Origin of the sequence: Sedimentitalea sp. (genome assembly GCF_039973035.1) — a bacterium.
GTDB lineage: Bacteria > Pseudomonadota > Alphaproteobacteria > Rhodobacterales > Rhodobacteraceae > Sedimentitalea.
On sequence record NZ_JBDWLR010000087.1, the window covers coordinates 1 to 41,179 of the forward strand.

Annotated in this window: 46 protein-coding genes and 2 pseudogenes; 23 read left to right on the forward strand and 25 right to left on the reverse strand. The window is 58.7% G+C overall.

All coding sequences use genetic code 11. The features are described 5' to 3' along the window. Nucleotides 1-145, forward strand: a pseudogene (locus ABJO75_RS21950) (IS481 family transposase); the annotation flags it as partial. Continuing rightward, nucleotides 135-674 (forward strand): hypothetical protein, encoded by a 540-nt coding sequence (locus ABJO75_RS21955; protein ID WP_348125919.1) that lies wholly within the window; start codon nt 135-137, stop codon nt 672-674. The pseudogene ABJO75_RS21950 and the gene ABJO75_RS21955, both read left to right, overlap by 11 nt. A 183-nt stretch (nt 675-857) precedes the next feature. On the opposite strand, the gene ABJO75_RS21960 is transcribed toward ABJO75_RS21955, so the two are convergent. Continuing rightward, on the reverse strand, nt 858-1,148 hold the full coding sequence (locus tag ABJO75_RS21960; RefSeq protein WP_348125920.1) for a hypothetical protein: 291 nt from the start codon (nt 1,146-1,148) through the stop codon (nt 858-860). Nucleotides 1,149-1,462: 314 nt separating this feature from the next. Between ABJO75_RS21960 and ABJO75_RS21965 the strand changes: the two genes are divergently transcribed. From ABJO75_RS21965 to ABJO75_RS21980, 4 genes are all read left to right on the forward strand, one after another. Beyond that, nucleotides 1,463-1,669 (forward strand): cold-shock protein, encoded by a 207-nt coding sequence (locus ABJO75_RS21965; RefSeq protein ID WP_348125921.1) that lies wholly within the window; start codon nt 1,463-1,465, stop codon nt 1,667-1,669. Nucleotides 1,670-1,738: 69 nt separating this feature from the next. Then, nucleotides 1,739-2,128, forward strand: a complete 390-nt coding sequence (locus ABJO75_RS21970; RefSeq protein WP_348125923.1) for a DUF3147 family protein — start codon at nt 1,739-1,741, stop codon at nt 2,126-2,128. Nucleotides 2,129-2,194: 66 nt separating this feature from the next. Beyond that, nucleotides 2,195-2,566 carry a hypothetical protein gene (locus ABJO75_RS21975; RefSeq protein WP_348125925.1) on the forward strand — a complete coding sequence of 124 codons (372 nt, stop codon included), beginning with the start codon at nt 2,195-2,197 and terminating at the stop codon, nt 2,564-2,566. Nucleotides 2,567-2,631: 65 nt separating this feature from the next. Continuing rightward, nucleotides 2,632-3,186 carry a L,D-transpeptidase gene (locus ABJO75_RS21980; protein WP_348125926.1) on the forward strand — a complete coding sequence of 185 codons (555 nt, stop codon included), beginning with the start codon at nt 2,632-2,634 and terminating at the stop codon, nt 3,184-3,186. A 134-nt stretch (nt 3,187-3,320) separates the two neighbouring features. On the opposite strand, the gene ABJO75_RS21985 is transcribed toward ABJO75_RS21980, so the two are convergent. Continuing rightward, complete coding sequence (locus tag ABJO75_RS21985; RefSeq protein WP_348125927.1) at nt 3,321-3,938, reverse strand: SOS response-associated peptidase; 618 nt, start codon at nt 3,936-3,938, stop codon at nt 3,321-3,323. A gap of 3 nt (nt 3,939-3,941) precedes the next feature. Next, a complete protein-coding gene (locus ABJO75_RS21990) occupies nt 3,942-4,610 on the reverse strand; it encodes an arylesterase (protein ID WP_348125928.1) in 669 nt (222 codons plus the stop codon). 26 nt (nt 4,611-4,636) lie between these two features. On the opposite strand from ABJO75_RS21990, the gene ABJO75_RS21995 reads away from it, so the two are divergent. Together ABJO75_RS21995 and ABJO75_RS22000 are read left to right on the forward strand one after the other, a co-directional pair. Beyond that, nucleotides 4,637-5,332 carry an ABC transporter ATP-binding protein gene (locus tag ABJO75_RS21995; protein WP_348125929.1) on the forward strand — a complete coding sequence of 232 codons (696 nt, stop codon included), beginning with the start codon at nt 4,637-4,639 and terminating at the stop codon, nt 5,330-5,332. After that, on the forward strand, nt 5,329-7,857 hold the full coding sequence (locus tag ABJO75_RS22000; protein ID WP_348125930.1) for an FtsX-like permease family protein: 2,529 nt from the start codon (nt 5,329-5,331) through the stop codon (nt 7,855-7,857). The genes ABJO75_RS21995 and ABJO75_RS22000 overlap by 4 nt, the downstream gene beginning before the upstream one ends. On the opposite strand, the gene ABJO75_RS22005 is transcribed toward ABJO75_RS22000, so the two are convergent. Then, nucleotides 7,858-8,304: an Rrf2 family transcriptional regulator gene (locus tag ABJO75_RS22005; RefSeq protein WP_348125931.1), complete on the reverse strand. Its 447-nt coding sequence runs from the start codon at nt 8,302-8,304 to the stop codon at nt 7,858-7,860. 93 nt (nt 8,305-8,397) lie between these two features. Between ABJO75_RS22005 and ABJO75_RS22010 the strand changes: the two genes are divergently transcribed. Then, nucleotides 8,398-8,976, forward strand: coding sequence for a gamma-glutamylcyclotransferase family protein (locus ABJO75_RS22010; protein ID WP_348125932.1), 579 nt, complete (start codon nt 8,398-8,400; stop codon nt 8,974-8,976). A gap of 75 nt (nt 8,977-9,051) precedes the next feature. On the opposite strand, the gene gltX is transcribed toward ABJO75_RS22010, so the two are convergent. Continuing rightward, the gene (gltX, locus tag ABJO75_RS22015) at nt 9,052-10,377 is read right to left on the reverse strand and encodes a glutamate--tRNA ligase (protein ID WP_348125933.1); all 1,326 of its coding nucleotides are present in this window, start codon (nt 10,375-10,377) and stop codon (nt 9,052-9,054) included. A gap of 72 nt (nt 10,378-10,449) precedes the next feature. Continuing rightward, nucleotides 10,450-10,878, reverse strand: a complete 429-nt coding sequence (locus ABJO75_RS22020) for a DUF1801 domain-containing protein (RefSeq protein ID WP_348125934.1) — start codon at nt 10,876-10,878, stop codon at nt 10,450-10,452. Between the two features lie 113 nt (nt 10,879-10,991). Here ABJO75_RS22020 and ABJO75_RS22025 point away from each other — a divergent pair, with 113 nt between their 5' ends. Continuing rightward, nucleotides 10,992-11,906, forward strand: a complete 915-nt coding sequence (locus ABJO75_RS22025; protein WP_348125935.1) for an MBL fold metallo-hydrolase — start codon at nt 10,992-10,994, stop codon at nt 11,904-11,906. A 43-nt stretch (nt 11,907-11,949) separates the two neighbouring features. Here ABJO75_RS22025 and ABJO75_RS22030 read toward each other — a convergent pair whose 3' ends face one another. After that, nucleotides 11,950-13,608, reverse strand: a complete 1,659-nt coding sequence (locus tag ABJO75_RS22030; protein WP_348125936.1) for an NAD+ synthase — start codon at nt 13,606-13,608, stop codon at nt 11,950-11,952. 157 nt (nt 13,609-13,765) lie between these two features. On the opposite strand from ABJO75_RS22030, the gene ABJO75_RS22035 reads away from it, so the two are divergent. The 3 genes from ABJO75_RS22035 (at nt 13,766) to ABJO75_RS22045 (ending at nt 17,988) form a co-directional block, all read left to right on the forward strand. Next, on the forward strand, nt 13,766-15,196 hold the full coding sequence (locus tag ABJO75_RS22035; protein WP_348125937.1) for a 2-isopropylmalate synthase: 1,431 nt from the start codon (nt 13,766-13,768) through the stop codon (nt 15,194-15,196). 250 nt (nt 15,197-15,446) lie between these two features. Further along, complete coding sequence (locus ABJO75_RS22040; RefSeq protein WP_348125938.1) at nt 15,447-17,021, forward strand: 2-isopropylmalate synthase; 1,575 nt, start codon at nt 15,447-15,449, stop codon at nt 17,019-17,021. Between the two features lie 127 nt (nt 17,022-17,148). Next, nucleotides 17,149-17,988, forward strand: coding sequence for an amino acid ABC transporter substrate-binding protein (locus tag ABJO75_RS22045; protein ID WP_348125939.1), 840 nt, complete (start codon nt 17,149-17,151; stop codon nt 17,986-17,988). Nucleotides 17,989-18,001: 13 nt separating this feature from the next. On the opposite strand, the gene ABJO75_RS22050 is transcribed toward ABJO75_RS22045, so the two are convergent. After that, nucleotides 18,002-18,577, reverse strand: a complete 576-nt coding sequence (locus ABJO75_RS22050; protein ID WP_348125940.1) for a hypothetical protein — start codon at nt 18,575-18,577, stop codon at nt 18,002-18,004. 335 nt (nt 18,578-18,912) lie between these two features. Between ABJO75_RS22050 and ABJO75_RS22055 the strand changes: the two genes are divergently transcribed. From ABJO75_RS22055 to ABJO75_RS22080, 6 genes are read left to right on the forward strand one after another with little or no spacing between them, the layout of a single operon-like run. Beyond that, complete coding sequence (locus tag ABJO75_RS22055) at nt 18,913-19,959, forward strand: rod shape-determining protein (RefSeq protein ID WP_348125942.1); 1,047 nt, start codon at nt 18,913-18,915, stop codon at nt 19,957-19,959. 60 nt (nt 19,960-20,019) lie between these two features. Further along, nucleotides 20,020-20,922, forward strand: coding sequence for a rod shape-determining protein MreC (mreC, locus tag ABJO75_RS22060; protein WP_348125943.1), 903 nt, complete (start codon nt 20,020-20,022; stop codon nt 20,920-20,922). Then, nucleotides 20,915-21,451 (forward strand): rod shape-determining protein MreD, encoded by a 537-nt coding sequence (locus ABJO75_RS22065; RefSeq protein ID WP_348125944.1) that lies wholly within the window; start codon nt 20,915-20,917, stop codon nt 21,449-21,451. Before mreC ends, ABJO75_RS22065 begins: the two co-directional genes overlap by 8 nt. Continuing rightward, nucleotides 21,451-23,394 carry a penicillin-binding protein 2 gene (mrdA, locus tag ABJO75_RS22070; RefSeq protein WP_348125945.1) on the forward strand — a complete coding sequence of 648 codons (1,944 nt, stop codon included), beginning with the start codon at nt 21,451-21,453 and terminating at the stop codon, nt 23,392-23,394. The genes ABJO75_RS22065 and mrdA overlap by 1 nt, the downstream gene beginning before the upstream one ends. Then, nucleotides 23,391-24,542, forward strand: a complete 1,152-nt coding sequence (gene rodA / locus ABJO75_RS22075) for a rod shape-determining protein RodA (protein ID WP_348125946.1) — start codon at nt 23,391-23,393, stop codon at nt 24,540-24,542. The genes mrdA and rodA overlap by 4 nt, the downstream gene beginning before the upstream one ends. Before the next feature lie 4 nt (nt 24,543-24,546). Next, a complete protein-coding gene (locus tag ABJO75_RS22080; RefSeq protein WP_348125947.1) occupies nt 24,547-25,479 on the forward strand; it encodes a glyoxylate/hydroxypyruvate reductase A in 933 nt (310 codons plus the stop codon). A gap of 10 nt (nt 25,480-25,489) precedes the next feature. Here ABJO75_RS22080 and ABJO75_RS22085 read toward each other — a convergent pair whose 3' ends face one another. The 7 genes from ABJO75_RS22085 to ABJO75_RS22115 all read right to left on the reverse strand — a co-directional run bounded on the left by ABJO75_RS22085 (nt 25,490) and on the right by ABJO75_RS22115 (nt 32,973). After that, on the reverse strand, nt 25,490-26,290 hold the full coding sequence (locus ABJO75_RS22085) for a TylF/MycF/NovP-related O-methyltransferase (RefSeq protein WP_348125949.1): 801 nt from the start codon (nt 26,288-26,290) through the stop codon (nt 25,490-25,492). Between the two features lie 82 nt (nt 26,291-26,372). Next, entirely contained in the window at nt 26,373-28,385 is a 2,013-nt protein-coding gene (locus ABJO75_RS22090; RefSeq protein WP_348125951.1) for a M3 family metallopeptidase, read from the reverse strand. 80 nt (nt 28,386-28,465) lie between these two features. Further along, on the reverse strand, nt 28,466-29,524 hold the full coding sequence (gene moeB / locus ABJO75_RS22095; RefSeq protein WP_348125953.1) for a molybdopterin-synthase adenylyltransferase MoeB: 1,059 nt from the start codon (nt 29,522-29,524) through the stop codon (nt 28,466-28,468). Next, complete coding sequence (gene dut / locus ABJO75_RS22100) at nt 29,524-29,979, reverse strand: dUTP diphosphatase (protein ID WP_348125954.1); 456 nt, start codon at nt 29,977-29,979, stop codon at nt 29,524-29,526. The genes moeB and dut overlap by 1 nt, the downstream gene beginning before the upstream one ends. Before the next feature lie 48 nt (nt 29,980-30,027). Then, a complete protein-coding gene (gene coaBC, locus ABJO75_RS22105) occupies nt 30,028-31,224 on the reverse strand; it encodes a bifunctional phosphopantothenoylcysteine decarboxylase/phosphopantothenate--cysteine ligase CoaBC (protein ID WP_348125956.1) in 1,197 nt (398 codons plus the stop codon). Between the two features lie 64 nt (nt 31,225-31,288). Next, the gene (locus ABJO75_RS22110; RefSeq protein ID WP_348125958.1) at nt 31,289-32,098 is read right to left on the reverse strand and encodes a ChaN family lipoprotein; all 810 of its coding nucleotides are present in this window, start codon (nt 32,096-32,098) and stop codon (nt 31,289-31,291) included. Then, nucleotides 32,095-32,973: an RNA polymerase factor sigma-32 gene (locus tag ABJO75_RS22115; RefSeq protein WP_348125960.1), complete on the reverse strand. Its 879-nt coding sequence runs from the start codon at nt 32,971-32,973 to the stop codon at nt 32,095-32,097. Before ABJO75_RS22115 ends, ABJO75_RS22110 begins: the two co-directional genes overlap by 4 nt. A 102-nt stretch (nt 32,974-33,075) precedes the next feature. Between ABJO75_RS22115 and cobU the strand changes: the two genes are divergently transcribed. Genes cobU through ABJO75_RS22130 form a run of 3 tightly spaced genes read left to right on the forward strand, consistent with a single transcriptional unit; the run spans nt 33,076 to nt 34,923 of the window. Continuing rightward, entirely contained in the window at nt 33,076-33,597 is a 522-nt protein-coding gene (gene cobU, locus ABJO75_RS22120; protein ID WP_348125962.1) for a bifunctional adenosylcobinamide kinase/adenosylcobinamide-phosphate guanylyltransferase, read from the forward strand. Beyond that, entirely contained in the window at nt 33,594-34,172 is a 579-nt protein-coding gene (locus ABJO75_RS22125; RefSeq protein WP_348125964.1) for a histidine phosphatase family protein, read from the forward strand. The genes cobU and ABJO75_RS22125 overlap by 4 nt, the downstream gene beginning before the upstream one ends. 58 nt (nt 34,173-34,230) lie before the next feature. Beyond that, nucleotides 34,231-34,923, forward strand: coding sequence for a glutathione S-transferase (locus ABJO75_RS22130; RefSeq protein WP_348125966.1), 693 nt, complete (start codon nt 34,231-34,233; stop codon nt 34,921-34,923). Nucleotides 34,924-35,052: 129 nt separating this feature from the next. Here the strand turns inward: ABJO75_RS22130 and rplP are convergent, their stop codons facing one another. From rplP to rplB, 5 genes are read right to left on the reverse strand one after another with little or no spacing between them, the layout of a single operon-like run. Next, complete coding sequence (gene rplP / locus ABJO75_RS22135; protein WP_348125968.1) at nt 35,053-35,466, reverse strand: 50S ribosomal protein L16; 414 nt, start codon at nt 35,464-35,466, stop codon at nt 35,053-35,055. 12 nt (nt 35,467-35,478) lie between these two features. Continuing rightward, nucleotides 35,479-36,186: a 30S ribosomal protein S3 gene (gene rpsC, locus ABJO75_RS22140; protein ID WP_348125970.1), complete on the reverse strand. Its 708-nt coding sequence runs from the start codon at nt 36,184-36,186 to the stop codon at nt 35,479-35,481. Beyond that, nucleotides 36,186-36,566 carry a 50S ribosomal protein L22 gene (gene rplV / locus ABJO75_RS22145; RefSeq protein ID WP_316777566.1) on the reverse strand — a complete coding sequence of 127 codons (381 nt, stop codon included), beginning with the start codon at nt 36,564-36,566 and terminating at the stop codon, nt 36,186-36,188. The genes rpsC and rplV overlap by 1 nt, the downstream gene beginning before the upstream one ends. 3 nt (nt 36,567-36,569) lie before the next feature. After that, the gene (rpsS, locus tag ABJO75_RS22150; protein WP_348125973.1) at nt 36,570-36,848 is read right to left on the reverse strand and encodes a 30S ribosomal protein S19; all 279 of its coding nucleotides are present in this window, start codon (nt 36,846-36,848) and stop codon (nt 36,570-36,572) included. Nucleotides 36,849-36,851: 3 nt separating this feature from the next. Beyond that, entirely contained in the window at nt 36,852-37,694 is an 843-nt protein-coding gene (gene rplB, locus ABJO75_RS22155; protein WP_348125975.1) for a 50S ribosomal protein L2, read from the reverse strand. Between the two features lie 396 nt (nt 37,695-38,090). On the opposite strand from rplB, the gene ABJO75_RS22160 reads away from it, so the two are divergent. After that, nucleotides 38,091-38,444, forward strand: a complete 354-nt coding sequence (locus ABJO75_RS22160) for a phasin family protein (protein ID WP_348125977.1) — start codon at nt 38,091-38,093, stop codon at nt 38,442-38,444. Between the two features lie 363 nt (nt 38,445-38,807). Here ABJO75_RS22160 and ABJO75_RS22165 read toward each other — a convergent pair whose 3' ends face one another. From ABJO75_RS22165 to tuf, 5 genes and pseudogenes are all read right to left on the reverse strand, one after another. Then, nucleotides 38,808-39,104 (reverse strand): 50S ribosomal protein L23, encoded by a 297-nt coding sequence (locus ABJO75_RS22165; protein ID WP_348125979.1) that lies wholly within the window; start codon nt 39,102-39,104, stop codon nt 38,808-38,810. Then, entirely contained in the window at nt 39,101-39,718 is a 618-nt protein-coding gene (gene rplD / locus ABJO75_RS22170) for a 50S ribosomal protein L4 (RefSeq protein WP_348125980.1), read from the reverse strand. Before rplD ends, ABJO75_RS22165 begins: the two co-directional genes overlap by 4 nt. Further along, entirely contained in the window at nt 39,715-40,440 is a 726-nt protein-coding gene (rplC, locus tag ABJO75_RS22175) for a 50S ribosomal protein L3 (RefSeq protein ID WP_348125982.1), read from the reverse strand. Before rplC ends, rplD begins: the two co-directional genes overlap by 4 nt. A 16-nt stretch (nt 40,441-40,456) precedes the next feature. Continuing rightward, entirely contained in the window at nt 40,457-40,771 is a 315-nt protein-coding gene (gene rpsJ / locus ABJO75_RS22180; RefSeq protein ID WP_008756422.1) for a 30S ribosomal protein S10, read from the reverse strand. Nucleotides 40,772-40,929: 158 nt separating this feature from the next. Continuing rightward, nucleotides 40,930-41,179: pseudogene (tuf, locus tag ABJO75_RS22185) on the reverse strand (elongation factor Tu); the annotation flags it as partial.

The window sequence follows — 41,179 nt, forward strand, 5'->3', positions numbered from 1 at the left end:
TCGCTACGTTTGGCTTTACAACCAGCAGCTTCCGCAGTCAGCATTAGGCAGCAAAACGCCCTTGCAAGCCATGAAGGACTGGCACAAACTCAAGCCGGAATTGTTTGAGAAACAGCCATACTATCGTCCGGGATGTGACACTTAGTCTTTTAAATTACCTTGCCTCAGCGAAAACCACACCAACACACTACTACAACAAGGTCATGCAATACCAACTGGAACGAATTGGCGACGCGATGGGGGCCTTTCAGATACCAGCAAAGCAAACACGCATCCAGTTGGAAGCACGCGAGCAACAGTATAGCTCATTGCTATCATTTATTGAGAAAATTCAGAACAACCCTCTAGATTCTCGCGCCACTTCGATCAGAAATATTGACCGTTTTTCGATTTCTTCTGTTAACAAGAAGGATAGCTTATTGATGGCGTTGTCCGATATCGGAGCTAATGCAATATTCTCATCAGTGAGGAGAGACACCCGTCAATTCGGCTTTTCGGAAGTCCGGTATCTTCGAGAGCTGGCGCCGATTTTCGTTACAGGAAAAACAGGGCGAATTGTCCCTAAAGGCTTGAAACCGATCCATTCTATCGAAGATCTAGGTCTCCCAAGCGAAACCATAGCAGAACTATATTCACTTACAAACTCCAAGAAGGATTACAGACGGTTCGCGTAGTAGAGCGACGTTTGAATTTTCCAGCGCCCGACCGCGGGTCGAAGGCCGTCTTGCAATCGTTCGCGTGGAGCGATTGAGGCCGCAGAGGGCCGACACGCTCCGGTAGCGACGAAAACGCGGGGCGTTTCCGCTGGGACCCAAGCGCAAAGCCCGGAATTGAATCAGTCAGCTAGCTACCAAACCTCAAACCTCGGCGACGACTTGCCCCTTCATCTCACCGGTCATTCGCGAGAAATCCTCTGCGTGGATCTTGCTTCGCACCGCCTCGATCGCCCGTTCCGCCGCGTCCCGAGTCGCAGCATCAGGCCATTCGGTGATCGCGGCACTGGTTCGCTCGCTCGTGCGCACAACGCTTACCCGCGTCGCACCGAGTTCTTTTAAGGCAGGCATCCGCTTGTCGCGAATATTCTGCATCGCAACGTCATAGTCGGTTCCGTCGGAAATCTCCCAGGTGGTGATCGTGATATAGGTCATCGTCCCCTCCTCTTTACCGATATCATATTGCAACCATACACTTTTTTCGTGCAAAAAGACAGTCCGCAGTCGCCGCTGGCTGGCCTGCGCCCGGCGATCACCGCTATACCCGGACCGGCACCTTCCCGCCACCTTGCTCATGCTCGACAATTTCTCTTGCGTGATGAAGGACGAAATGCGATACGCCAAAACGCTAACGTTATCTTTTTCGACCCACTGTCTCCCTCTATAGGCCGGCCAGTCTTCGATCCAGACCAACCACGCCGGGCTGTCGCACTTCCGCGGACAGCAAACTAAAACAGGAGACCACGGATATGGCCACTGGCACCGTGAAATGGTTCAATTCTACTAAAGGCTTCGGCTTCATCGCACCCGATGGTGGCGCAAAGGACGTATTCGTCCACATTTCTGCTGTTGAACGCGCAGGCCTGACCGGTCTGGCCGACAACCAGAAAGTGACCTTCGACATCGAAGCAGGCCGCGATGGCCGCGAGAGCGCAACAAACCTGGCGCTCGCCTGATACCGGTTACCAACCGGAGAGATTTTGGAAAGGCGGGCTTTGGCCCGCCTTTTTTCATGCGCCCAACGGATGATTGCCACGCGACCGTCAAAGCGGCACAGTCGTTACATGTGGTATTTCCTGACCAAGGCGCTGCTTTCGGGCCTGATCATCGCCATCGTGTCCGAGGTCGCCAAACGGCAACCCGCACTTGGTGCGCTGATCGCCTCGTTGCCGTTGATCTCGGTTCTGGGGATGATCTGGCTCTGGCGCGGCAAACCGGATGCGTTGAACATGGCGCAACATTCACTCGCGACCTTCTGGTACGTGTTGCCATCTCTACCGATGTTCCTGCTGATTCCTGCCCTTCTCAATCGCGGCTGGTCGTTCTGGGTCGCTCTCGGGCTCGGTTGCGTTCTGACGATCCTGCTTTACAGCGCGATGATCTGGGTCGCCGGTCGTATGGGGTTTGACCTGTGATCGCGTGGGTGCACACGTGTGTGAGCCCTCTCACGTTGCACGCGGATCCGCTGTAAACGACCAGATATGTCCAAGATCATATTTATCCTCATACCCCTGATCGCCGCCGCTGCCGCACAGTTGACGGGCATCACGCAAACCCTCGGCGCGCATCCGTTCTGGGCGGACAAGGTAATCTGGATCGGATTGGTCATCGGCCTTGGCTTGGCATGGATCGCAGGCCGCGTGCGCCTCCCCCAAGGCGCGACGCTGGTGCTATCGGTCCTGCTGGCAATCGCGGCCTACATGCTCGCCCGCGCAGGCAAGGACGCCTTTGCCGCCTCATACGGTGAAGCCGTCATGGCGGGACGTTTCTGGTTTTTCGGATGGATCGCAACCTGTGCCTTCACAGCCGCAGCCCTTGCCACGCTGGGCCGTTCAAGCCCGCCAGACCATTGACCCAACCGCCACAACAGCCAAATATGCATAACAAGTATCACTTGTACCAAGATCAGAGGCCCGACATGTTCACACGCCGATCCTTTCTCGCCACGACTTCGGCCGCCGCAATCGCCCCAAGTCTCGCGGCTGCGCAAGACCAAGACTTCGATCCCACCCCTCAAGTCGTACGGATCAAGAAGGATTTCCAGCCCGGGCAGATGCTGATCCTGCCACGCTCCTATTATCTCTATTTCGTGACTGAACCGCGCAAGGCGATCCGTTATGGCGTTGGGGTTGGCAAAGCGGGCCTTGAATTCACCGGCACAGCTACAATCGACGTCAAGAAAGAATGGCCGACCTGGCGTCCGACGGATGAGATGATCGAACGCAGCCCCCAGACCTATGGTCGCTTCAAGGGTAATGACTATGTGCAACCGGGGGGGCCAGACAACCCACTGGGCGCCCGCGCGCTGTACCTGTTCCAGAACGGTGTCGATACCTATTTCCGCATCCACGGAACGACGCAACCCGAGACGATCGGTCATTCTGCGTCAAACGGCTGTATCCGGATGCTGAACGATCACGTGATTGATCTGTATCAGCGGGTTCCCATCGGCACGGTCGTCACAGTGCTTTGACCCAAGTGGCGCAAATCAGGTGCCTTTGCTCTGGTGATTGCCGACCCGCTCCTGAAACACGCATGAACGTCTGTTTGCCGCTAACTTGATCTTCCTGAAGCCGAGGTTTCAGGTTCAAGATCAAGCACCCGGTGTCAGGGCGCGTCCCAGTTGACATCCGTCGCTGGTTCAATCGCAAGCCGCCCATCGGGCCATGGGCGCATCAACTCCTTCAATTCATCCTCTGGCGCGCGCAACCAGATCGACACCTGCGCTGGCTCGAGGACTACGGCCATGCGATGGTGAACACCTCGCACGTCCCCAGAGGGCTCGCAGGTCACGGTCGCAATCTGGTGCAGTTTCTGCCCGCCTGGCGCCTTCCAGACATCATTGATTGCTGCAAAACAAAGCAGACCTCCGGCCTTCGGCGTAATCCGCCAAGCGGTCTTGCGCCGCTTCTCTCCTGTCCATTCGTACCAACCATTGACGGGCAAAACCGCGCGTCCGACACCGGCAAACGCGGTTTTGTCAAACACGGTTTCCGAACGCGCATTGACGATGGTTTCCATCACAGGCCGTCCCCTTGCATTGACCCGCCCTACGGGAATCATCCCCCACCGCATCCGGGTCAGGCCTGCCTCGGTCAGTGTAACGACATCTTGCCCCGGTGCGATATTGTATCGGGGTTTCTCATCGGCGATGGGCGTGACCTCTTGACCAAACGTCGCGGCGATTGCTTTGGGTGGTTCGGTCAGGAAAACCCGGCCCGGCATCGCCTAGTTCGCAATCCCGATTCGATCGATCAGATCAAGAACACGTGGTCCGATCACCTCGACGATCCGCTGCACACCCTCCGGATTGGGGTGTATTCCGTCGTCCTGCATATAGGTTTGCATCTCTGCCGGATCAGAGGTTTCACCGGCAATGCCCGCGAAAAAGTTTTGCTCGTACAGCGCACCATATTGCTCGGCCAGATCCGGATAGATTGCGTCAAAAGTTGCCTTGTACTCGGGGCCATAGTTGCCCGGTGCCTGCATCCCGATCAGCAAGACATTCACGTTGGCCTGCGACGAAGCCGCAAGGATCTTGTCGAGATTGCTCCTGCTCACCTCCGGCGCAATCCCGCGCAGCAGGTCGTTGCCGCCCAGTGCCACAATCATCCCATCTACATCGGGCGTCAGCGTCCACGCCACACGCGATGCGCCGCCAGCGGTCGTATCGCCCGAAACGCCCGCATTGATCATCACCGCATCCGCGCCATTGGCAGTCAGCCACGCCTGCAACTGTGGCACAAAGCCGTCCTGTTGCATCAGCCCGTATCCCTGGGTCAAGCTGTCCCCCAGTGCAGCAATGGTCACCGGCTCGGCATTGGCCACAATCCCGTAAACCGGTAATACAATGCCAGCCAAGACCTTGCGTATTTCTCCAAATACTCCATATGCCATCTATTACACCTAATGAACCGGGGCCCATGACCGAGCCAATCCTCTCTCTCAAAGATGCCTCTTTGTCGCTGAATGGCAATGCCGGGCCCGTCGATATCCTGCACTCAATTTCTCTGGACGTGAACCGAGGGGAAACGCTCGGCCTGATCGGACCATCCGGATCGGGCAAATCTTCGCTTCTGATGTTGATGGGTGGTCTCGAAAAAGCCAGTTCCGGATCGATCACCGCGCTCGGGCACGACCTGACCACAATGGACGAAGATGCGCTGGCCCGGTTCCGCCGTGATCACATGGGCGTGGTGTTTCAGTCTTTTCATCTGATCCCCACCATGACTGCGCTCGAAAATGTCGCCACGCCGCTTGAACTGGCCGGTGCAAAAGATGCCTTTGACCGTGCCGCGGCCGAACTGGAAACAGTGGGTCTCGCCAGTCGCGCCAATCACTATCCAGCCCAGATGTCGGGCGGCGAGCAGCAACGTGTGGCCCTCGCCCGTGCCTCTGCCCCGCGCCCTCATATTCTGTTGGCAGACGAACCCACCGGCAATCTGGACGAGGCCAACGGCGCCGCGATCATGGACCTGTTGTTCGGCTTGCGTGATCGGCATGGCGCGACGCTGATACTCGTGACCCACTCCAACGAACTCGCCGCGCGCTGTGACCGAGTGATCCGCCTGCGCGACGGCTACATCACGCCACAGGCTGACCGAAAGGCGGCGGAATGAGTCTGCGCCTCGCCTCGCGCTTTGCCCGGCGCGAACTGCGCGGCGGGTTGCATGGTTTCCGCATCTTTCTCGCCTGTCTGACGCTTGGGGTCGCCGCGATTGCCGCCATCGGCACGATCCGCGCCTCTATCGAGGCCGGGCTGACCCGCGAAGGGGCTGCGCTCTTGGGTGGCGATGCCCAGATGAGGTTCACCTATCGCTTTGCCTCTGATGACGAGCGCCTCTGGATGCGGGACACGGCCACTGAAATATCCGAGATTGTCGATTTCCGGTCCATGGCGGTCGTGTCGCGTGATGGCGAAACCGAGCGCGGCCTGACACAGGTCAAGGCCGTCGATGACGCCTATCCCCTGATCGGCACCGCGCGCCTGTCCCCCGACATATCTCTCGATCAGGCTCTCGCCGGGCGCGAAGGCCTGCCCGGTGCGGTCATGGACCGGGTATTGATGGACCGTCTCGGCCTTGTCGCCGATGATACGTTCCGCCTTGGCACGCAAGACTTCGTGCTGATGGGCACGCTGGTGCATGAACCCGATGGTGCATCCGAAGGGTTCGGACTTGGCCCCAGAACGCTGGTCGCCACCGAAGCATTGGCGGACTCGGGCCTCTTGGCGCCCGGTTCGCTCTTTTCAACCAAATACCGTCTCACCCTCCCCCCTGACAGCGATCTCGACACGCTCGCCACCGAGGCCCGCGCCCGTTTCGAGAATTCGGGGCTGCGATGGTCCGACGCCCGCAACGGCGCACCGGGCGTTGCGGAGTTCGTGAGCCGTCTGGGCTCATTCCTCGTTCTTGTCGGCCTGTCTGGGCTTGCCGTCGGCGGTGTCGGTGTATCTGCCGCAGTCCGCGCCTATCTTGTCGGCAAGACCAGCGTGATCGCGACACTGCGCACACTTGGAGCGGACCGGGCGACGATCTTTCAGACCTATTTTCTGCAAATCGGCCTGCTGTCGATTGTGGGGATCACCTTTGGCCTGATCCTCGGCGCAATGGTACCAATCCTCGTTGCTCCCCTGATCGAGGCACAACTCCCAATTCCCGCAGCCTTTACCATTTATCCCGCACCCCTCGCAGAGGCCGGAATTTATGGGCTACTGACGGCGTTGATCTTCACCCTCTGGCCATTGGCCCGCACCGAAGAGGTCCGTGCCGCAACCCTGTTCCGCGATGCCCTCGGGTCTGCCAGATTGCTGCCGCCGCTCCGATACCTGATCGCACTTGGCGTCGGCCTTGCCACATTGATTGGCCTTGCCGCATGGTTCAGTGGGACCGCGCGACTGACACTGTGGACCACCGGCGGGCTCGCCTTTGCCTTGACCCTCTTGGCGATCTCCGCCGTACTGATCCGCGCACTCGCGCGGCGCGGCGGCAACATCGCGCGCGGACGACCGTCGCTGCGATGGGCGTTGTCCGCAATCTCCGGCCCCGGCGAAGGCGCAACTTCGGTTGTTCTGTCGCTCGGCCTTGGCCTGTCGGTCCTCGCAGCGGTCGGGCAGATCGATGGCAACCTGCGCAACGCCATTTCCGGAAACCTGCCCGAAATTGCACCATCCTATTTCTTCGTTGATATCCAACAGGATCAGATCGACGGCTTCACCGAGCGTCTTGCAACAGACCCCGCCGTAAGCCGCGTGGAAACCGCACCGATGCTGCGCGGTGTCGTCACCAAGATCAACGACAAACCCGCTCAAGAGGTCGCGCCGGGGCATTGGGTCGTAGAAGGCGATCGTGGCCTGACATACGCCGCCGAAATGCCGGAGAACACGCGACTCGTCGCCGGAGAATGGTGGCCAGCCGACTACGATGGCCCACCCCTGATCAGCTTTGCTGCAGAAGAGGCCGCCGAGCTGGGCCTGAACCTTGGCGACACGCTGACAGTCAACATTCTGGGCCGTGATATCACCGCCACCATTGCCAGCTTTCGCGAAGTGGACTTTTCGACCGGGGGCCTTGGCTTTGTCCTGTCGATGAGCCCATCGGCACTGGCCGGGGCGCCGCACAGCTTCATCGCGACGGTCTACGCCGAAGAAGACGCGGAAACACAGATTCTCCGCGACCTTGCCAACGCTTATCCCAACATCACAGCCATCCGCGTGCGCGATGCCATTGATCGTGCCTCGGACGTCCTTGCAGGATTGGCTGCGGCGACATCCTATGGCGCCGCAGCGACGCTGTTGACCGGCTTCCTCGTCCTGATCGGTGCTGCCGCGGCCGGCGAACAGGCCCGCACCTACGAAGCAGCGTTGCTGAAAACGCTGGGCGCAGCACGGGCCCGCATCCTCGCCAGCTTTGCCTTACGCGCTGCCATCCTTGGTGCAGCTGCAGGCGGTGTCGCGCTCGCGGCAGGCATCGCAGGGGGATGGGCGGTCAGCCATTTCATCATGGATACCCGCTTCACCGTGATCTGGCCCTCTGCTCTGGGTATTGTGATCGGCGGCATTCTGGCAACGCTTCTGGCAGGGCTCGGTTTTGCCTGGCGTCCATTGGCGAGCCGTCCCGCCCAAGTCCTGCGTGGACGCGAATAGTCAGCGTGAACAGCTGACCGGTTGCAAGATTTTCAACAGATCAGTGTTGTCGCACACCAGCGCATCCAGCGTGATCTCGTCAAGGCTCTCATAAAATGCCGTGACCGCATCCTTCAACGCGAGCCTCAGGCGGCAGGACGCCACCAGCGGGCAGCTATTGTCCGCATCGGCAAAACATTCCGTGATCGGAGGCTCGCCTTCGATATCGCGAAACACATCGCCGATCCGGATTTTCTCGGCCTCGCGCCCAAGCGTCATGCCGCCATTGCGACCGCGCTGCGTATGCAGATATCTGAGCTGACTCAGCTGATTGATCACTTGCGCCAGATGGTTCTCCGACACTTTGCAACAGTCCGCAATCTCGGTCTTGGTGACCAGACGCTCGCTGTTGGCGGCACAATACATCAGCAGCCGGACTGCGATATTCGTTCTCTTGGTAATCCTCATAGACATGCTCCCCGAATGGTTCGGATTGCAACTTGTCGCACATCGCGCGAAAAGACGGTTTGACATACATCAATTGCGGCAAGGCATAACCGAATGACGGCAGAACCCTATTTTTTCGGATATGGTAGCCTCGTGAACCGGGCGACGCACGACTTCACGGATCCCCACCCTGCCCGGCTGAGCGGTTGGTGCCGCGCCTGGCGTCACACCGATTTTCGCCCGGTCGCCTTCCTAACGGCCATACCTGCGCCCGGAACAGAAATTGATGGGTTGATTGCCCATGTGCCCGGTGCCGACTGGGACGCATTGGATCAACGTGAATGGGCCTATGACCGACTTCCAGCCACAGGATCGGTTAACCACCCCGTCAGCAAGCCCATCGAAGTCGCCGTCTATGCCGTTCCGGAATCCCGGCACACCGCGCCAACTGACCGCTATCCGATCCTGCTCAGCTATCTCGATGTGGTGATCCAGGGCTATCTGCGCGAATTTGGCGAAGCTGGCGCAGATCGTTTCTTTGCCACGACGACGGGCTGGGATTCTCCCATTCTCGACGACCGCAGAGCCCCACGTTATCCGCGCCGCCAGCAACTGACCGCAGATCAAAGCGGCTTTGTCGACGACCGCCTCGCCGCACTGAACGCCCGTATTGTCGCCCCACCAAAAGGCTGAAACGAGCAGCGCTTCAGCTTTGGTGAAATACTCCCGCCGGAGGCTCCCTCAGACACAGCACAAACGAACGGCTGATCAGGTCCGCGCGCGTACCACTTGCATCAACGGCATCAGTGCCGCCATTTCCGGTCCGCGCTCAAGCCCTGTCACCGCCTTGCGCAGCGGCATGAACAAGCCTTTGCCCTTGCGCCCCGTCGCCGCCTTTACAGCACCGGTCCAAGTGCTCCACGTTTCCGCATGATATGGTGCTTCTGGCAACAGCGACATGGCCTGCGCGACAAACTCGCGGTCTTCATGCGCGATCAGAGGCTCGGCACCGTCCCTACACAGGGTCCACCATTTCTCAAGATCACCCAGCGTGGTGATATTGTCCCGCGCCATCAGCCAGAAGGCTTCGGCAAGATCATCCGGCACACCAGCGGCAGAGACTGCGCCGCGAACGTCCGACAACGGCAAACCCTGCAGATAGTGACCGGTCAAGGGGAACAGATCTTCGACGTCGAATTTGGTTGGTGCACTGCCAAAGCGGGATATATCAAACCCTTCGATCAGCTCATCAAGACTGCTACGCAATTCCACCGGATCGCTTGAGCCCAGCCGCGCCAGCAGGCTCAACAGCGCCATCGGCTGCACACCGCGTTCGCGCAGATCGCGCAACGCCAGTGTTCCCAACCGCTTGCTCAGTGCTTCGCCCTGCGGACCCGTCAGCAGCGAATGATGCGCAAAGCGCGGCGGCTCTGCCCCGAGCGCCTGCATGATCTGAATTTGTGTCGCTGTATTGGTCACATGATCCGATCCGCGCACCACATCAGTAACGCCCATCTCGGTGTCATCGACCACGGACGCGATGGTATAGAGCACCTGCCCATCACCACGGATCAGCACCGGGTCGCTGACGCTGGCCGCATCAATCGAAATATCGCCCAGAATACCATCGGCCCATTCGATCCGTTCCTGATCCAGCTTGAACCGCCAGACCCCATCGCCGCGTTCGGCCCGCATCGCGTCTTTCTCGGCTTCACTCAACTGCAACGCCGCGCGATCATAGACCGGAGGCTTGCCCATGTTCAGCAGCTTCTTGCGCTTCAAATCAAGCTCGGTCGGTGTCTCGAAGGCCTCGTAGAACCGACCCATTTCGCGCAGGCGATCCGCCGCATCCGCGTAACAATCCAGCCGTTCGGATTGCCGCTCGACCCGATCCCAATGCAGGCCCAGCCAGTCGAGGTCCTCCTTGATCGCATCCACGTAAGTCTCTTTGGAGCGCTCCGGATCCGTGTCGTCGATGCGCAGGATGAAGGTCCCGCCCGACTTGCGCGCAATCATAAAGTTCATCAGCGCCGTGCGCAGGTTGCCGACATGGATATAGCCGGTTGGCGAAGGGGCAAAACGGGTGGTTGTCATGGGAGTCTCCTGTTCGGCGACCTGTTGTCACAAGGACGTGTCATTGTCCAGTGAGAGCACCAAATGGCGGGCCTATTCCGGCAGGACCGGCCAGCGTGTTTCCAGATCATCCAACCCCGCACGGATCAGTTCCGCCAGCACGTCCAAGTCGATATCAGCCAGCTTGTTTACGTAAAGGCAGGACTTACCGATGCGATGCTTTCCAAGGCGGTTCAGTATTGTTCCGAAATCGGCATATCCGGGCATGATGTAGATCGACAGAGCCGCCTTGCGGGGCGAAAATCCAGTGGCGAGAAAATCGCCTTCCCGACCGCTCGCATAGACATAGTGGTATCGCCCATAGCCAACAATGCTCGGCCCCCACATGCGGGGCTCAAAGCCGGTGACCTCTCGAAACAACTTTTCCAGCCTCAGACCATCCTCGGCCCGGCGCCGTGGCTCGACGCTTGCAAGGAACGCGCTGACGGCGACTTCGGTGGGCTGTGTCTTGATCTCGGCCATGCCACGGACCTATCACATGTCTGTGCGTGCAACCAAACCACGAACCTCGTTCTGGCCATTTTCCGATTCTGCCCTATCGTGTGATAAATGGACCGATCAATGGAGAATGCCTGATGACCAGACTGACCCGCCGCGCCGCACTCGCCGGAGCCGCCGCTCTGCCGTTGGTGGCTGCTGCCACACAAACCCGCGCCGCCGCCCCCATGATGGGTGCCGGAAGCGCGCCCTACAATCGCTTTACGCTGGGAGACCTTGAGGTCACCACGATCCTCGCGGGGAGCCGAGCAGTACCCGATCCACAGACGATATTCGGAATGAACGTGTCTGCCGAGGAGTTCAAGGGCGCCGCAGACGCAGCACATCTGCCGATCGATCAGGCGCAGTTCTTCTTTACGCCGACGGTTGTGAACACCGGTTCAGAGTTGGTCTTGTTTGACACCGGGCTTTCCGCTGCGAACACCACCGCCGCGCTGGCAGCGGCCGGATATACGCCTGATATGGTCGATATCGTCGTCATCACCCACATGCACGGCGATCATATTGGTGGCTTGATGCATGACGGCGCGCCCACCTATCCCAACGCCCGCTATGTGACAGGCTCCGCCGAATACAATTTCTGGGGCGAGGCAGGCAACGATACGTTTGAGGCGCAGATGCGTCCGCTTGCCGAACAGACAACCTTTATCGAAGGCGGCACAGATGTGGTAAGTGGCATTACCTCAATGGATGCTTTTGGCCACACGCCGGGGCATATGGGTTATTTGCTTGATAGCGGCGGCAAGCAACTCTTGGTCGGCGCGGATTTCACCAACCACTATGTCTGGTCGTTGGCCTATCCTGATTGGGAAGTGAAATTCGACATGGACAAGGAGAAGGCGGCCGAGACCCGGCGCAGCGTGTTGAACATGCTGGCCTCAGAAAAGATGCCAATGATCGGGTACCACATGCCCTGGCCCGGCGTCGGATATGTCGACACGCGCGGCGACGGGTTTCACTATGTCCCGCAAAGCTATCAATTGATGCTTTAAGGCCCCCGTGGCAGGCTTTGCGGCCTGCCACCAGCCACCGCGATCAGCTGGGGTCGCGCCAGCGGTTGACGATGGGATAGCGCCGGTCGAGCCAAAACGCCCCCTTGGTCAGCCGCGGACCCGGCGCAGACTGGAACCGTTTGTATTCGCTCATGTAAATCAACCGTTCGACTTTTTGGGCCGTGGCCCGATCAAATCCGGCCGCGACGCAATCGGAAATTGAACCGTTCCGATCCACAAGGATTTCCAGCATCGCGTCCAAGTCCGGATAATCCGGCAGGCTGTCGCTGTCCTTTTGGTCTTCGCGCAATTCTGCGGTTGGCGGTTTGTCGATCACATTGGGGCGGATCACCTCGCCCGCAGGTCCCATCATCCAGTCGCGATGGTTGGCATTGCGCCAGCGGCAGGTTTCAAACACGCGGGTCTTGTAGAGATCCTTGATCGGGTTATAGCCGCCCGCCATGTCGCCATAGATCGTGGCATATCCAACCGCGACTTCGGATTTGTTACCAGTTGTCAGCAACATTTCGCCAAACTTGTTGCTCATCGCCATGAGCAGCAACCCCCGCAAACGGGATTGAATGTTCTCTTCGGTCAGCCCGGGCTCCGTGCCTTCAAACAGCGGGGCAAGCGTGTTGGTGATTGCCGCACGCCCTTCGCTGATCGGCACATAGTCATAGTGACATCCAAGTGCCGTTGCGACCGCTTCGGCATCGGCAAGGCTCTCGTCGCTGGTGTATTCTGATGGCAGCATCACACAGCGCACATTCTCGGGACCAAGCGCATCTGCGGCAATCGTCGCGACGATGGCACTATCCACACCGCCGGACAGGCCCAGCAACACTTTCTTGAAACCCGATTTCGCCATGTAGTCGCGCAAACCGGTGACCATCACGCGATAGTCCTGTTCGTATTCGTCTGCATGGGCATGCTCGACACCGGGCAGAACCCGCCATCTGGCATCCGTGCGTTCCAGATCAAGATGGGTGATCGCCTCGTCAAACAGCGGCATCTGCATCGCCAGTTCCCCACCGGGATTCAATGCAAAACTGCCACCGTCAAAGACCTGATCATCCTGTCCGCCCACCATATTCAGGTAGATCAGCGGCAGACCGGTTTCGACGACACGCGCGACCATGTGATTAAGCCGCGTTTCGAATTTATTTCGGTAATAGGGCGAGCCGTTGGGGACCAACAGAAACTCTGCACCGGTTTCCGCCAGCGTTTCGGCGACGTCCTCGTGCCAGGCGTCTTCGCATATCGGCGAGCCGATGCGCACATTGCCGACCGCATAGGGGCCACCCAGCGGACCCGCGTCAAAAATCCGCACTTCGTCAAACACGGTTTCGTTTGGCAGATGATGCTTGAGCACGGTGCTGGCGATCCGCCCCCCGTTGAGGATCAGATAGCTGTTGAAAAGCTCGGTCCCCTCGACCCACGGGCAACCAATCGCCATCGTCGGTCCATCGGCACAGTCCACCGCCAGTGCACGCACAGCTTCGATCGCGGCGGTATGGAAGGCCGGTTTCATCACCAGATCCTGCGCGTTGTAGCCGGTGATGAACATTTCAGGCAGCGCCACAAGGTCGGCACCCGCCTCACGGGCCTGCTCCCACGCGGCACGGGCCTTGGTTGCGTTGCCAGCCAAATCACCGACAACCGGATTGAGTTGCGCCAGAGTTATGCGAAATCGGTCAGCCATACTGCCCTCGTGCCCAGAACCATTACCTGCCATTTAGCAGATCACCGCCCGAGTGAAAGAGAGCAGCGGCAAAAGACATTGCTCAATGTCGCAGGCTCGCTTAATTTCGCCCCACAGGGCGCAAAAGTCGTCAGCACATCGGGCAGCAGGACATCTCATGACATTTCCGACCGCAATTCGTCGATTTTCAGCGACCGCAATGGTGGTGCTGGCTTTAGGGCCCGCCGGCCCGCTGATGGCGCAGACCGAGCAGGTCCTGACCACGCAGGACGACATCGGCGGCGTCTATGAAGGTACGTTTCGCGGCGGGCTGCAACACGGCACGGGCACCTACACGCTTCCCAACGGCTATGAATATAAGGGCGAATGGGTGGATGGTGAAATCTCCGGCACCGGTGTGGCGCATTTCCCCAACGGCTCGGTTTACGAAGGCACCTTTGCCAAGGGAAAACCACAAGGTACAGGCAAGATCATCTTTGCCGATGGCGGAACCTATGAAGGTGAATGGGACGACGGAACCATCAATGGGCGCGGCGTTGCGGTGTATTCCAACGGGGTGCGCTACGAAGGTGAATTTCGCAATGCCCAGCACCACGGGAAAGGCACTATGCACAACCCTGATGGTTACGAGTATGTCGGCGAGTGGATTGACGGGGTCAAACAAGGCGCAGGCGTGATTACCTACGCCGATTCCGCTGTTTACGAAGGTGAACTCCTAGCTGGAAAACGTGCGGGCACGGGCAAACTGACGCTGCCGGACGGCCTGATTTACGAAGGCGAATGGAAAAACGGTCAGTTCGACGGGACCGGCACCCTCGTTCAACCCAATGGCGACAAATACACCGGTCAGTTCGTTGGGGGCCGCAGGCAGGGCAAAGGCCGGGTCGATTACGCAAACGGCGACAGCTACGTAGGTGATTTTGCCGAGGACCAACGCGACGGAACCGGCACGTTCACCGGTTCCGACGGTTATATCTATGCCGGAGCGTGGAAATCCGGAAAGATTGCCGGAAACGGTCAGGTGACCTATCCCGACGGATCGATCTATGTCGGCGAATTCAGCGATGATCTGGCAGACGGCACTGGCAAGATCACCTATCCGGACGGGTCATCGTATGAAGGCAGCTGGACCGCGGGCGTGATCGAAGGCACCGGGACAGCGATCTACCCCAACGGCGTTGTCTACACGGGCGAATTCAAGAACGCGCTCAACCACGGCGAGGGTGTCATGACCTATTCCGACGGATATCGTTATGAGGGCAACTGGGTGGACGGCCAGCGTCAAGGCTTGGGCAAGGCGACCTATGCGGATGGCTCGGTTTATGAGGGGCAGTTCGAAAAGGGCGCGCGTCAGGGCACAGGTAAGATCGTAATGCAGAACGGGTTCACCTACGAAGGTGCCTGGAGCAATGGCGAAATCAGCGGTGAAGGCAAGGCGACCTATTCCAACGGCGACGTCTATGAAGGGTCATTCTTGGAAGGTAAGCGCCACGGCGAAGGCACCATGCGCTATGCCAGCGGTCAGCAGGAAAGCGGCGAGTGGGAAAACGGTGCCCTGAAAGCCGAGGCACCGGCCCCACAGGAATAGGCTTCAAGGCCATGGCGCTGATAGCTACGAAGCATTGCATCGAAAAACAGCCTTTTCATTTTCAACCGCGCCGATATAAGCTGTTCCCATGACAAACGCCGCACATACCCTTTTCGCGACCGCCTATGGCGGGGCGTCGCTGTGCGGCCTACTGATCCTAACGCGCCTCTGAGCGTGCCATCTGGCGCGCCCGCTCAGAGGATGCAGCCTGCGCGCCATTGGCTTTAGGACAGATACGAAAGAACCCGACATGACACAGACAACCGACAAAGATCGCGTATGGATCTTCGACACCACACTCCGTGACGGCGAACAAAGCCCCGGCGCGACCATGACCCATGCTGAAAAACTTGAAATCGCCGGGCTGCTCGACGAAATGGGCGTAGACATCATCGAGGCCGGTTTCCCCATCGCCTCCGAAGGTGACTTCAAGGCCGTAAGCGAGATTGCCGCAAATTCCCGCAACAGCGTGATCTGCGGACTTGCCCGCGCCAATATCGGCGATATCGACCGCTGCTGGGAGGCGGTCAAGAATGCCAGGCAGCCTCGGATCCACACGTTTATCGGCACCTCTCCGTTGCATCGGGCCATTCCGAACCTTACACAGGACGAAATGGCTGACCGTATCCACGAGACCGTGACCCATGCCCGCAACCTTTGCGACAACGTGCAATGGTCGCCGATGGATGCCACGCGGACCGAATGGGATTACCTCAAACGCGTCGTCGAGATCGCGATCAAGGCCGGGGCCAGCACCATCAACATCCCCGACACCGTGGGCTATACCGCCCCGGTCGAAAGCGCCGATTTGATCCGTAATCTGATTGCCGAGGTCCCTGGTGCCAATGAGGTGATCTTTGCCACCCATTGTCACAACGACCTTGGCATGGCGACCGCCAACAGCCTTGCCGCCGTTGCCGGTGGTGCGCGACAGATTGAATGTACGATCAACGGGCTTGGCGAACGTGCAGGCAATACCGCACTCGAAGAAGTGGTCATGGCGCTCAAGGTGCGTCACGACATCATGCCCTGGCACACGGGCGTTGATACCAGCCGGATCATGAACATCAGCCGCCGTGTCGCCACGGTGAGCGGCTTTCCGGTGCAATTCAACAAGGCCATCGTCGGCAAGAACGCCTTTGCCCATGAATCGGGTATCCACCAGGACGGAATGCTCAAGAATCCCGAGAATTTCGAGATCATGCGCCCCGAAGATGTGGGCCTGACGGAATCCAACCTCGTGATGGGCAAGCACTCTGGCCGCGCTGCGTTGCGAGATAAACTGGAACAACTTGGTTTCGAGGTGGGTGATAACCAACTCAAGGACCTCTTTGTCCGCTTCAAGGAACTGGCTGACCGCAAGAAAGAAGTGTTCGACGATGACATCGTTGCACTCATGCGCGCCGGCGAAGACCCTGAAAACGACCATCTGCAAATTGTGTCGATGAAGGTTGTCTGCGGTACCGGCGGCCCTGCCGAAGCCACCATCGAGATGGAAATCGGCGGCAAGGACGCCATCGCCACGGCCCACGGTGACGGCCCGGTCGATGCCGCGTTCAAGGCCATTCGTGATCTTCACCCAAATGCCGCGCATCTGCAGCTTTATCAGGTCCACGCGGTCACCGAGGGCACCGATGCTCAGGCGACTGTATCGGTGCGGCTGGAAGAGGACGGCATGATCTCGACAGGTCAATCCGCCAATACTGACACGGTGGTTGCGAGTGCCAAGGCCTATGTCAACGCGCTCAATCGGTTGATCATGCGGCGGGAAAAATCCGCGCCCGGCAGCGATGTCCGCGAGATCAGCTACAAGGACGTATCCTGACGCGACCGGTCCTTGCATCAAACGTTTTTACGCGCACGGTTCATCCCGTGCGCGTTTCTCGTTTTGGGGTGGCATATGCACAACCAGCGGGTAAAGTTCGCACAACTTTAAATACAAGGAACGTTCCGTGCGCCATATTTTACCCTCGCTGATCGCCTCTGCTCTCCTCGCTCTCCCCGCAGGGGCGCAGACGCTGGATCGTATTCTCGAAACGGGTGAGCTGAACCTGGGTTATCGGACTGACGCTGCGCCGCTGTCCTATCAAAAGGAAGACGGGAACCCTGCGGGATATACGCCATTGGTTTGCGTCAGTGTTGCCCAATCCATCGCCAACGCGTTGAAGCTTGAAAATCTGGATGTCGCCTTTGTCCCTGTGACGACTGAGGACCGTTTCGAAAAGGTGGCGAGCGGCGAAATTGATCTGCTCTGCGGCGCGGCCACCATCACACTGGATCGACGCGAGATTGTCGATTTCTCTGACCCGGTCTATGTCGACGGCACTGCGATCCTTCTTCCCAATGGGGTGCAGGGCTCTCTGTCAGACCTTGCCGGCAAAAAGCTCGGCGTTCGCGCAGCGACGACAACCGAAGAAGCGCTTGATCTGTCGCTTAGCGCTGCAAATCTGACTGCAGAGGTGATCACGTTCGAGAACCACGCTGACGGCATTTCTGCGATGGAGAGCAAGGAAATCGATGCCTACTTCGCGGATCAGTCAATTCTGATGGGATTGTTCCAATCCAGCCCCAAGGCAAGCGAGTTGATGATCTCGAACGAGATCCTGACAATCGAAAAACAAGGATTGGCGATGGCGCGCGGCGACGCCGATTTCCGCCTGCTTGTTGACGCCTCTATCTCGGACCTCTTCAACAACGGAAAGATGCGCGAGTTTTTTGATGCCGTGATGCCCGGTGCCGAACCGGGCGCAGCGCTTCAGGCCATGTACCTGCTGTCACCCACGGCGCGGTAAAACCGCGTCAGTCTCATCGACCAAACGCGCTGTTTGGCACCCAGCTACGCTTTTGCCCGGTGGGTCCTGCCTTCATCATGAGGCAGGACGTTCCGGCATTCTGGAAATAGAGAATATCCAGATCATACCAGCCGGCCGACGGTGCCTCGACCTGTGCCACAACTGTCGTCTCACAACCGCTTGTGATGCCGGAAATATGACCGACCCGCTGGCCGCCGATACGAGCATCGATGCCGTCATTCGTGTACATCTCGATATCGTAAACACCCGGCGCATCAAACCGATAGTACCCTTTGATCTTGGCCGCAAAATACCAAGGCTGCGTCGCGGTGAGATTGTTTTCACCAAACTCCTTTTCGCGATAGTCCAGCCCGCGCAGCGGCTTGCCGCGCTGCGGGTTCGCGGCAATGATCTGCTTGCCGCGCGACAACATCTTGAACTTGGTTTCGGAATATCCATAGGTCACATTCAGCCCGCTCTTCACCGATGAAGGCTGCGGACTGGCGGGTTTCAGCTTCAATGGCGCTGCGGTGGCGACTGTGCAAAGCAGCCCCAAGATGAATGTCGCGCCAATCAGAACTCTAGTCATATCACTCTCCTTGTTGTCGGCATGGGTCTTTGCCCTGTACGACTTTCCTTAAACCTAGAACCGCTGCGGGGGTCCGACAAGCCTGACGTCGCAATGGAGCAAGGGCACGTAGCGGCAACCTTGGGCCCGAAAACGCAGAAAGACGGCATTTTTCGCACCGTTTGGACCGTTTTTCCCTTCAAACCAAGATATTTGACCGCGCCAGAGACGGGCAATAATGCGCTGATCGGCAAGAATTCGGACCTTTCACACATCCCGGCACAGGCATATAAGATGCACGGCTTGGCTCGGTACGAGTCGCAGGCCCAATTGCAGTAACCTACAGGACCACGTGCATGTCGATCTTCGGGAATTTTGGCGGACTTTTCGCCTCAGACATGGCGATAGATCTCGGAACCGCCAACACGCTGGTCTACGTCAAAGGACGCGGCATCATCCTGAGCGAGCCTTCGGTCGTCGCCTATCACGTCAAGGACGGCGTCAAGCGGGTGCTGGCCGTCGGTGAAGACGCCAAGCTGATGCTGGGCAGAACCCCCGGTTCGATCGAGGCCATCCGCCCCATGCGCGAAGGCGTGATCGCGGATTTCGACACCGCCGAAGAGATGATCAAGCACTTTATCCGCAAGGTTCATCGCCGCTCGACCTTTTCCAAGCCCAAGGTCATCGTCTGTGTTCCGCACGGCGCGACACCGGTTGAAAAACGGGCGATTCGAACCTCGGTTCTGAGTGCGGGCGCCCGCAAGGCAGGTCTGATCGCAGAACCTATCGCCGCAGCCATCGGGGCAGGAATGCCGATCACCGATCCGACCGGTAACATGGTCGTGGATATCGGCGGCGGCACCACCGAGGTCGCGGTGCTGAGTCTCGGCGACATCGTTTATGCACGCTCGATCCGTGTGGGTGGCGACCGTATGGACGAAGCGATTATTTCCTATTTGCGCCGCCAGCAGAATCTGTTGATCGGCGAAAGCACTGCCGAACGCATCAAGACAAGCATCGGCAGCGCCAGAATGCCCGATGACGGACGCGGTGCCTCCATGCAAATTCGCGGTCGCGACCTGTTGAATGGTGTGCCCAAAGAACTCGAAGTCAGCCAGGCGCAGGTTGCCGAAGCCCTGTCAGAGCCGGTCCAGCAAATCTGCGAAGCGGTCATGACTGCGTTGGAAACAACTCCACCGGATCTGGCGGCGGACATCGTTGATCGTGGCGTGATGCTGACCGGCGGCGGTGCGCTTTTGGGCGACCTGGATCTTGCACTGCGCGAACAGACAGGTCTCGCCGTGTCGATCGCTGACGAAAGCCTCAATTGTGTCGCTCTGGGCACTGGAAAGGCCTTGGAGTTCGAAAAACAACTGCGACACGCGATTGACTACGACAGCTAGGGCGCGCACCCTTTCCTAGCATGGATTGCAGGCGCGGCACGCGCCGCAAAAGAGGTTCCATTGGCCAAGGACCGTTCACAACGCGATGACTATGCCACCCCGCTTCGCCGCTTGCTGTTGGGGGTTTTGTGCCTGTGCCTGCTAGCAATCTTTCTGATCTGGCGCATCGACAGCCCCCGCGTTGAACGATTTCGGGCGCAGGTCACAGACAAGGTGGTGCCCAACATGAACTGGGCGATGGTGCCCGTCACCGGCACAATCAATCTCATTCGTGATTTTCAGAGCTATCAGCGGCTGGCCGAACAGAACCGTGATCTGCGTGATGAACTGCGCCAGATGCAGGCCTGGAAAGAGGCGGCGTTGCAGCTAGAGCAGGAAAATGCTCGCCTTCTCGATCTCAGCAACGTGCGCCTGGACCCGCGCCTGACCTATATCACAGGTGTGGTGATGGCGGATTCAGGCTCTCCGTTCCGGCAATCGGTATTGCTGAATGTCGGCGCACGCGACGGCATCATCGACGGCTGGGCGGCGATGGATGGCATCGGATTGGTCGGACGCATTTCCGGCACTGGCGAGACCACATCGCGGGTGATCCTCTTGACCGACGCGGCGAGTTCGGTGCCTGCGACGATCCAGCCTTCAGGTCAGGGAGCATTGGTTGCAGGTGACAATTCGGCGGCACCGATCCTGGACTTTCTTGAAAACACCGATCTGGTCCGTCCCGGCGACCGGGTGGTCAGTTCCGGCGATGGAGGCGTATTCCCCGCGGGCCTGCTGATCGGTCAGGTCGCCGCCGATCCATCTGGCCGGTTGCGCGTAAGGCTTTCTGCGGATTACGAACGGCTCGAGTTCCTGCGCGTATTGCGACACCACGGCACCGAAACCATTTCGGATCCCGGCGACATCGTAGCGCCGCTTGAAGTTCGCAACACTGCGCAATCCGGAGAAACCCCGGATGAATAACATTTCGCTGTCCCATACCTGGGCGATGCGCCTTTGGTTTCTGGCGCTCGCTGCGGTGATCATCTTCTTTCACCTGATCCCGCTCGAAACCACACCGCGCCGCTGGGCACCGCCTGACCTGTTGATTGCGTTCACACTCGCTTGGGTGCTGCGTCGCCCTGATTATGTTCCCGCGCTCAGCATCGCGGCCGTCATGCTGATGGCCGACCTGCTATTCCAGCGGCCACCGGGATTGATGGCGGTGCTGGTGGTTCTGGGCTGCGAATTCCTGAAGAACCGCGCGAACAGTCATGGTGAAACCAGCTTTGTTGTCGAATGGTTCAACGTGTGCGTCGTGATCGCTGCGATTACGATTCTCGATCGGCTGATTCTGACGGTGACGTTAGTGGACAGGGCGCCGCTGTCCCTGCATCTTATCCAGATGGTGCTGACAATGGCCGTATACCCACTTGTTGCGCTTGTAACGCAGACCATATTGGGGGTGCGCAAGCTTTCTCCCGGCAATTCTGATGCGTTAGGATCACGCTGATGCGACGAAATCCCAGAGAACTCGACTCCACCCACCGCAAGATGAGCCGCCGAACGCTGGTTCTAGGTGGCGCACAACTGGCCCTGATCGGCGCATTGGGCATGCGAATGCGGTATATGCAGGTCGATCAGGCAGATCAGTTCCGCCTGCTTGCCGAGGAAAACCGCGTTAACATTCGCCTGATTCCACCGGCGCGCGGTGAGCTTTTTGATCGCAATGGCGAACGGTTGGCACATAACTCGCCGAGCTATCGCATCATCATCGTGCCAGAGGATGCCGGCAACGTCGAAAAAGTCATCGCCGATCTTTCGCGCCTCGTTGAACTGGATGAAGAGGATTTGAACCGCGCCCTCACCGAAATGCGCCGCAGCCCGCCGTTTCTGCCGATCACCCTCGCCGATCAGGTCACTTGGGACGACATCAGCAAAATCGCGGTCAATGCCCCTGCCCTGCCCGGCATTACCCCCGAGGTTGGATTGACCCGCGTTTATCCCCGACAGGCGGATTTGGCGCATGTGATTGGCTATGTGGGACCCGTCAGCGACTATGATCTCAAACAGATCGATGACCCCGAACCGGTTTTGCGCATCCCGCGATTCCAGATCGGCAAAGTCGGGCTGGAAGCCAAACGGGAAGACGTGCTGCGGGGCAAGGCCGGTGCCAAGCGGGTCGAAGTCAACGCCACTGGCCGGGTGATGCGCGAGCTGGACCGACGAGAAGGCCAATCCGGCGCAGATCTGCAACTGACGGTCGATGCCGACCTACAAGGCTATGTGCAGGCCCGTCTGGGCAACGAGAGCGCAGCAGCTGTCGTAATCGATTGTCAAACCGGCGATCTGAGCGCGATCTGTTCCTCTCCCAGCTTTGATCCGAACCTCTTTGTACGGGGCATCTCGGTTGCGGATTATCGCGGCCTCACCGACGATCCCTATCGCCCGCTGGCCAACAAGACTGTGCAGGGCACCTATCCGCCGGGTTCGACCTTCAAGATGATCACGGCCATGGCCGCGCTGGAAGAAGGATTGGTAAGCCCGGGTGAAACCGTCTGGTGCCCCGGACATCTTGAGGTTTCGGGTCGTCGCTTTCACTGCTGGAAACGCGGCGGGCATGGTCATGTGGACCTGAACACCTCGCTCATGCGAAGCTGCGATGTCTATTATTACGATGTTGCGATCAAGGTTGGAATCGACAAGATTTCCGCCATGGCCAAACGCTTTGGGCTGGGCGTGCGTCACGACATTCCGATGTCTGCGGTTGCCGAGGGCCTTGCTCCCAACCGAGCTTGGAAAGAGCGCGTTCACAACGACGCCTGGCGCATCGGTGATACCGCGAACTCGTCCATTGGTCAGGGCTTCATGCTGGCCTCACCCCTTCAACTTGCGGTCATGTCGGCACGGCTCGCGACAGGACGCGAAGTAACACCGCGTCTGGTCAAGAAGATCAACGGGATCGAACAGCCCAGCGGTGCCGGTGAATCGCTGGGTATGAACGAGAATAACCTGCGTCAGGTGCGACGGGGCATGTACGACGTCAGCAACAACCGACGCGGCACGGCCTATCGCAGTCGCATCATCGCCGATGAATTCCGTATGGCTGGCAAGACCGGCACAAGCCAGGTCCGCAACATCACCAAGGCGGAACGTGCCGCTGGGGTCATCCACAACCGCGATCTTCCGTGGGAACGTCGGGACCATGCGCTGTTTGTCTGTTTTGCACCCTATGACAATCCCAGGTACGCGGTTTCGGTGATTGTCGAGCACGGCGGCGGCGGTTCGACTGCAGCGGCGCCCATTGCACGCGATGTCATGTTGCAAGCGCTTTATGGCGATACACCGCCGCTGTCCGCCTATCCGGCAGGCGACCGCAACAAGATCAAGGCACAGCAGGAACGGCTGCACCGCGAATACCCCGGTGTCGCCGCCCCGGTGAGTGACCGCGCATGAGCTATCTTGAGCATAACGTCAAATCGACACCCACCGGCCCGCGCAAGATGCTGCATATGAACTGGCCTCTGACGCTTTTGCTGATCAGTGTCGCGAGCGTCGGGTTCCTCATGCTCTATTCGGTCGCTGGTGGATCGTTTCAGCCATGGGCCGAACCGCAGATCAAGCGCTTCGCACTTGGTTTTGCACTGATGGTTATCGTCGCCATGGTGCCAATCTGGTTCTGGCGCAACATGTCCGTGCTGGCCTATCTGGTGGGGATCGTGTTGCTGGTTCTGGTGGCAACCATCGGCGAAGAGGGCAAGGGCGCCCAACGCTGGATCAACCTCGGTTTCATGCGCTTGCAACCCTCGGAGCTGATGAAGATCTCGCTGGTGATGGTGCTTGCTGCCTATTACGACTGGCTACCCGCACGACGCACATCGCATCCCTTCTGGGTGTTTGTACCCGTCGCCCTCATCCTGTTCCCGACGGCGCTGGTACTGAAGCAACCCGATCTTGGCACTTCGATCCTGCTGCTGACCGCCGGTGGCGGGTTGATGTTTCTCGCCGGGGTCCACTGGGCCTATTTCGCGGCGGTGATTGCTGCCGGTGTCGGGCTGGTGACAGCGGTGTTTGAAAGCCGGGGCACCGAATGGCAGTTGCTCAAGAACTATCAATACCGGCGCATCGACACGTTTCTTGATCCGTCAAGCGATCCATTGGGGGCGGGCTATCACATTACCCAATCCAAGATCGCCCTTGGGTCTGGCGGCTGGACCGGGCGCGGTTTTATGCAAGGCACGCAATCGCGCCTGAATTTTCTGCCCGAAAAGCACACGGATTTCATCTTTACGACTCTGGCCGAAGAATTCGGATTCGTCGGCGGGTTCTCCTTGCTCGGACTCTACGCACTGATCATCATTTTCTGCGTCTATACAGCCCTGGCCACGCGCGATCGTTTCTCGTCTCTTGTGACACTCGGGATCGGTCTCAACTTCTTCCTGTTCTTTGCGGTGAATATGTCGATGGTCATGGGGCTGGCCCCGGTGGTCGGCGTTCCGCTTCCTATGGTCAGCTATGGTGGGTCGGCGATGCTGGTTCTCATGGTCGCCTTCGGGCTTGTTCACAGCGCCCACATCCATCGCCCACGCCAACAACGACGGTGACACATTGACCATCAATATCCTCTTTGCCGCAAAATCCGAACGCTGGGATAGCTATCGCGAGCCGTTGACCACGGCGCTCGACAAGACCGGCCTCGACTATGACTTGCGTCCGGACTTTCCGCCAGAACAGGTGGACTACATCGTCTATGCCCCGAACAGTTCAGTGCAGGATTTCCGCCCCTACACCAATCTCAAGGCGGTTCTGAACCTTTGGGCCGGGGTCGAGAATGTCGTTCACAACAAAACCCTGTCGGTGCCGCTGGCGCGGATGGTGGATCATGGCCTCACGCAAGGCATGGTCGAATGGGTAACGGGCCACGCCCTGCGCCAGCACCTTGGCATGGACACCCATATCAACGGCCAGGACGGGAAGTGGCGCACACAGGTGCCGCCTCTTGCGAAGGATCGTCCCATAACCATCCTTGGGATGGGAGCGCTTGGTCAGGCCTGTGCTGCCGCACTGACAACTCTCGGCTTTCCCGTCACGGGGTGGAGTCGGAGCGCTAGGACAGTGCCACAGGTAACCACCCTTCACGGCCCTGACGGGTTAAAGACGGCGCTTGAGACCGCTCAAATTCTGATACTGCTTTTGCCGGACACGCCTGCAACGACCGACATCCTGAACGCCGACACGCTTGCGCAGCTACCGCGCGGGGCAGTAGTAATCAATCCGGGGCGCGGTCCGTTGATCGACGATGCCGCGCTTTTGGCCGCACTTGATAGCGGTCAGGTGGGGCATGCCACCTTGGACGTGTTCAGAACCGAACCTTTGCCAAAAGATCACCCGTATTGGGCCCACCCAAAGGTCACGGTAACACCTCACATTGCCTCCGCCACCCGCGAAGGCACCGCGAGCGAAGTGATTGCCGAGAACATCCGCCGCGGCGAAGCCGGCGAGCCGTTCCTTCACCTTGTGGACCGCTCGCTCGGCTACTGAGCAACCGAGATCAGGACTTCTGCCACCAGACGCCGGTGTGGTCGATCTTGTGAATTTCGTCGGTGATCCCATGTTCATCGCGGTAATCATGGATCGCTTCGCGGCAGGCCTTGATTCCACCATAGTCGTCGACAATGATAAATCCGCCCGGCGCCAGCTTGGGATACAGGGCCGAAATCGCCTGAATGGTGGATTCGTACATGTCCCCGTCCAAACGGATCAGCGCAAACTGCGGCACATCCAGCTTATGCAGGGTGTCTTTGAACCAACCAACCACAAACTCTACCCGATCGTCGAGCAAATCATAGGCATCAAATGTCTTCTTCACGGCCTCAACCCCGACGGCAAGACGTCCGCGTGTGTGATAGCGGCTGCCCTTGTCGGCCGGGAACTCGTCCTCGTTGGGCGGTGGCAATCCTTCAAAGCTGTCGGCGAGGTACACCTTGCGGTCTTCGATCCCGCGAAACTTCAGCACGCCGCGCACCATTGCGGATGCGCCGCCCCGCCAGACACCGGTTTCGATGAAATCACCCGGTACATCCTCAGCAATCACCCGGTCCGCCAGATGCGCCACATTCTGCAATCGCTTGATCCCGGCCATGCTGTGCCCGACCACTGGCCAATCGCGACCCTGAAACCGCTTTTTCTTGTCAAACGGGATCTTGTTACCGCGCCGAATGATCGTCCGATCCCCACCATAGATCATGTCGGTGAGGCAATTTGCCATCAAATCCACATACATATCAAAGCCGGGGTCAGAGACCGACACTTTCTGCAGCTCCGCCGCAGGGGTTGCTTCGGGTTGATCCATCACTTGTATTCCCACTCTACTGCCACGCGGTCGCACTCACATACCGCAAGATGGCTTAACTCTTCAACAATTTGCATGGCATTTATGCGGCCAGCCCACGCCCTTTCAGCAATGCCTCGACCCCCGGTAAACGCCCGCGAAACGCCGTGTACAGAACATCCGGCTCCTGCGACCCACCGGCAGAGAGGATATGCTGTTCAAGCGCCTGCGCACGTTCGGGATCAAAGGCGCCTCCGGCCTCCTCAAACGCTGCGAACGCATCCGCATCCATCACCTCGGACCACATGTAACTGTAATAGCCGCTGGAATAACCGTCGCCCGCAAACACATGCGCAAAATGCGGTGTCGCATGGCGCATTCCGATCGCGTGGGGCATGCCGAGACCGTCCAGCACTTCGGCCTGCCGTGCCATCGGATCACCCGGCGCGTCACCTTCGTGAAAGGCCAGATCGACCAGTGCGGACGCCACGTATTCCACGGTCTGGAACCCCATATCGAATGTCGCGGCCTCCAGCACCCGGTTCAGCATTTCCGTCGGCATTGGCTCGCCGGTTTCTGCGTGGGTTGCGAATTCGCGCAGCACGTCCGGTACTTCGAGCCAGTGTTCATAGAGCTGGCTGGGCAGTTCCACAAAATCACGTGCGACCGATGTGCCCGAAATGCTCTCATAGGTCACATTCGACAACATCTGGTGCAGAGCATGGCCAAATTCGTGAAATAGCGTGCGCGCATCATCATAGGACAGCAACGCCGGTTCACCCTTGGCAAAGTTGCAGACATTGATGACAATCGGAGCTTGTTTATCCGGGAATTTGGCCTGTGACCGCATCGCCGAGCACCAAGCCCCTGACCGCTTTGATCCGCGTGCAAAGTAATCGCCGATGAACAACGCGACATGCTCTCCGTCGCGCGTGACCTCCCACGCCCGGCAATCCGGATGGTAAAGCGGCACATCGACAGCACGGAATTCCAACCCGAACAGACGGTTCGCACAGGAAAACGCCGCTTCAATCATCCGATCCAACTGCAGGTAGGGTTTCAACGCGGCTTCATCCAGATCATGCTCTGCCTTGCGCCGCTTTTCCGCATAGTATCGCCAGTCCCACGGCTCAAGCGATGCGTTTACACCGTCGTCATGCATCATCTGGCTCAACACCTCGGCATCCGCATCCGCGCGCGCCTTGGCCGGTCCCCAGACCGCCATCAACAAGTCACGCACCTTGTCCGGCGATTTCGCCATTTCGGTTTCCAGCTTGTAGTCGGCAAAGCTCTCATACCCCAGCAATTCGGCCCGTTCCTGCCGAAGCGTCAGGATCTCTGCCGCAATCGCGCGATTGTCCGTCTTGCCACCGTTTGCCCCCCGCGCCGTCCACGCGGCATAGGCCTTTTCGCGCAAGTCGCGACGAGGTGAAAACTGCAGAAATGGCACGATGATCGAGCGTGACAACGTCACAACCGGCCCCGCGACACCCTTTTCCTGACCTGCCGCCTGTGCAGCATCCACCGCAAATTTTGGCAGGCCCTCCAGATCCGCGTCGGTCAACTCCATGTACCAATCACGCTCATCCGCCAGCAGATTCTGGGTGAACTCGGTACCGAGGGTCGCCAGCCGTGACTTGATCTCCTTCATCCGGGCTTCCTCTGTCCCTTCCAGAGCAGCACCGGCGCGCACAAGCCCCCGATGGGTGAGCATCAGGACCCGCGCCTGTTCGTCCGTCAGACCCAGGCCATCCTTTCGCGCCCACAGATCAGCGACCCGCCGAAACAGCGCCTTATTCGAGGATATGTCGGAGAAATGCGCCGCCAGCTTGGGAGAAAACTCTCGCTGCAACGCTTCACGATCCGGATTGCTGTCGGCTCCGGAGACTGTGAAAAACACCGACAGAACCTTGTCCAGCGCCTCGCCCGCGGCCTCCAGCGCTTCGACCGTATTGGCAAAGCTTGCCGGGCCAGGATTGCTTGCAATCGCTGCGGTCTCGGCCTTGTGCGCCGCCAGCGCCGTTTCCAGCGCGGGGGCAAAATCCGCATCAGAGATTGCGTCAAATGGAGCAAGCTCAAACGGCGTGGTCCAGTCACTTAGGATCGGGTTGGTCATGGCAATCTCCTTTTGCCGCGCAAGCTATGAGGCCCATGCGCCCGGGTCCAGTGGGTGGTTCCAGATTTCTTCAATCAGGCTCAGTTCGCCTGCCCCTTGCCGTGGCAAATCGGACAATCGGCACGCTGTCGCAGGCGAATGGTCCGGGTTTCGCTGTATAGCGCATCATAGATCAGCATCTGCCCGCGCAGCGGTGCGCCCGCATCGGTTACGATCTTGATGGTCTCAACCGCCATCATGGCACCGATCACACCGGGCAGCGGGCCGATGACCCCGGCCTCGGCGCAGGACGGCGCAAGACCGGGCGCGGGAGCCTCTGGGAAAATGCATTCATAGCAGGGTCCTGAATGTGCTGGATCGAAAACACTGAGCTGACCTTCCCATTGCGACAGTGCACCGGAAATCAGTGGCTTGCCTGTGGCAACTGCGGTGGCATTTGCGAGATAGCGGGTTTCGAAATTGTCGGTGCCATCAAGGATGAGATCATAGTCCGCAAACAACTCCGCTGCGATGTTCTGCGTCAGACGCCGGTGATAGGGCCGTACGAGCACGGACGGGTTCTGCGCCACCATCGCCTGTTGCGCCGAGAACACCTTGGGCATGCCGATATCTGCGTCACGGTGAATGACCTGCCGCTGAAGGTTGGCGTTTTCAACGATGTCATCGTCAATCACCCCGATTGTTCCGATCCCAGCCGCCGCCAGATACTGCAGCGCAGGCGCACCCAAACCACCGGCCCCGATCACCAGAACCCGCGCCTGTTTCATGCGCTTCTGCCCCGGGCCGCCGATCTCACGCAGTACAATGTGTCGTGCGTAACGATTCAATTCGGTCTCGGTGAACGCGCCTGTCTTTTGGGGTTCTGCTTGCGGCGGCTCTGCATCTTGGGCCCGCTTGCGCAGCGCTGACAATCCACGTCGATAGATTACGATCATCGCGGCAAACCCGGCCAGAAACAGCCAGAGCGACGGCGTTTCGCCCGTGGCCATCCGCACGGGATGCCCGTCTGGAAGGATCAGGTGCACCAGCAGGACGATCCCGAAGAGCGCAACCAAAAGGGTCAAACGCGCCTGTCGCGACACCCCAATCAGCGCCCCCACGCCCCAGATCAGCGCGGCAATTGCCAGAACAAGCAACATCAGCCCTGTCCGGTCGACCCAAAGCCGCCCGCCCCGCGCGCGGTGTGACCCAAACCCTCGGCAACTTCAAACCGGGCCTGCACCACCGGGGCGACAACCATCTGGGCAATTCGGTCGCCGTGCGAAATCACAAACGGCGCGTCGCCCGCATTCATGACGATCACGCCCAATGGCCCGCGATAGTCGCTGTCGATCGTGCCCGGCGCATTTGGCAGTGTGATGCCATGTTTCAGGGCAAGCCCGGAACGGGGCCGGATCTGTGCTTCAAAACCATCGGGTATTTCGATGCGCAGCCCAGTGGATACCAGCATCCGGGCACCGGGAGTAATCGTCACCGAACCGCGATCCGCGAAATTGGCGCGAAGATCGGCGCCCGCCGCCCCGGACGTCTCATAGGACGGCAAGGCCACATCCATGTCAGCGCCGTCATCGTATGTCACCAGAATTGAAACCATTTCATTTCACCGCTTGTGTCTGCTCGCCTCTTGTAAGAAGCGGAAAATCTAAGATGCCAGCGCCGCTGCGATACGTTGGGCGAGCTGCTGCGCGACCGCGTCCTTGCCCATCCGAGGCCAGGTTTCGGCGCCATCACTGCTGATCAGAACGACCGCGTTCTCGCTTCCGCCCATGATGCCTGTTTCGGGGCTGACATCGTTTGCCACGATCCAGTCACATCCCTTGCGCGCACGCTTTGCGGTCGCGTTTTCCAGAACATCGTTGGTTTCGGCGGCAAATCCCACCACCAGTTCGGGTCGCCCTGTTGTCATTTGCGACACGGTGGCCAGAATATCCGGGTTCTCTGCGAATTCGAGAACGGGCAAGCCATCTCGGCTTTTCTTCAGCTTGCGATCACTGGCCTGTGCCATCCGCCAATCCGCGACCGCCGCCGCAAAAACACCCGCGTCAACCGGCAGAGCGGAGTGCACCGCCTCGGCCATTTGCAACGCCGTTTCAACGCGCACCACCTGCACACCCTCTGGTGGCGGCACGTCGGCAGGGCCGGTAACAAACACGACCTCGCCCCCCATCCCCGCAAGGGCCCGCGCCACTGCGGCTCCCTGTGCCCCAGAGGACCGGTTCGCGATATAGCGCACCGGGTCGATGGGTTCATGCGTGGGGCCAGAGGTCACCAAAATCCGCTTCCCCTTTAACGGCCCATCTGCAAGCGCCGTTTCGATCGCGGCGATGATCTCCATCGGTTCGGCCATGCGTCCCGGTCCGAATTCGCCGCAAGCCATGCTGCCCTCATTCGGGCCAACACAGCGGATACCATCCGCCAAAAGCTGTGCATGGTTGCGCCGAGTCGCTGCATGTTCCCACATGCGCACGTTCATCGCAGGTGCAATCAGAACCGGCGTATCCGTCGCCAAGAGCAACGTTGATGCCAGATCATTGGCAAGCCCCGCCGCCATTTTGCCCATCAGATCCGCCGTTGCGGGCGCGACGACAATCAGATCGGCACTGCGTGAAAGCTGGATGTGGCCCATCTCGGCCTCATCCCCGAGATCGAACAGATCCCGGTAGAGTTTTTGCCCCGCGAGACCGGAAACCGCCAAAGGAGTTACAAATTCCTCGCCCGCACGGGTCAGGACCGGCGTCACACTTGCACCACGATCCTGTAGCCGTCTAATCAGTTCCAGCGACTTATAGGCCGCGATCCCGCCACCGATGATCAGCAAAATGCGTTTTGACGCTAACATGCCGTGCCCCCTGGTTCAGATCGCCCCGACCATAGGCGGGCGGCGGGTGATCTTCCAGAGCATTTCAGCCTTCGGTCTTGAAAGCGTTACACGGGTCTTCGCGCGCAGGAGGATCACTGTCGAGGACCGCATCGTACTCTCCGGCAATCTCGCCACCTTCGGATTGGCCGAGGGCAAATACTGTCAGATCGGGTTGCACCCGATCCAGGTAGACCGGGATGCCCCAATCACGCCGGGCGTGGCCGTTGCCCGTGATCACAGCAACGGGCCCTCCGGTTTCAGCGAGCGCAGCAACGACCTCGCGCGCGAGCACCGCGTCACGCAACCGTTGGATGTCGACCATGGCCTGCATCCGATCCTTTGGCACCGCCTCGCAATGCGCCGCGTATTGCAACGCTTCGCGGGCCTTCTCTTCGTCCTCCGGCAATGGCTTGGTCAGCCCATAGCGTTCAGCATCTGCACCAAATACCGTCGCTGGTCCGCTCTGAATAGTTGCAAGCGCCGCTTCCCGAGGCACCTCACCACCAAAGATGCGCGCGTCTGGGGCCGCGGCGAAGACCTGATGGTACATTGAAAACGCAGGCCATCCGGAATGCGACCAATCCAGAGCGGCCTTAAGCCGATCCGGCGCGTGAATCATTTCAGAAGATATGCGGCCAGCTTCCTCTCGGGTCAGCATTTCCCAAACGACCGCCTTGGGTTGCAACGCCTTCAGGACTTCATGCTGGTTCAGATGATGGGCAGGGTTGTCATGAACCTCGCCAACAATCACCACGTCCACACCGCGCATCTGCGACAGAAGGTCTTCGGTCAAGTCGGTCGCCCAAACCGGGGCGGCCAACACCATCAGGAACAGAATGTGAAAGAACCTCATGCGAGGAAGTTTTGCACCTCGTCCGACCGGGTTTCAAGGCTTTTGCGCATCTTCTGAAATGCCGCAGCTTCGAGTTGGCGAATGCGTTCCTTGGACAGGCCCAGCTCTTGTCCGAGATTGTCCAATGTGCGCGGTGTCTCTCGCAATTTGCGTTCGCGCACGATGAAGCGTTCGCGTTCCGGCAAATCCTGCATCGCAAGCAACAACCATTCACGCAGTTGTTCACGGTCATGCGATTCCTCGACAACGTCCGCCGCCTGAGCACCTTCATCCTCGAGCGCATCAATCCATTCACGACCCTCGTCTTCGACGGATTGCGTCGCGTTCAACGAGAAATCTGACCCGGCAAGGCGACCGTCCATCATTTCGACATCCCGCAAAGGAACACCGATTTCCGTAGATATCAGATGATGCAGTTGATGGCGGTCCAACCTGTCGCCTTGCGTGGCGGCCTCGCGTTCAAGCTGGGCCTGAACCCGGCGCATGTTGAAAAAGAGCGACTTCTGACTGCTGGTCGACCCGGTCCTGACCATCGACCAGTTCCGCATCACATAATCCTGAATCGAGGCCTTGATCCACCAGACGGCATAGGTCGAAAACCGAACACCCCGATCCGGGTCGAACTTGTCCGCCGCTTTCATGAGGCCCAGCCCGGCTTCTTGGATCAGATCTTTCATCGGCGCACCGTAACGGCGAAACTTGGCGGCCATCGAAATCGCCAGCCGCATGTAAGCGGTGATCAGGCGATGAAGCGCCGCCTCGTCACGCTCATCCCGCCAGGCATATGCAAGCTTCAGTTCGGTTTCCGCATCCAGCATTTCAGCTTTCATGGCGGTCCGCGAAAGAGACATGTCGTTCTGTGTATCCAGTGCCATCTCTATCCCCTGTCTGTTGCCCGATCCTCGGCGGGTTGTTTTGCGTTTTCATGATAGTTACGCAGGGTAGAGGCGTTTGGATCAATCACGGGTAACATGTACGTGCATTCAAGACACACTTTCGTTCTGGGCGGGGCGGCGTCCGGCAAATCGGCTTTTGCCGAGGCACTCGCCGAAAAATCAGGCAAACCAATGGTGTATCTGGCCACGGCACAGGCGTTTGACGCTGAAATGCGCGCCAAGATCGACCAGCACATCACCCGCCGTGGAGAAGGCTGGGCAACGATCGAGGCACCACTCGAGATCGTTCGCCCGCTTGAAACGCTGTCGTCTGAACACGTCTGTTTGCTCGATTGCGCGACAATGTGGCTCAGCAACCTGATGCTGGCCGAAAGGGATATCACCGTCGCGCAGGCCGCGTTGATTGATGCTATTCGGACCTGCGCTGCCGATCTTGTCATCGTATCAAACGAAGTCGGTCAGGGAATTGTGCCCGAAAACGCATTGGCCCGACAGTTTCGCGAGGCGCAGGGGCGGCTCAACATAGCGCTTGCAAGGGAATGTGGCACCGTTGTGCAAGTCATTGCGGGTCTGCCACGGGTTCTGAAAGGGAGTTTGGCATGACAACATTTCATTGGGTCCGACATGGCCCCACCCATGAACGCGCCTTTGTCGGCTGGCGCGATGTGCCGGCGGATTTGTCGGATACCGCGCAGATTGCTCGCCTCAACAGCTTTCTCCCCAGCGATGCTATTGTGGTTTCCTCTGATCTGATCCGGGCGTCCGCGACTGCCGATGCACTTGGCAAAGGGCGCACTCGTCTGGCAGACCTGCATGACCTGCGCGAGTTTCATTTTGGAGACTGGGATGGCCGACACTTTTCCGAAGTCTCTGAAACACATCCACAGCTCAGCCGTGACTATTGGGAAAATCCAGGAGACCCAGTGCCGCCGGGTGGTGAAAGCTGGAACATGGCGGCGCAGCGTATTCGCCCCGCGGTCGATACGTTGATCGAACAACACACCGGGCAGCACATCATCGTGGTCGCCCATATCGGCGTCATCATGACCCAGATCGAACGCGCCTCAGGTAAGACTGCGCGAGAGGTTATCGGCAACAAGATCGACAACCTGTCGGTCACGGAATTGCACCTGTCCGACACAGAGTGGCAGATCAGGCGCATCAATCATCTTCCGTGATGAACGCAGCCACAAATCGACATTTTACCGCCTGACGCGCCCCATCTAATCTCGGGCCATGACCTATGATCTCTTTATCGGCGACCGGATGTTCTCCAGCTGGTCGTTGCGCGGTTGGTTGGTGTTCGAGAAATTCAACATCCCCTGCCAAACCCACATGGTCGGCCTCTATGCCGGCACCATGGCCGCAGACATGGCCGACATCGCCCCTGCCCGCTTGGTTCCTGCAGTCCGAACGCCAGATGGGGTCGTTGTCAGCGAAAGCCTCGCCATCGCGGAAACGCTGGCAGAGAGCCATCCCGAGGCGAGCCTCTGGCCGACCGACGCTGCCAATCGCGCGACTGCGCGGTGGCTATGTGCCGAAATGGCCAGCGGCTTTGGCGCCCTGCGGACAGATTGCCCAATGCAACTGCTGCACTGTTTTAACGGTTTCGCACCATCAGACGCCGTAATGAAAGACGTGGCACGTGTGGAAACCTTGTGGGACCATGCACGTCAGATATCAGGTAACAAATCGGGCTGGCTCTTTGGTGACTACTCGCTGGCAGACGTGTTCTATACGCCCGTGGCGGCACGCATCATTGGCTACGGGTTACCTGTATCGGACCACGCCCGCACCTACTGCCTGACGCTTCTGGCAGACACCGCCGTCAGGTCCTGGCGCGATGCCGCGCACAAAGTCACCTATGACCCAATGCCTTACATGCTCGACTTGCCAACCGAGCCTTGGCCGGATTTCCCTACGCCCTAAACAGTCGGTACGGCTGGGCCACGCTTTGCAGATCGTCCCGCAGCGGTTCACCCCGTCTCCACAACAACAAAGGCCCCCACCGATCAGCGGTGGGGGCCTTGTCAATTCTTAGGTTGGTGGGTTTGAACCCTACCAGTCCTCGCGAACCACAATCCGTGTCTTGATCGGCAGCTTCATCGCGGCAAGGCGGAGCGCCTCACGCGCAACGTCTTCGTTGACGCCATCAAGCTCGAACATCACACGGCCGGGTTTTACCTTGGCCGCCCAAAAGTCGACAGAGCCTTTACCTTTACCCATCCGAACTTCGGTGGGTTTGGAAGTGACCGGGGTGTCCGGGAAAATCCGGATCCAGACACGGCCCTGACGTTTCATGTGACGCGTCATGGCACGACGTGCAGCTTCGATCTGACGGGCGGTTACGCGCTCGGGCTGAAGAGCCTTGAGGCCATAGGTGCCAAAGTTCAGATCGCTTCCGCCTTTTGCCAGACCGTTGATCCGGCCTTTGTGCATCTTGCGGAATTTTGTACGTTTTGGTTGAAGCATAGTCGTATCTCCTTAGCGGCGGCCACCGGCACCACGGGGTGCGGGACCATCCTGGAGTTCCTGAGCTTTACGGTCACGTGCAGCGGGATCGTGTTCCATGATCTCACCTTTGAAGATCCAGGTCTTGATCCCGATGATCCCATAGGCAGTCTTGGCCTCTACATGTGCGTAATCGATATCGGCACGCAGCGTGTGCAGCGGCACACGACCTTCGCGATACCATTCAGTCCGCGCGATTTCAGCACCACCCAGACGACCCGCGAGGTTCACCCGGATACCCAGGGCGCCCATACGCATCGCGTTCTGAACCGCGCGCTTCATGGCGCGGCGGAAAGAAACCCGGCGCTCCAGCTGCTGTGCGATGGACTCACCGACCAGAGCAGCGTCAAGTTCCGGCTTGCGGACTTCGACGATGTTCAGGTGCAGTTCGCTGTCGGTCATGTTGGCGATTTTCTTGCGCAGACCTTCGATGTCTGCACCTTTCTTGCCAATGATGACGCCGGGGCGTGCTGTGTGGATCGTGACGCGGCACTTCTTGTGCGGACGCTCGATGATCACACGGCTGATGCCGGCCTGCTTGCACTCTTCTTTGATGAACTCGCGGATTTTCAGGTCTTCGAGCAGAAGATCACCGTAGTCCTTGGTGTCAGCGTACCAGCGGCTGTCCCAGGTGCGGTTCACCTGCAGGCGCATGCCAATCGGATTGACTTTGTTACCCATTAGGCTTGCTCCTCAACTTGGCGCACTTTGATGGTCAGTTCCGAGAACGGCTTCATGATTTTGCCGAAACGTCCACGGGCCCGGGGGCGTCCGCGCTTCAGCGTCATGTTCTTGCCCACATAGGCCTCGGCGACGATCAGTTCATCGACGTCTAGGTTGTGGTTGTTCTCGGCGTTGGCAATCGCGGACTGAAGGCATTTCTTCACGTCCTCGGCGATCCGCTTGTTGCTGAAAGTCAGATCGGTCAATGCACGATCAACTTTCTTGCCACGGATCATGCCTGCGACCAGGTTCAGTTTCTGCGGGCTGGTACGGAGCATGCGCAGTTTTGCCATTGCTTCGTTGTCTGCCACGCGGCGGGGGTTCTTTTCCTTGCCCATGACTTACTTCCGCTTCGCTTTCTTGTCGGCGGCATGACCGTAATAGGTACGAGTCGGGGAATATTCACCGAACTTCTGACCGATCATGTCTTCGCTGACGTTGACTGGGATATGTTTCTTGCCGTTGTAGACGCCAAACGTCAGACCCACGAACTGGGGCAGGATCGTCGAGCGGCGCGACCAGATTTTGATGACTTCGTTGCGACCGCTATCGCGGGCCGCTTCGGCCTTTTTCAACACATATGCGTCGACAAAAGGACCTTTCCAAACAGAGCGAGACATCTATTAGCGTCCCTTCTTCTTGGCGTGCCGCGAGCGGATGATCAGCTTGCTGGACGCTTTGTTCTTGTTGCGGGTTTTTGCACCCTTTGTCGGCTTGCCCCATGGCGTTACCGGGTGACGACCACCGGATGTCCGGCCTTCACCACCACCATGCGGGTGATCGATCGGGTTCATGACAACACCACGCACAGAGGGGCGGATGCCCTTGTGACGCATACGGCCAGCTTTACCAAAGTTCTGGTTGCTGTTGTCGGGGTTCGACACGGCACCGACTGTGGCCATGCATTCCTGACGGATCAGGCGCAGTTCACCGCTGCTCAGACGTACCTGAGCATAGCCGCCATCACGACCGACGAACTGGGCATAGGTGCCAGCCGCGCGCGCGATCTGACCGCCTTTGCCAGGCTTCATCTCGATGTTGTGCACGATTGTACCGATCGGCATGCCTGAGAACGGCATCGCGTTGCCCGGCTTGATATCGGCTTTTGCGGACGCGATCACCTGATCACCAACCGCCAGACGCTGCGGCGCCAGAATATAGGCGCGCTCACCATCGGCATAGTTGACTAGGGCGATAAAGGCGGTCCGGTTCGGGTCATATTCGATCCGTTCGACGGTGGCCGCCACGTCCAGTTTATTGCGTTTGAAATCTACGATACGATAAAGGCGTTTTGCCCCACCGCCCGTACGACGCATTGTAATCCGCCCGGTGTTGTTCCGGCCGCCCGACTTGGTCAAACCCTGTGTGAGGGATTTGACCGGACGTCCTTTGTACAGCTCCGAACGGTCGATCAGCACCAGCCCACGCTGGCCCGGCGTCGTCGGCTTATACGACTTGAGTGCCATGCTTTCTGTCTTCCGTTTAGCAGTGCAGCGAGTTTACCCGCCGCTATGTTTGAGGCCCCCGTAGGTGCCAGTGGTGTAAGGCCCCGAAGGTCCTCGATTGCATTGCCTGATGGCAAAATAACGCCCGCCCCGGACGAATCCGGGGCGGCGCGGATGGTGTCTGTTATTAGAGAGCCGCACGGGGGTCAAGCGCTTCGTCACCAAAGGACGTCTTCTGTCTGTCGCGAAGGCGCTTAACACGCCCCGACTCACCAAGAATACAGCTGCCTTTTTGAGGGAACATTGGCGAAAATTGATGATCGCACGATCCAGATCAAGGTCTCACCCCCATCCAGCATGCTAGGAAACCACTGTATTTGGCGCAATACGACGCGCCCAGCATAAAGGACAAGCATCATGCCCAGAACGAAATCAAAGGATCAGAAAGCGGACACAGGCGCGATTGACATGACTCAGGTCATGATGGGGGCCAATCCCAAAGTCATGGAAGCCTGGGTGGAACTGTTGAACGACAGCGCCCGCTTTGTCACGGATCGGTTGCAAAAAGATCAGGAAACTCAGCAAGCCCTGCTTAACTGCAAAACGCCCGCGGATATCATGCAGGTTCAATCCGAGTTCTTTAAGGACGCCGTTGAACAATATACCGCCCAAACGACTCGCATATGCGAAAAGATTTCAGAGGTGGCAGGAACGACTCTCAAGGAAACCACGGCTGGCCTCGCTCGCAGCTACGACGACGTTCCGCTGTAAAGCTATCGGGACCAAAGCAACCAAGCAAACAGATGCCTGCGGCGTGTCGACAGAGCCGCTGGCCTTGTATCTTCGTCTATTGTGAAGTTGCCCGCTGTGATCGGCCTTGACCGAAAGTCTCACGGTTTTCACCGCTGAGACGTAAGGACCTCGCGGTTCTCCCGTTGGTATTCTCTGTGCGACCGGGCTCGTGATCCACGCGCTTTCACCCGATACGGTCGATAGCCCTGAAACAAGAGGTTACGAAACCTCTGGTCGCTACATTCAAACCGGGAAATGTGCACCATCCCGCACGACGATACCAAAAAAAAGAAAAAGGCCCCCGCCTTCGCAGGGGCCTTTCATCAATGCTTTCCGATCAGATCAGAGTCCGGTGGACACGTCGATCGTGTTGCCCTCTTCGAGGGTCACATAGGCTTTTTTAACGTCTTTCCGCTTGCCCAACTGGCCGCGGAAACGCTTGGATTTACCTTTGGTGATGGTGGTGTTGACCGCCTTCACCTTGACGCCGAACAGGGATTCAACGGCTTCTTTGATCTGCGGTTTGTTGCTGTCCATCGCTACTTCGAACACCACTGCGCCATTTTCGGACGCCATGGTGGCCTTTTCGGTGATGACCGGCTTGCGGATCACATCGTAATGTTCTGCCTTCGCGCTCATTTCAGACGAGCCTCCAGTGCCTCTACACCCGCCTTTGTGATCACCAGAGTGTCACGCTTGAGGATGTCGTAAACGTTTGCGCCCATCGACGGCAGGATATCCAGCCCTTCGATATTGCGCGCGGCTTTGGCAAACCCTTCGTTGACGGCAGAGCCATCAATGATCAGCGCCCGTTTCCAGCCAAGGTCCTTGACCATCTTGGCGAGCACAGAGGTTTTGCCTTCTGCGGCGGCCTCATCAATGATCACCAGCTCACCCGCTGCCATTTTGGCAGACAGCGCGTGACGAAGACCCAGCTTGCGGAACTTCTTGGTCAATTCGTGACCATGGCTACGGACAACCGGGCCTTTGTAGACGCCACCACCACGGAAGATCGGTGCAGACCGTGCACCGTGACGTGCGCCGCCGGTACCCTTCTGACGATAGATCTTCTTGGTCGAATAGCTCACTTCGGACCGTGTCTTGACCTTGTGAGTACCGGCCTGCGCATTGTTGCGCTGCCAGCGAACCACACGGTGCAGAATGTCCGCACGCGGCTCCAGTCCGAACAGTGCGGCATCCAGCTCGATGTCGCCGGCCTTGCCGCCGTCGAGTTTGATCACATCAAGTTTCATGCTTCACCACCTTCCGCAGGCGCTTCTTCTGCGGGTGCTTCGGTTGCGGCTGTCTTCAGACCGGCCGGGAACGGCACGCCATCAGGCAGCTTCTTTTTCACGGCGTCCTTGACTGTTACCCAGCCACCTTTGGAGCCAGGAACGGCACCCTTGATGAACACCAGGCCACGATCGGCGTCAGTCTTGACGACCATGAGGTTCTGAGTGGTCACGCGGGCAGCGCCCATGTGGCCGGCCATCTTCTTGCCTTTGAACACCTTGCCGGGGTCCTGACACTGGCCAGTCGAGCCGTGCGAACGGTGGCTGATCGACACACCGTGAGTAGCGCGCAGACCACCAAAGTTGTGACGCTTCATCGCACCGGCAAAACCTTTACCGATCGAAGTGCCGCTGACGTCCACTTTCTGACCTTCCAGAAAATGCTCGGCAGAGATTTCTTCGCCGACGCCAATCAGGTTGTCCTCAGACACACGGAACTCGGCGACCTTACGCTTGGGTTCCACTTTTGCCGCAGCAAAGTGCCCACGCATCGCTTGGCTTGTGCGTTTGACCTTGGCCGAACCGGCACCCAGCTGAACAGCCGAATAGCCGTCCTTGTCGTTGGTGCGTTGCGCCACGACCTGCAGACCGTCCAATTGCAAAACGGTCACAGGGATCTGCTTGCCGTCTTCCATGAACAGCCGGGTCATGCCGACTTTCTTTGCGATAATACCAGAGCGCATATTCATTACCCTCCGATTACGATTGCAGTTTGATCTCGACGTCCACACCAGCGGCGAGGTCGAGCTTCATCAGCGCGTCCACGGTCTGGGGGGTCGGATCAACGATATCCAGCAGACGCTTGTGCGTGCGGATTTCGAACTGGTCACGGGATTTCTTGTCGACGTGAGGTCCACGCAGAACGGTGAACTTCTCGATCTTGTTGGGCAGCGGGATCGGGCCACGTACGTTGGCGCCCGTCCGCTTGGCTGTGTTCACGATTTCCTGCGTGCTGGCATCCAGGACACGGTAATCGAAAGCTTTCAGCCGAATGCGAATGTTTTGGCTTTGCATTTCGTCAGCCTTTCAAGGCTTTGGAGTTGATAGGACGACCAATAGCTCATTCCACCGGCCCTCTTCGAACCCGAAGGGCGGGAAAGAATCCCGCCCATAGGTCAAATCTTCTGTCTGATCCGGGGCGCATATCCTGCCCCGAACCAATCCTCAAGTGCTTAGTCGAGGATTTTGGATACGACGCCGGCGCCGACGGTGCGGCCGCCTTCGCGGATGGCGAAGCGGAGGCCTTGTTCCATGGCGATCGGGGCGATCAGTTCGACGCCGAACGACACGTTGTCGCCAGGCATGACCATCTCGGTGCCTTCTGCCAGTTCAACCGTGCCGGTCACATCCGTGGTCCGGAAGTAGAACTGCGGACGGTAGTTGGCGAAGAACGGCGTGTGACGGCCACCTTCATCCTTGGTC

Bases quoted from the DNA above. Each gene is read 5' to 3' on its own strand.
- ABJO75_RS22025 (WP_348125935.1), top strand. From the start codon at position 10,992: ATGACCAGACTGACCCGCCGCGCCGCACTCGCCGGAGCCGCCGCTCTG.
- gltX (WP_348125933.1), bottom strand. From the start codon at position 10,377: ATGACAACCACCCGTTTTGCCCCTTCGCCAACCGGCTATATCCATGTC.
- ABJO75_RS22160 (WP_348125977.1), top strand. From the start codon at position 38,091: ATGCCCAGAACGAAATCAAAGGATCAGAAAGCGGACACAGGCGCGATT.
- rplV (WP_316777566.1), bottom strand. From the start codon at position 36,566: ATGGGCAAGGAAAAGAACCCCCGCCGCGTGGCAGACAACGAAGCAATG.
- ABJO75_RS22110 (WP_348125958.1), bottom strand. From the start codon at position 32,098: ATGAGGTTCTTTCACATTCTGTTCCTGATGGTGTTGGCCGCCCCGGTT.
- ABJO75_RS21980 (WP_348125926.1), top strand. From the start codon at position 2,632: ATGTTCACACGCCGATCCTTTCTCGCCACGACTTCGGCCGCCGCAATC.
- ABJO75_RS22040 (WP_348125938.1), top strand. From the start codon at position 15,447: ATGACACAGACAACCGACAAAGATCGCGTATGGATCTTCGACACCACA.
- ABJO75_RS22020 (WP_348125934.1), bottom strand. From the start codon at position 10,878: ATGGCCGAGATCAAGACACAGCCCACCGAAGTCGCCGTCAGCGCGTTC.
- ABJO75_RS22030 (WP_348125936.1), bottom strand. From the start codon at position 13,608: ATGGCTGACCGATTTCGCATAACTCTGGCGCAACTCAATCCGGTTGTC.
- ABJO75_RS21970 (WP_348125923.1), top strand. From the start codon at position 1,739: ATGATTGCCACGCGACCGTCAAAGCGGCACAGTCGTTACATGTGGTAT.
- rpsS (WP_348125973.1), bottom strand. From the start codon at position 36,848: ATGTCTCGCTCTGTTTGGAAAGGTCCTTTTGTCGACGCATATGTGTTG.
- ABJO75_RS22125 (WP_348125964.1), top strand. From the start codon at position 33,594: ATGACAACATTTCATTGGGTCCGACATGGCCCCACCCATGAACGCGCC.
- ABJO75_RS22000 (WP_348125930.1), top strand. From the start codon at position 5,329: ATGAGTCTGCGCCTCGCCTCGCGCTTTGCCCGGCGCGAACTGCGCGGC.
- rplP (WP_348125968.1), bottom strand. From the start codon at position 35,466: ATGCTTCAACCAAAACGTACAAAATTCCGCAAGATGCACAAAGGCCGG.
- ABJO75_RS22050 (WP_348125940.1), bottom strand. From the start codon at position 18,577: ATGACTAGAGTTCTGATTGGCGCGACATTCATCTTGGGGCTGCTTTGC.
- ABJO75_RS21960 (WP_348125920.1), bottom strand. From the start codon at position 1,148: ATGACCTATATCACGATCACCACCTGGGAGATTTCCGACGGAACCGAC.
- ABJO75_RS21985 (WP_348125927.1), bottom strand. From the start codon at position 3,938: ATGCCGGGCCGGGTTTTCCTGACCGAACCACCCAAAGCAATCGCCGCG.
- coaBC (WP_348125956.1), bottom strand. From the start codon at position 31,224: ATGTTAGCGTCAAAACGCATTTTGCTGATCATCGGTGGCGGGATCGCG.
- ABJO75_RS22010 (WP_348125932.1), top strand. From the start codon at position 8,398: ATGACGGCAGAACCCTATTTTTTCGGATATGGTAGCCTCGTGAACCGG.
- ABJO75_RS22085 (WP_348125949.1), bottom strand. From the start codon at position 26,290: ATGGATCAACCCGAAGCAACCCCTGCGGCGGAGCTGCAGAAAGTGTCG.
- moeB (WP_348125953.1), bottom strand. From the start codon at position 29,524: ATGTTGCTTGTTCTGGCAATTGCCGCGCTGATCTGGGGCGTGGGGGCG.
- dut (WP_348125954.1), bottom strand. From the start codon at position 29,979: ATGGTTTCAATTCTGGTGACATACGATGACGGCGCTGACATGGATGTG.
- ABJO75_RS21990 (WP_348125928.1), bottom strand. From the start codon at position 4,610: ATGGCATATGGAGTATTTGGAGAAATACGCAAGGTCTTGGCTGGCATT.
- rplD (WP_348125980.1), bottom strand. From the start codon at position 39,718: ATGAAACTTGATGTGATCAAACTCGACGGCGGCAAGGCCGGCGACATC.
- ABJO75_RS22115 (WP_348125960.1), bottom strand. From the start codon at position 32,973: ATGGCACTGGATACACAGAACGACATGTCTCTTTCGCGGACCGCCATG.
- rplB (WP_348125975.1), bottom strand. From the start codon at position 37,694: ATGGCACTCAAGTCGTATAAGCCGACGACGCCGGGCCAGCGTGGGCTG.
- ABJO75_RS22035 (WP_348125937.1), top strand. From the start codon at position 13,766: ATGACATTTCCGACCGCAATTCGTCGATTTTCAGCGACCGCAATGGTG.
- ABJO75_RS22065 (WP_348125944.1), top strand. From the start codon at position 20,915: ATGAATAACATTTCGCTGTCCCATACCTGGGCGATGCGCCTTTGGTTT.
- ABJO75_RS22165 (WP_348125979.1), bottom strand. From the start codon at position 39,104: ATGAGCGCGAAGGCAGAACATTACGATGTGATCCGCAAGCCGGTCATC.
- ABJO75_RS22005 (WP_348125931.1), bottom strand. From the start codon at position 8,304: ATGAGGATTACCAAGAGAACGAATATCGCAGTCCGGCTGCTGATGTAT.
- mrdA (WP_348125945.1), top strand. From the start codon at position 21,451: ATGCGACGAAATCCCAGAGAACTCGACTCCACCCACCGCAAGATGAGC.
- ABJO75_RS22055 (WP_348125942.1), top strand. From the start codon at position 18,913: ATGTCGATCTTCGGGAATTTTGGCGGACTTTTCGCCTCAGACATGGCG.
- rpsC (WP_348125970.1), bottom strand. From the start codon at position 36,186: ATGGGTAACAAAGTCAATCCGATTGGCATGCGCCTGCAGGTGAACCGC.
- ABJO75_RS21965 (WP_348125921.1), top strand. From the start codon at position 1,463: ATGGCCACTGGCACCGTGAAATGGTTCAATTCTACTAAAGGCTTCGGC.
- ABJO75_RS21975 (WP_348125925.1), top strand. From the start codon at position 2,195: ATGTCCAAGATCATATTTATCCTCATACCCCTGATCGCCGCCGCTGCC.
- rplC (WP_348125982.1), bottom strand. From the start codon at position 40,440: ATGCGCTCTGGTATTATCGCAAAGAAAGTCGGCATGACCCGGCTGTTC.
- ABJO75_RS22130 (WP_348125966.1), top strand. From the start codon at position 34,231: ATGACCTATGATCTCTTTATCGGCGACCGGATGTTCTCCAGCTGGTCG.
- rodA (WP_348125946.1), top strand. From the start codon at position 23,391: ATGAGCTATCTTGAGCATAACGTCAAATCGACACCCACCGGCCCGCGC.
- rpsJ (WP_008756422.1), bottom strand. From the start codon at position 40,771: ATGCAAAGCCAAAACATTCGCATTCGGCTGAAAGCTTTCGATTACCGT.
- ABJO75_RS22090 (WP_348125951.1), bottom strand. From the start codon at position 28,385: ATGACCAACCCGATCCTAAGTGACTGGACCACGCCGTTTGAGCTTGCT.
- ABJO75_RS21995 (WP_348125929.1), top strand. From the start codon at position 4,637: ATGACCGAGCCAATCCTCTCTCTCAAAGATGCCTCTTTGTCGCTGAAT.